This is a genomic window from Dyella sp. (assembly GCF_035503745.1).
Taxonomy (GTDB): domain Bacteria; phylum Pseudomonadota; class Gammaproteobacteria; order Xanthomonadales; family Rhodanobacteraceae; genus Dyella_B.
The window spans coordinates 1-57,088 of record NZ_DATJTC010000021.1; the positions used below are offsets into that span (position 1 = coordinate 1).

At 62.3% G+C, this 57,088-nt stretch carries 54 protein-coding genes (1 of these 54 cut by a window edge); 21 read left to right on the forward strand and 33 right to left on the reverse strand.

The features are described from left to right. The 4 genes from VME63_RS08370 to VME63_RS08385 all read left to right on the forward strand — a co-directional run. The coding region (locus VME63_RS08370) for a bacteriophage T4 gp5 trimerisation domain-containing protein (protein ID WP_414648225.1) at positions 1 to 536 on the forward strand (536 nt) is incomplete at its 5' end. Positions 537 to 542: 6 nt separating this feature from the next. After that, the gene (locus VME63_RS08375) at positions 543 to 1,415 is read left to right on the forward strand and encodes a DUF4123 domain-containing protein (RefSeq protein WP_325432197.1); all 873 of its coding nucleotides are present in this window, start codon (positions 543 to 545) and stop codon (positions 1,413 to 1,415) included. 18 nt (positions 1,416 to 1,433) lie between these two features. Continuing rightward, complete coding sequence (locus VME63_RS08380; protein WP_325432199.1) at positions 1,434 to 4,013, forward strand: T6SS effector BTH_I2691 family protein; 2,580 nt, start codon at positions 1,434 to 1,436, stop codon at positions 4,011 to 4,013. A gap of 20 nt (positions 4,014 to 4,033) precedes the next feature. Continuing rightward, complete coding sequence (locus tag VME63_RS08385; protein WP_325432201.1) at positions 4,034 to 5,005, forward strand: hypothetical protein; 972 nt, start codon at positions 4,034 to 4,036, stop codon at positions 5,003 to 5,005. Between the two features lie 163 nt (positions 5,006 to 5,168). Here VME63_RS08385 and VME63_RS08390 read toward each other — a convergent pair whose 3' ends face one another. The 3 genes from VME63_RS08390 to VME63_RS08400 form a co-directional block, all read right to left on the reverse strand. Beyond that, positions 5,169 to 5,735, reverse strand: coding sequence for a hypothetical protein (locus VME63_RS08390; protein WP_325432203.1), 567 nt, complete (start codon positions 5,733 to 5,735; stop codon positions 5,169 to 5,171). A gap of 208 nt (positions 5,736 to 5,943) precedes the next feature. Then, positions 5,944 to 6,405 carry an SRPBCC family protein gene (locus tag VME63_RS08395; RefSeq protein WP_325432205.1) on the reverse strand — a complete coding sequence of 154 codons (462 nt, stop codon included), beginning with the start codon at positions 6,403 to 6,405 and terminating at the stop codon, positions 5,944 to 5,946. After that, a complete protein-coding gene (locus tag VME63_RS08400) occupies positions 6,398 to 6,730 on the reverse strand; it encodes a metalloregulator ArsR/SmtB family transcription factor (RefSeq protein WP_325432207.1) in 333 nt (110 codons plus the stop codon). The genes VME63_RS08395 and VME63_RS08400 overlap by 8 nt, the downstream gene beginning before the upstream one ends. A 298-nt stretch (positions 6,731 to 7,028) precedes the next feature. Between VME63_RS08400 and VME63_RS08405 the strand changes: the two genes are divergently transcribed. Continuing rightward, entirely contained in the window at positions 7,029 to 8,552 is a 1,524-nt protein-coding gene (locus tag VME63_RS08405; protein WP_325432209.1) for a tetratricopeptide repeat protein, read from the forward strand. Between the two features lie 126 nt (positions 8,553 to 8,678). Here the strand turns inward: VME63_RS08405 and VME63_RS08410 are convergent, their stop codons facing one another. The 16 genes from VME63_RS08410 to VME63_RS08485 form a co-directional block, all read right to left on the reverse strand. Then, positions 8,679 to 10,856, reverse strand: coding sequence for a TonB-dependent receptor (locus VME63_RS08410; protein WP_325432211.1), 2,178 nt, complete (start codon positions 10,854 to 10,856; stop codon positions 8,679 to 8,681). A 62-nt stretch (positions 10,857 to 10,918) separates the two neighbouring features. Beyond that, the gene (locus tag VME63_RS08415) at positions 10,919 to 12,478 is read right to left on the reverse strand and encodes a PepSY-associated TM helix domain-containing protein (RefSeq protein ID WP_325432213.1); all 1,560 of its coding nucleotides are present in this window, start codon (positions 12,476 to 12,478) and stop codon (positions 10,919 to 10,921) included. Between the two features lie 12 nt (positions 12,479 to 12,490). Beyond that, a complete protein-coding gene (locus VME63_RS08420) occupies positions 12,491 to 12,730 on the reverse strand; it encodes a hypothetical protein (protein WP_325432215.1) in 240 nt (79 codons plus the stop codon). Between the two features lie 11 nt (positions 12,731 to 12,741). Beyond that, positions 12,742 to 13,014, reverse strand: a complete 273-nt coding sequence (locus tag VME63_RS08425) for a hypothetical protein (protein ID WP_325432217.1) — start codon at positions 13,012 to 13,014, stop codon at positions 12,742 to 12,744. Between the two features lie 250 nt (positions 13,015 to 13,264). Next, positions 13,265 to 13,426 carry a hypothetical protein gene (locus VME63_RS08430; protein ID WP_325432219.1) on the reverse strand — a complete coding sequence of 54 codons (162 nt, stop codon included), beginning with the start codon at positions 13,424 to 13,426 and terminating at the stop codon, positions 13,265 to 13,267. Positions 13,427 to 13,534: 108 nt separating this feature from the next. Continuing rightward, entirely contained in the window at positions 13,535 to 13,975 is a 441-nt protein-coding gene (locus VME63_RS08435) for a hypothetical protein (protein WP_325432221.1), read from the reverse strand. 69 nt (positions 13,976 to 14,044) lie between these two features. Then, on the reverse strand, positions 14,045 to 15,016 hold the full coding sequence (locus tag VME63_RS08440; protein WP_325432223.1) for an alpha/beta hydrolase family esterase: 972 nt from the start codon (positions 15,014 to 15,016) through the stop codon (positions 14,045 to 14,047). A gap of 331 nt (positions 15,017 to 15,347) precedes the next feature. Continuing rightward, positions 15,348 to 16,457, reverse strand: coding sequence for a fatty acid desaturase family protein (locus VME63_RS08445; RefSeq protein ID WP_325432225.1), 1,110 nt, complete (start codon positions 16,455 to 16,457; stop codon positions 15,348 to 15,350). Positions 16,458 to 16,582: 125 nt separating this feature from the next. Continuing rightward, the gene (locus VME63_RS08450) at positions 16,583 to 17,218 is read right to left on the reverse strand and encodes an energy transducer TonB (protein WP_325432227.1); all 636 of its coding nucleotides are present in this window, start codon (positions 17,216 to 17,218) and stop codon (positions 16,583 to 16,585) included. Between the two features lie 126 nt (positions 17,219 to 17,344). Next, positions 17,345 to 17,851, reverse strand: coding sequence for a hypothetical protein (locus VME63_RS08455; RefSeq protein WP_325432229.1), 507 nt, complete (start codon positions 17,849 to 17,851; stop codon positions 17,345 to 17,347). A 97-nt stretch (positions 17,852 to 17,948) separates the two neighbouring features. Beyond that, positions 17,949 to 18,896 (reverse strand): hypothetical protein, encoded by a 948-nt coding sequence (locus tag VME63_RS08460; RefSeq protein WP_325432231.1) that lies wholly within the window; start codon positions 18,894 to 18,896, stop codon positions 17,949 to 17,951. 521 nt (positions 18,897 to 19,417) lie between these two features. Then, positions 19,418 to 20,170 carry a DUF1080 domain-containing protein gene (locus tag VME63_RS08465; protein ID WP_325432233.1) on the reverse strand — a complete coding sequence of 251 codons (753 nt, stop codon included), beginning with the start codon at positions 20,168 to 20,170 and terminating at the stop codon, positions 19,418 to 19,420. A gap of 74 nt (positions 20,171 to 20,244) precedes the next feature. Further along, positions 20,245 to 20,463 carry a PspC domain-containing protein gene (locus VME63_RS08470; protein WP_325432235.1) on the reverse strand — a complete coding sequence of 73 codons (219 nt, stop codon included), beginning with the start codon at positions 20,461 to 20,463 and terminating at the stop codon, positions 20,245 to 20,247. 315 nt (positions 20,464 to 20,778) lie between these two features. Continuing rightward, positions 20,779 to 21,660, reverse strand: a complete 882-nt coding sequence (locus tag VME63_RS08475) for an EamA family transporter (RefSeq protein WP_325432237.1) — start codon at positions 21,658 to 21,660, stop codon at positions 20,779 to 20,781. Positions 21,661 to 21,766: 106 nt separating this feature from the next. After that, positions 21,767 to 22,075: a hypothetical protein gene (locus VME63_RS08480; RefSeq protein ID WP_325432239.1), complete on the reverse strand. Its 309-nt coding sequence runs from the start codon at positions 22,073 to 22,075 to the stop codon at positions 21,767 to 21,769. Between the two features lie 121 nt (positions 22,076 to 22,196). Continuing rightward, positions 22,197 to 25,070, reverse strand: coding sequence for a sensor domain-containing protein (locus VME63_RS08485; protein WP_325432241.1), 2,874 nt, complete (start codon positions 25,068 to 25,070; stop codon positions 22,197 to 22,199). Between the two features lie 450 nt (positions 25,071 to 25,520). Here VME63_RS08485 and VME63_RS08490 point away from each other — a divergent pair, with 450 nt between their 5' ends. Beyond that, positions 25,521 to 26,546 (forward strand): aldo/keto reductase, encoded by a 1,026-nt coding sequence (locus VME63_RS08490; RefSeq protein WP_325432243.1) that lies wholly within the window; start codon positions 25,521 to 25,523, stop codon positions 26,544 to 26,546. 566 nt (positions 26,547 to 27,112) lie between these two features. Continuing rightward, a complete protein-coding gene (locus tag VME63_RS08495; RefSeq protein WP_325432244.1) occupies positions 27,113 to 30,046 on the forward strand; it encodes a bifunctional diguanylate cyclase/phosphodiesterase in 2,934 nt (977 codons plus the stop codon). A gap of 56 nt (positions 30,047 to 30,102) precedes the next feature. Here VME63_RS08495 and VME63_RS08500 read toward each other — a convergent pair whose 3' ends face one another. The 4 genes from VME63_RS08500 to VME63_RS08515 all read right to left on the reverse strand — a co-directional run bounded on the left by VME63_RS08500 (position 30,103) and on the right by VME63_RS08515 (position 33,936). Next, complete coding sequence (locus tag VME63_RS08500) at positions 30,103 to 30,366, reverse strand: hypothetical protein (RefSeq protein ID WP_325432245.1); 264 nt, start codon at positions 30,364 to 30,366, stop codon at positions 30,103 to 30,105. A gap of 177 nt (positions 30,367 to 30,543) precedes the next feature. Then, positions 30,544 to 31,989: a serine hydrolase gene (locus VME63_RS08505; RefSeq protein WP_325432247.1), complete on the reverse strand. Its 1,446-nt coding sequence runs from the start codon at positions 31,987 to 31,989 to the stop codon at positions 30,544 to 30,546. 70 nt (positions 31,990 to 32,059) lie between these two features. Next, the gene (locus tag VME63_RS08510; RefSeq protein ID WP_325432249.1) at positions 32,060 to 32,821 is read right to left on the reverse strand and encodes a LytTR family DNA-binding domain-containing protein; all 762 of its coding nucleotides are present in this window, start codon (positions 32,819 to 32,821) and stop codon (positions 32,060 to 32,062) included. Then, entirely contained in the window at positions 32,818 to 33,936 is a 1,119-nt protein-coding gene (locus VME63_RS08515; RefSeq protein ID WP_325432251.1) for a sensor histidine kinase, read from the reverse strand. The genes VME63_RS08510 and VME63_RS08515 overlap by 4 nt, the downstream gene beginning before the upstream one ends. Before the next feature lie 127 nt (positions 33,937 to 34,063). Here VME63_RS08515 and VME63_RS08520 point away from each other — a divergent pair, with 127 nt between their 5' ends. Further along, positions 34,064 to 34,546 carry a GNAT family N-acetyltransferase gene (locus VME63_RS08520; protein WP_325432253.1) on the forward strand — a complete coding sequence of 161 codons (483 nt, stop codon included), beginning with the start codon at positions 34,064 to 34,066 and terminating at the stop codon, positions 34,544 to 34,546. Here VME63_RS08520 and VME63_RS08525 read toward each other — a convergent pair. Further along, positions 34,525 to 36,171 carry a PQQ-dependent sugar dehydrogenase gene (locus VME63_RS08525; protein WP_325432255.1) on the reverse strand — a complete coding sequence of 549 codons (1,647 nt, stop codon included), beginning with the start codon at positions 36,169 to 36,171 and terminating at the stop codon, positions 34,525 to 34,527. The genes VME63_RS08520 and VME63_RS08525 overlap by 22 nt on opposite strands. 412 nt (positions 36,172 to 36,583) lie before the next feature. Next, positions 36,584 to 36,961, reverse strand: a complete 378-nt coding sequence (locus VME63_RS08530) for a hypothetical protein (protein WP_325432257.1) — start codon at positions 36,959 to 36,961, stop codon at positions 36,584 to 36,586. 166 nt (positions 36,962 to 37,127) lie between these two features. Here VME63_RS08530 and VME63_RS08535 point away from each other — a divergent pair, with 166 nt between their 5' ends. Continuing rightward, positions 37,128 to 38,657: a GGDEF domain-containing protein gene (locus VME63_RS08535; RefSeq protein ID WP_325432259.1), complete on the forward strand. Its 1,530-nt coding sequence runs from the start codon at positions 37,128 to 37,130 to the stop codon at positions 38,655 to 38,657. Positions 38,658 to 38,800: 143 nt separating this feature from the next. Here VME63_RS08535 and VME63_RS08540 read toward each other — a convergent pair whose 3' ends face one another. Together VME63_RS08540 and VME63_RS08545 are read right to left on the reverse strand one after the other, a co-directional pair. Then, a complete protein-coding gene (locus VME63_RS08540; RefSeq protein ID WP_325432261.1) occupies positions 38,801 to 39,553 on the reverse strand; it encodes a CDP-diacylglycerol diphosphatase in 753 nt (250 codons plus the stop codon). A 242-nt stretch (positions 39,554 to 39,795) separates the two neighbouring features. Then, the gene (locus tag VME63_RS08545) at positions 39,796 to 40,773 is read right to left on the reverse strand and encodes a GlxA family transcriptional regulator (RefSeq protein ID WP_325432263.1); all 978 of its coding nucleotides are present in this window, start codon (positions 40,771 to 40,773) and stop codon (positions 39,796 to 39,798) included. Positions 40,774 to 40,895: 122 nt separating this feature from the next. On the opposite strand from VME63_RS08545, the gene VME63_RS08550 reads away from it, so the two are divergent. The 4 genes from VME63_RS08550 to VME63_RS08565 all read left to right on the forward strand — a co-directional run bounded on the left by VME63_RS08550 (position 40,896) and on the right by VME63_RS08565 (position 43,720). Beyond that, entirely contained in the window at positions 40,896 to 41,537 is a 642-nt protein-coding gene (locus VME63_RS08550) for an HD domain-containing protein (protein ID WP_325432264.1), read from the forward strand. Positions 41,538 to 41,832: 295 nt separating this feature from the next. Next, positions 41,833 to 42,327, forward strand: a complete 495-nt coding sequence (locus tag VME63_RS08555) for a DNA starvation/stationary phase protection protein (protein WP_325432266.1) — start codon at positions 41,833 to 41,835, stop codon at positions 42,325 to 42,327. Between the two features lie 201 nt (positions 42,328 to 42,528). Next, positions 42,529 to 42,780, forward strand: a complete 252-nt coding sequence (locus tag VME63_RS08560) for a hypothetical protein (protein WP_325432268.1) — start codon at positions 42,529 to 42,531, stop codon at positions 42,778 to 42,780. A 223-nt stretch (positions 42,781 to 43,003) separates the two neighbouring features. Further along, a complete protein-coding gene (locus tag VME63_RS08565; protein WP_325432270.1) occupies positions 43,004 to 43,720 on the forward strand; it encodes an HAD-IA family hydrolase in 717 nt (238 codons plus the stop codon). A 139-nt stretch (positions 43,721 to 43,859) separates the two neighbouring features. On the opposite strand, the gene VME63_RS08570 is transcribed toward VME63_RS08565, so the two are convergent. Then, a complete protein-coding gene (locus VME63_RS08570) occupies positions 43,860 to 44,159 on the reverse strand; it encodes a hypothetical protein (RefSeq protein ID WP_325432272.1) in 300 nt (99 codons plus the stop codon). 470 nt (positions 44,160 to 44,629) lie between these two features. Between VME63_RS08570 and VME63_RS08575 the strand changes: the two genes are divergently transcribed. The 3 genes from VME63_RS08575 to VME63_RS08585 all read left to right on the forward strand — a co-directional run bounded on the left by VME63_RS08575 (position 44,630) and on the right by VME63_RS08585 (position 47,937). Further along, positions 44,630 to 45,766 (forward strand): acyltransferase, encoded by a 1,137-nt coding sequence (locus tag VME63_RS08575; protein ID WP_325432274.1) that lies wholly within the window; start codon positions 44,630 to 44,632, stop codon positions 45,764 to 45,766. 121 nt (positions 45,767 to 45,887) lie between these two features. Next, on the forward strand, positions 45,888 to 46,877 hold the full coding sequence (locus tag VME63_RS08580) for an aldo/keto reductase (protein ID WP_325432276.1): 990 nt from the start codon (positions 45,888 to 45,890) through the stop codon (positions 46,875 to 46,877). Positions 46,878 to 47,085: 208 nt separating this feature from the next. Further along, positions 47,086 to 47,937 carry a DUF2306 domain-containing protein gene (locus VME63_RS08585; protein ID WP_325432278.1) on the forward strand — a complete coding sequence of 284 codons (852 nt, stop codon included), beginning with the start codon at positions 47,086 to 47,088 and terminating at the stop codon, positions 47,935 to 47,937. A 496-nt stretch (positions 47,938 to 48,433) separates the two neighbouring features. Here the strand turns inward: VME63_RS08585 and VME63_RS08590 are convergent, their stop codons facing one another. After that, positions 48,434 to 48,682 carry a hypothetical protein gene (locus tag VME63_RS08590; RefSeq protein WP_325432280.1) on the reverse strand — a complete coding sequence of 83 codons (249 nt, stop codon included), beginning with the start codon at positions 48,680 to 48,682 and terminating at the stop codon, positions 48,434 to 48,436. Between the two features lie 184 nt (positions 48,683 to 48,866). On the opposite strand from VME63_RS08590, the gene VME63_RS08595 reads away from it, so the two are divergent. After that, positions 48,867 to 49,175, forward strand: a complete 309-nt coding sequence (locus tag VME63_RS08595) for a DUF3761 domain-containing protein (protein WP_325432282.1) — start codon at positions 48,867 to 48,869, stop codon at positions 49,173 to 49,175. A gap of 264 nt (positions 49,176 to 49,439) precedes the next feature. On the opposite strand, the gene VME63_RS08600 is transcribed toward VME63_RS08595, so the two are convergent. From VME63_RS08600 to VME63_RS08610, 3 genes are all read right to left on the reverse strand, one after another. Then, positions 49,440 to 49,697 (reverse strand): hypothetical protein, encoded by a 258-nt coding sequence (locus VME63_RS08600; protein WP_325432284.1) that lies wholly within the window; start codon positions 49,695 to 49,697, stop codon positions 49,440 to 49,442. 123 nt (positions 49,698 to 49,820) lie between these two features. Further along, on the reverse strand, positions 49,821 to 50,093 hold the full coding sequence (locus VME63_RS08605; protein ID WP_325432286.1) for a hypothetical protein: 273 nt from the start codon (positions 50,091 to 50,093) through the stop codon (positions 49,821 to 49,823). Beyond that, a complete protein-coding gene (locus tag VME63_RS08610) occupies positions 50,093 to 50,686 on the reverse strand; it encodes a hypothetical protein (protein WP_325432288.1) in 594 nt (197 codons plus the stop codon). The genes VME63_RS08605 and VME63_RS08610 overlap by 1 nt, the downstream gene beginning before the upstream one ends. Before the next feature lie 216 nt (positions 50,687 to 50,902). Here VME63_RS08610 and VME63_RS08615 point away from each other — a divergent pair, with 216 nt between their 5' ends. Then, a complete protein-coding gene (locus VME63_RS08615) occupies positions 50,903 to 52,048 on the forward strand; it encodes an acyltransferase (protein WP_325432290.1) in 1,146 nt (381 codons plus the stop codon). Positions 52,049 to 52,074: 26 nt separating this feature from the next. Here the strand turns inward: VME63_RS08615 and VME63_RS08620 are convergent, their stop codons facing one another. Further along, complete coding sequence (locus VME63_RS08620; protein WP_325432292.1) at positions 52,075 to 52,794, reverse strand: CerR family C-terminal domain-containing protein; 720 nt, start codon at positions 52,792 to 52,794, stop codon at positions 52,075 to 52,077. 95 nt (positions 52,795 to 52,889) lie between these two features. On the opposite strand from VME63_RS08620, the gene VME63_RS08625 reads away from it, so the two are divergent. The 3 genes in view from VME63_RS08625 to VME63_RS08635 are tightly spaced (at most 10 nt apart) and all read left to right on the forward strand, a layout consistent with a single transcriptional unit that may run on beyond the window. After that, positions 52,890 to 54,023: an HlyD family secretion protein gene (locus VME63_RS08625; RefSeq protein WP_325432294.1), complete on the forward strand. Its 1,134-nt coding sequence runs from the start codon at positions 52,890 to 52,892 to the stop codon at positions 54,021 to 54,023. Then, on the forward strand, positions 54,016 to 55,599 hold the full coding sequence (locus tag VME63_RS08630) for an MDR family MFS transporter (RefSeq protein ID WP_325432296.1): 1,584 nt from the start codon (positions 54,016 to 54,018) through the stop codon (positions 55,597 to 55,599). Before VME63_RS08625 ends, VME63_RS08630 begins: the two co-directional genes overlap by 8 nt. A gap of 10 nt (positions 55,600 to 55,609) precedes the next feature. Continuing rightward, positions 55,610 to 57,088: the 5' portion of an efflux transporter outer membrane subunit gene (locus VME63_RS08635; protein WP_325432298.1), read on the forward strand. 57 nt of this gene lie beyond the right edge of the window; 1,479 of the gene's 1,536 nt are visible here — the first part of the coding sequence; it begins with the start codon at positions 55,610 to 55,612; the stop codon falls past the right edge of the window.

Genomic DNA, 57,088 nt, shown 5'->3' on the forward strand with positions numbered 1-57,088 from the left:
AGCACGACGAAACCGTCAGCATCGGCCATGACCGCACGGAGAGTGTGGGTAACGACGAACAGGTGACTATCGGCAAGGACCGCCGACATCAGATTGGCCAGGATGCGGAACTGACCATCGAGCGCAATCACACCATCGCCATCGGCAAGGACCGCATCGAGAACGTGGGCAACCACCGCAAGGACAAGACCACCGCCAATCACCTCATCGACGTCGGCGGGCATGTCGAGCAGACCGTACAAGGTCATCACACGCTCAGCGCCGGTCAAAGCATCGAACGGCAGACGCAGCGGTATCAGTTGCAGGCCGGCGAGCGTGCGGTGATCCGTGGGCCGGGCGGCAGCATCACGCTCGATAGCGGTGGCATCACCATCGAAGGCATCGTGATCAAGCTCAAAGGGCCTATTCAGCAGTCGAGCGGCAGCAGTCATTCGCTGGCGATCCACGGCAGCCCCGTCTCGGGTGAGCCCATTTGTGTGAGCTGCCTGCTCAAGGCCATGGCCGAAGGACGCAGCGTCGTGCGGATGCAGGGGTAAGCCACTATGACCACCAAGTTTGCCGAACTGCTGATCGCCGATGTCCGCGATTCCGCCACTTGCACCCTTGCCGGCATCGTGGAGATGGCGCGTCTGGAACCCACCCAACGTGACGAACTCCTCGCACGCTATGACGCCCATGCGTGGCCGTTACTGTCACAACCGGAGTTCGACAACCTGCGAATGATTGGACCTTGGCTGTTCGGGCCTGGGGCTTATACGTCACTCCAGGGGCAATACGACTTCCACCACGCATTGAACCGCCAAGCGGGTGACGCCGTCTGTGGCTGGATCACCAGTGAATTGTCACCAGCCAAACTCGCGAGCCATCTCTGCCAGGCCAATATTGCCCATGCGCCCGATGGCGAATGCTATCTGTTGCGGTATCACACCGAGGCGGCCTTGCCCGTGCTCGATGCGCGCCGAAACCAGCCCGGGCCACGCGCCTTGTTCGCCCCGATCACATCGTGGTGGCATCCGCTGCCTCATGTGTCGCGTAAAGCCTGGGCAGCCATCCGAGGGGAGCGGATCGCCCATACGCCAGCGATGTCCCCCATCACGCTTGATGATGACACCTGGCACGCTCTGGCAGGCGACCCATTGGCGTACACGCTCGCTGACCAGCTCAAACCAGCCTTTGCCCAGCAGCCGGACAAGGACTGTTATGGCGTCCGCCTGGGGACGGTCCAGCACTATCTTGCGCAGGCCCGCGAGCAGGGGCTTATCCGCCCGGGCGACCTCAACGATTACGTGACGTTGACCGTGCTTGCGGGCGGCGCGCTGACCACCAATGCCCACTGGCAGGCGGCCATTGATGAGGCCAAAAACGGCGGTCGCCCGCTCTCGCAAAGCTACAAAGCCCGCCGCTTCACGGCGTAAGGGCACGGAGAACCTGCAATGGCTACATGGAATGAACTCTTCGCCCAGTGCGATGCCAACCGTTCGGTGATCGAGCGCTTGATGGGCAGCGGCCCCGCCGTGACCTGCAAACCCACCTTCAGTTTCCTGCCACTGCGCTACGCCGCCGTTACGGGTGACACGCAAGCGCTTAAAGCGCTGCCATCACTACCGGGTAACCTGCGACGCCCCCAGCAAGTGCGCAAGCTAACCCAGAGCGCCTACGCCGTACGCCCGTTGCGGGAAGGCTTTTTGTACGTGCTCGCCAAGCGCGTCGGTACATACCAGTGGGAAGGACAATTTCGCGTCGATGCCAATGGCACACTGACCTACGTCGTCGCCGACAAGCCGTGGGAAACCGCCGCCCTCGACTTCCAGAACCTATCGAACCTCCGCTGGTCCATCGCTCTGCACGACCTCGATGGCATCGATGAACTGCGTGTGCTGTTCAGCCCCGATCCGCTGACACCGGCCATGCTGGATCGTTACCAGAAGCAACCGACCTATCGAAACGCCATGCAACCTTTCGATATCCGGCAGCTGGCCTATTCGTGTGTCGACGCACCCGACAGCGTGCTGACGCGCGATCAATTCAACCTGATTGCCGACGTAGCGGGTGAGCAAGCATCTGCATTGGCGACCCTGCTGGACACGCAAGCGTTCCCTCGCGCCCACCTGCCCATGGCCGCTGTGCGCGCCGCCATGGCGCCCGCCCCCGGCCACACCGAAGATCGCGGCGTGGCCCTGGTGCTGGACGACGCCCTCGGCATCGCCCAGGAACTCAATGCCTGGCGCAATCGCAGCGTGCAGTTATTGGAGGACTACCTGCGCAAGAGCAGCCCCGGTGACGACAAGGGTGTGGACAACCACCGCAAGCTCACCATTGCCTTTGCCATCGACAATCTCAAGAAGACCTTGGCCGAACAGGCCGAGCAACAGTACCTCGACAGTGAGCGCAACATAGGTGTCGTCTACTCCGATCCCGGCTACAGCAGTGGCAACGCGCAAGTTGCCATGATGTCGGGTGGCACCTACCGCACCTACCGCAACCCGGCGGATCAAGCGGCCAAGCAGAGCGCCAAGATTACCCAGCTCCGCCACGACAGTTGGGACGGCAAATACGCCAAGTACGTCGATGAGGATCGCAGAAGGGCCTTCCTCGCCGATTACCAGAAAGCCGTCGCCGAGGCCGACGCGATCAAAGAGGCGCGGTCGACCGATCATCTCGCCTGGCTGACCAGTCATCGACTGCAAGACGCGCTGCTGGCCTACGACCGCCACGATACGGAACACGGTCTGTACTTTGAATGCCAGCTGGGTATGGCCATGGTCGGCATGAATGCCTGCAAAGACGGCAATGGGCTATTGAGTGGATGGACCGAAGGCAGCGTGGCCCCTACTAATCTCGCGTGGCGTGCCCTGGCCCAGAACCAGGAGGCCACCGAACAGGAAATCGACAAGCTGCTGGCCCAGCGCCGCCAACTGGTGAACCTATCCGAGAGCCAGTGGGACGACACCATCAAGAACCTCACGGCCATCTTCGACAAGAGCCGGGCCACCGTGGAGGCGTTCGAGGCGGTGAGCGGGCACGACGGACCCGGTGCCAAGCGATTGGCCGGTGGCGTGCTACTCACCAACGCGCTGGGTAATCGGCTCTTTGAAAGCGAGGTGGCCAGCTTGCTTGATGCACCGACCAACGTGGTCCTTGCGTGGGTCTTCAAGGCAAGGCTGGGGCGCTTTGCACAACAGATGCACCTGGAGGCGCGCGGCGGCGTGCCGCTGAGCAACGGCGTCATTACTAAGATCACTGGCGCGACCTCAGAGAGTTTTACCAAAGCGCTGAAAGCCGGTGTCAAAGGCCCGATGGCCGAGCTGCGCGTGGCCTCCGCGCTGACCGTGCTGGAAGCGTGGAACTTCAAGATCAAGGCGCAGAAGGCCGATAAGGGCAGCCGCGAGTATCTGGAACTGATGGCTGCGACGATGGCGGTGAGTGCAGCGAGCCTGGAATTCGGTGGGGCAGCGGTGGGGCTAGCTGAGCGCAGCGGTAATCTCGCCGTGCGGCAAGCGGCGACGATTTTCAAGAGTGGGTTGCGGTTGAATGCAGGCATCCTCTGCGGTACAGCGGCACTGGTGGGCGCGGCGTTTGATGTCAAGGATTCGTTCGCAATCGGTGCGGATTACTCAAAGAATTGGGCAGATCGACTTTCTTTGAGCGGGGCCTACGCACTCCGCGCCACTGCCCAAGTCGGCTCGGGTGCTTTCGCTTTTGGTTTGGGGCTTGCCAACGGTGCACCGTTCCTGCGGTATATGGCGGAGAAGTATGCCCAGGTCAAATGGGTGGACGTAGCCGCGGACCATGCCGCGAGGTTAGCGCTAAGAGAGCTATTTATGTTGCGCTGGTGCATTCGCATCAACGTGGCGATCTTCGTCTTGTCCGTCATCATTGAATACATGCTTCCCAACGATCTGGAAACGTATCTCGACCATTGCACGTTCTGCAAAAACCGGAGCAATGGCTTGGCCGAATCCGAGGCCAAGGAAGTAGAGATATTCGTGCGCGCGGTGGAGAACACCCTCTAATGTACTTCTGGGAATGGTTGATGTTCGATGGCCGCCAAAAGGCCAATTACGACGAGCTGACTCAACGCACCGAGCTGGCAAAGAAGGAGGGGCGTGGAACGCCAACAGCAACGGTGAAGCAAAGTCTTTCCGCCACCGTCACCGACAATGACTCGCTGTATGCATACAACGACATCTATATCGATGTGCGTACGCCTCATGACGAGAAGCGAGGATTGATTACGATCTTCCTTGGCGGAGGAATGGCCGGCGTGTGCTACTGGTGCGTCAAATTTCTATTTCTATTCGCCGCTTGGATAAGAGATGGGCAGGATGAAGGCGGAAATGTGCTCAATGGGTATGCTTATGCCTTTATGGTTTTAGTTGCACTCCTCTTCGCTTTGATATTTTTCTTCTTCTTCAAGTACGTCTACCGCTTTCTACGCCTCGAAGCCTTCACCGCGCGTCGCCTGATCGTTCGCTTCAACCGTGTCACCCGCAAGGTCTACTTGCTTCGCCCCAAGAACATTGGCGGCATCGTGGCGCTGGATTGGGAAAAGACCGAAGCGGCGGTGGATCGTTCCATGCTGCGCGAAGTCTTGCCAGGTGGCGGCTTTCTCGCCTTGGGCTGGGACAAAGGCGCCGTCTACGATGCCAACGGCCGGCCCAAGGATGACTTCGACATGGTCTTCGTCGGTCGCAGCGGTCTGCCTGGCGCCGAGCTGCTTGCCTTTTGGGAATACATCCGCCGCTACATGGAAATTGGCCCGCAGGCCGCGCCGCCGCCCAAGAAGCTTCTGAGCAAAATCCCGTGGCCTTGGCTCTCCTTCCAGGCGGCGTGGAACATCCTTCCCCTGCGCGGCCTGCGCGATAGCGGCCTCTGGGGGGCTTTCGTGCCAATCAAGCTGATGCTGCTGGCCGTCACGATCATTCACACCGCCGGGCACTGGATTTCGCTGCTGCTTTGCTACGAGCCGAAGTTTCCGTCTGCGATTGAGAAAGCGGGCCAGTAAAGCCGCTGTTGTGTACGTCGGCAATTGGTTTTTAGAAAGGGCAGCGAAGACCTCGCAACACCAATGCGAAACTTCTTCTCTTATTTGGATCGTGAATACGGGGACGTCAGTGCACTACATCCAGTCTGCTTAAGCCTTAACTCAAGTCCAGCCGGCACTTGCCTTATTGATTCCTGTCATCCGTCCGCAGTTTCAGTTCCGCCATCTTCTCCGACTCTTCCTTGCCATGGCGCAGGAGATGGCCTGACATGATCACATGGCTAAATACCGTCAGCGTTTTGCCCTGGGTCAAGCGGACAACCTGGCGTGTCATGAGATTCAGCATCAGGCGTGATCTCCAACGGTCGGCGTCGCGGGCGGGATCGTCTGGAAAGTCTTTCAGCAACAGGTTGACTTGATCTTCAACCAATACCAGGGCGGCTTCCTGGTATTGGTCGAGGATGGAGCCCGGTCTGAATTCCACTGGCATGGTTGTGCCCACGATATCAAACCGAGGTTCCAACTTGTCCAACGGAATCATCAGGGCCGGCACGGGGTCTCTTCGGTGTTCGACCCGCTCACCGGTGAAGTAGATGTAGGAACGGTTCAGCCCTTCTCGCTGATCGGTGGCATTCAGCGCGACGAGCACGATGTCCTTTCCTTGACGGTAATAGGTGCTCGGCTGTGCCTTGTCGGGCGCACAGGCGTTTCTGAGTTCTTCGATTAAAACGGGGTTGAACTTCACGGCCATGGATATGTACTTCCCAGGGTTCTCGCGTTGGGCGCTAGCATAGTTCGGCCACCCGAGGGTTGGAAACAAAGAGCCGCCCATACGGACGGCTCGCAGGTTTATTGACCGGTGATAGACGGCTTCGAGGCTTTGAGGGTCAGCGGGTCAATCCTGCATCAAGCCAAAGGCCCGGGTCCACCAATTTCCGGGCGAAAACGAAGGATGGGAATCAGCCGCAGGATTTTTTAAACGATTCATCCAGCGCGATCGAGCCTGTCTCCAACAGCGACTTGAGGTTGGAAATGATCAGGGGCCAGCCTTTGGATACCTCGCCGATGAGCTTGGAAGGTTCGCGTTCGATGGAATGGGTCACGGTCAGTTTGACCGCGGAGGCGACGGGCTCAAGTTCCATCACGCACAGCGATGGCACTTCGTCCTGGAAGTCGGGTTTGCTGTCACGTGTCCAGCGAATGACCAGGCGCTTTGGGCGAATGGACTCCACGATCTCGCCTTCGACCAGGATTTTGCCGTCGCTGTTGACCATTTTCCACGACGACCCTGCGGTCCACTGGCTATCGCAGTGCGAACCGAACCAGTATTGCTTCATGAACTCGCCATCGGTCAGCGCCGACCAGAGTTTTTCCGGCGTGGTGCGGATGACGCTTACGTAAAGGAAAGTCGATTTAGCCATGGGGTTTCTCCAATCGATGTTTCAAGTCCGCTAGCGCCTTCAGGCGCGGCTTTTCGAACTTCGCAATCCAGCGCTCGTAGATTTGCTGCAAAGGCACGGGATTGAGGAAGTGCAATTTTTCGCGGCCCCGCCGCTGGGTGGCGACCAGGTTCGCCGTTTCCAGCAGGCCAATGTGCTGGGTCACCGCTTGCCGGGTCATGTCCAGGTGCTCGCACAGTTCGTTCAAGGTTTGGCCGTCGTGCGCGTGCAGCACGTCGAGCAGCTTTCGCCGACTGGGGTCGGCGAGTGCCTTGAACAACAGATCTGCGTCGGGGGCTTTTGCCATTCGTAAATATGCAGGTGAATGCCTGCATGAATAATATGCAGGTATTTACTTGCATGTCAAGAGGCGCCGGGAAATTCGAACCGGTACCGTGCCCGATTCGATCGCATCGGCCGCTTACCCTGGGGTAATCGCCAAACCCGGAAATGCTGCAAATGCCTTCGATACCGCTGCGCCCGAAGCCGGTTACGCAGCTTGCCGCCTGCCCCGCCCCGCGTTATGTTCGGCCGCCGGGGACGAGGGGGCAACGATGGACGATTCCAGCATGCAACGTGGCGGTGCGCCTACGATGGGCGCACGGATGGCGTCTTGGAAACAGCCGCTCGCCTGGGCGCTGGTGGTTGTCGCCTTGCTTGGCGCCAACGCATGGGTGCACTGGCACAACACGCGGCAGCACGCGCTCGAGCATAGCGACTACGACGCGTTCATGCAGGCTGCGGGCGCCGACGACGCGATCGACGATCCTCTGCAACGTTGCCTGCAAGGACCCGATCTGCCGCGTACGCACTGGCATCGCGATACCACCGAACTGTATTGCCGCACGATGTTGCAGCCGACGCTATCCTTCGAGCAGATCGATGCCCTGCTGACTCAGGGCAAAGCCGATGAGGTGGACCAGGCATTCGACGGTTACCTGCGCGCACATCAAAGCGATCTCCAGCAGCCGGGTATGTTTGATCAGGCGTTCGTAACGGCCGGCTTCGACAGCAATGAAGAGGCAGCGCGGCAGCTGGCCGATCGCTGGAAGCAGGCGTCTCCGCAAAGTGCTGCCGCGCTCACCGCCAGCGGCATGCAATACCTCGATCAGGCGCTGGGCATGCCCGCGCCCAATTGGAACAACAGCTGGCCTGACGCACCGGACGATCCGACCCCGCTGCTGGCGTTGGCGCGCAAAGACCTGGAGCGTGCCATTGCGCTGCAGCCGGCCGACACCATGGCCTATCGCGAATTGATGCTAGTCGACGCCATACAGGACGACCCCGATGCCATGACCGCCGCCGCACTCGGCGCCCAAAGCCTTGAGCCGGCCAACTTCGGCGTCCGCGCGCAGTTGATGAACCTCGCGCAGCCGTCGTGGGGCAGTGCTTTCGGCGGCATGAATCAGCAGCTGCGGCTGACGCAGTCGTGGCTGCCGCACAATGCGCTACTGCGGATCGTGCTGTCCAAGCCGGCCGTATATGCCGCCACCTGCTGCGATTCGGCAAGCCCGGAACAACTGCCGACATTGCTGCGCGCGATCGACGACAACGTTTCGATTTTCGACCTGTGGAATCTGGGCACGCAGGAGTTCGACAGCAGCCCGACCTGGGCGGCGATGCTGTTTACCGAATCCCTGCGCTTTCGTCCGCGCGACGCGTTCGCCTTGCACTGGCGCGCGGAGGCGCTGCTGAAATCCGGTGACCGGGCCAATGCGCTGAACAGCATCCAGCGCATTGCCAGCCGCTACCCGCAGGACAATCCCATCCAACTGCAACTTGGCTGGATGGCTGCCGAAACCGGGCACCCCGATCAGGCCGAGCGCATTTATCTTGGCGTGCTGCAACGCGACCCCGGCAACCAGCGTGCCATGGCGTGGCTGGGCGACCTGTATAACCGCCGGCTGCACCAGCCGGCCAAGGCCATGCCGTTGGCGCAACAGCTGATCACCCGCGATCCGGATAATCCGGAGGGTCACCTCGTGCAGATCTTTGCGGAAATGCAACTGGATACGCCCGACCGCTACACGCATATCCACGACTTCATCCGGCGCTTCGGCGAACTGGAACTGTTTCAGCCGGAGCTGGCGCAAATGCGCGATTACTTGCGCCACCATCCGCGATCATGATCCTTGATTAAGGGTTGGCCCAACGCAGCTGCGCAAGCAAAACGCCCGTCGCAAATGCAACGGACGTTTTGCTTTTTTTTCGGCTTGTCGCACTTCAAACTCGAAGCGGCAGCAGCACTGGACGTGTCACAGCGCGAACGTAACGCTGGCCCGCAGCGTACGCGGCGTGCCCTGGTTGAGGATAAAGCCCCAACTGGTGAGCCAGTACTTTTCGTCGGTCAAGTTGTCGATGCCCACGCGGTAGGTCATGGGATGGCCATCCAACGTAGTGGCATAGCGCGCGCCGATGTCGAAGGTGTGGTACGCGCCGATAAAATTGCTGTTGTCCGCTTCGATCGCTTCACGACCCACGTAGCGCGCGCCACCGGTCAGCACCAGGCCCGGCAGGGCCGGCACTTTGTATTCCACGTAAAGATTGCCCTGCTCGCGCGGCGCGCCATAGGCCCACTTACCGTCCACGTCGGCAGCGGCGCGCACGTTGATGGCGTTCAAGTACATCACGCCGCCCAACAGCGTCCAGTTCTGGCCGATCGCCACCTGCGAGGACCAGTCGATACCACGATAACGCGTCTGGCCATCCTGCACGTAGACATTGTCGTTGTTGAGGTATTGCAGGCCGCGTTGCACCTGGAACAGGGCCAGGTTGGTGCTCCAGCTGTCGAACTCGGTCTTGGCGCCGATTTCGTATTGCTTGCTGGTAGTAGGCGCGAAGGTTTGATACGCGTTGACGGCCGTTACCGGCGCGCTGCCCGGCTGTTCCAGCGACTGCACGTAGCTGGCATACAACGTCACGGGCACGAGCGGCTTGTACATCAGCGCTGCCGTCGGTGTGACCGGGTTGTCGGTGTAACGCGCGGTGGGCGTGCTGCTGCCGGGGCCGAAAGACTTGTCGTCGTATTGCATGTAACGCAGGCCCAATAGGGCCGACCACTGCGGCGAGAAGGTGATGGTATCGCTGGCAAACGCGGCGCGCTGTGCCGTGGTTTCAGCCAGGTATGTGCCCTTGTCGATCGCCAGGTTGGGATTGGGCAGAAGCGGCACGTTGTAGAGATTGCCATTGCCCAGCGTCACCGCCTCGGTCAGGAAGCCGCTGGGATAGTGTTCGCAAAGCTGCTGCCAGGACGCGCCGAACACCAGATCGTGCGTGATCGAACCAGTATTTACCGTACCGGTGAACATGCCCTGCCATTGCTGGAAGTTGTAGACCGAATAACCTTGGTAGTTGACGTCGCTGTAATCGCCCTGGTTGGTCATCAGGATGATGGCGCTGTCGCGGTTCTCGCGGCTTTGGTCAGCGTAGCTGTAATCGACGCGGAAGCTCCAGTTCGAGGAGATGTCCCACTTCAGCCCCGTATTGGCCACGCGATAGGTGGTCTGGTAGCCGGTGTAGGGCTGGCTGACGCGCTGGTCGCCCGGCAGCGGCGCGGGCGTGCGCACGTCAGTGGGGTAGCCGTAATCCTGGCCCAGGATGATGCCGTAATACGTGCCGGTGGCGTCGCGATCCTGATAGATGCTGTTGAAGTGCCAGTGCAGGTTTGTGGTGATGTCCTTGGTCAGCGTCAGCGAGGCGGCGTCGCGGCGGATGTGTCCGTCGTGCACGAAGGTATTGCCGTCTTCATGCACTAGGTTGAGACGATAGCCCCAGCCGCCGGTGCCGCCGATAGTGCCGCCCAGATCCGCCGCTTCGCGCCACACGCCGTTGGACGTATAGCCGAGCGTGAAGCTGGTATAGGGTGCCGCGGTGGGTTGCTTGGTGACGAAATCCAGAATGCCGCCCGGCGCGCCGAAGCCGTACATGAAGCCGCCGGGACCTTTGAGCAACTCGACCTGGCTGAAGGCTTCCAGCGGCAGGTCGCTGCCCCAGCTGGGTATGGACAGGCCGTCCATCTTGTAGCCGTTGAGCAGATCCACGGGCAGGCCGCGTACCGCAATGCCCGACGATTCACCCGAATAACCGCTCGACAACGGCGTCACGCCCGGATCGGCCGCGAAGGCTTCGTTGATATCCAGCGCCTGGCGGTTCTGGATCAGATCCGAGGTTACCGCGCTGATGCTGTAAGGTGTATCGAGCAGGCTGCGCTGGCCCAGCGCGCCGGTGTTCGCTTCGGTGGCGCGGTAGACGTCGAGCACGCCCGAGGCGGTAACGTTCACCTGCTCCAGCGATTTTGCCTGCTTTTTGCTGTGGGTCGTGTCGCTGTTGTCGTCGGCATAAGCCTGTGCGATGGCAAGCGCGCAGCACAGCGACAGTAGCAGGCGGCGGGTGACATACGAGGACCGTGCGCGACGGCCGGTGTCAACGGACATAAGCAACTCCTTGATGCGTGAATGTCCGGCTGGCGACGGCTTGCCGACGTAGGGAAAATGGATCAGATCGACACGTGGGCAGACCACACGCTGTTTGGATCGCCGTGGCGCGCGCGGCGCATCGTCGCGATGGCAAGCCGGGCGAAGATCCATGCGAGCGCAAGCCCGGTCAGATCCACACCGAGCACGGTGTATGCAGGCTGGGAAAAATCCGCGGCGAAGGTCGCGGCATTGCGCGCAAGATCGGCGCAAGCCACCAGCGCGGTCAACGCGGCAGTAGCGCCAAGCAGATGCACGGCCGCTTGCGCAATCGGTCGTGTGAAAGCGTAGGCCAAAGCGGCACAGAGCAATCCATAGAATGCCACGCGCTGCGCGATACCCACGGCGACATCGACATAGGCACTTAGCCACACCGCCGCGAAGGCGCCCGAAATACCCAGGCATGTGCCGATGCACACGCCGATGGTGACGCGCGCCATCACGCGCGTGCGCCGCGGTTGATCGAGATGGCGGCGCTTGCGTCGCGATTCGATCCACAGCACATTGCCCGAATAGAACAGGAACGCCCCCGCCAGGCCCAGCCCCAGATACAGCCAGCGCAACGCGGTACCGCCGTAAGTACCAAAATGCAGGCCGTACATGGCCCAATTGCTGCCGGTGTTGATGCTGTGCTTGCTTCCCACGTAGGTACTCAGCACACGCCCATCCGCACCGGCAAGCGCAACGTCGCCGTAAGTGGCCAGCGTATGCAGCGATTTACCGCGCACTTGGACCACCGCATTGCGATCGCCATAGTTGACGAAATGCATGTAGTCCGGATCGAACGTGGTGACGTCCGAAGCCAGCGCTGCCTGCCGCGCGCGGGCAATCAGCGCCTGCGGCGTCTGCATGATGGCCTGGACACCGCTGGCGGGCAGCGTGGGCGCGGTGGCCACCGCCTGCGCGAACTGGCCATACAGCTTGCCGTCGAAGGCGGTCCAGTTCAGTGCCGCCAGCGTCGGCGTGAACAGGCAAAACAGCGCGCCGGTCACGGCAAAAATGATGTGGAACGGCAGGCTGACCACACCGATGGCATTGTGCGCGTCCTGCCACAGGCGCTTGAGATTGCGCCCCACGCGCATGGCGAACAAATCGCTGACCAGATGCGGCAGATGGATCAGCACGCCCGACACCAGCGCCAATCCATACAGCACGCTGGCGATGCCCATGATGTACAGGCCCACCGTCGGCCAGCCCAGCGAATCGTGCAGCGCATACACAAAATCGGCCAGGTTGCCGGGATCGGATTCGTCACGCGGCGCGGCAAGCTGACTATAGCTGGCATAGCGCGAACCCTGATCGGACAGCCAGAACACATACGCCGCATGCGCGCCGTCGCTGGGCAGTACCACGCCAAAATCGTCGCGCGCCTTGGGGTGCAGCGTCACGAACCGGTCCACCAGCGCGGACAGCGGCACATGCGCATCCGGCGCGCTGCGCCACGGCGGGTTTTGCCAGGTGGCAATCGCATCGTGGAACACGGTCAGCGCACCGGCATAGAACGCCACGAACAGCGCGAAACCGGCGATCAGGCCCGCCCACGTGTGCACGGTCTGGAAGGTGCGCAGCGTGACGGCCTTCATGCTGCCCTGCCCTTAGCGGCCATGCTGGGTCACCCATTGCGCGAGGAAGGCCAGCGCATTCGCGCTGCCCAACACGATCCACGCGCGCACCGCGGAGCCGAACGCGTAGGCGCCGATCATCAACGCCGTCCATAGCGGAAAGAACAACATCAAGGCAGGAATCAACCAGGCGCCGCCGCTATCGCCCAGCGCCAGCAGCATCAGGCGCAACAGCACGGCGGCCAAGGGAAAGCCCAGTAAGATGCCGGCCAAGCAGCGCCCAATCACCGTGTACGCTCCGCCGCGTGGCCGTAACGGCGCCACCACGCTACATAGGGCAGCGCCACCCATGCCAGCATCAGGTTGACCGAGAGCCCGGCGATACCGCTGCCAACCCCAAACTCACGTACCCAGGCGAATGCCCCCACCGCCACGCACACCGCGGCCAGGCCGCCACACAGCGCCGGCCTGGCGGTCTTCAGCAGGCCCTGGCGGGGATGCCCGGCATAAGCCAGCACCGCACCGGCCAACGTCGCAATGAGTGCACAAAGGATCATGAAAAAGGTGGGCAAAGAGCCGAGGGAACCCTCGCCGCGAGACCTTGGGCCCGCAGCCATGGATGTGTTTATTTATGAGAAGCATTCTCATTTGCAAAAGCAGCCATGTCAACCCGCGACGACGGCGGGTGGCGTCATGCGCCTGCAGACACGGCCTGGCTCCCTGTGCTTGCCAAAAGCCGACGGTCCGGCGGTTGCCGCCGGACTGTTCGTCGCCATCAGCCGCGCTGTACTTCGCCAGCGGACGTCCTCAGTCCTCGATCGGCCATTTGACGAAAGCGAATACCCAGAACATGACCACGTTTAGCAGCGGCACGAACATGATCAAAAGCCAGGCCGAACTGTAGCCGGCCTTGGAAAGAATCCTCGCGGCGGGAATGCCATACGCCGCAAGCCCGATCAATACGAGCAAGAAAGATAATCCTGTACCCATCGTTTTCCCCCGTTCCCCACCGTTATGTCTGCAAGCGCTCCCACGCAGCAAACGAACCGTTTCCCCTTCCCTTCACGCAGCACCGCACTAACGAACAAGCAATCGCCATGCATTGCGGCAGGCCGCAAACAGCAGCACGACCGCCATGAGGTACACCAGGTGCAGTGCAAAGGGCTTTGCCAGAAGCATGCCCGCGCCGGCCAGTACCAGCATCAACGTGGTGATCATCGGCACGATGTACTCCATCACCCGTGTACCAGGTAGCGCCACATCATGATACGAACGCCAATGATTCACGTGCCAGATGGCCCGCATGACGCTCAGCCACAACAGGCCCCAACCGATCAGCTGATGTGAAATCACCGGGACCAGGAAGCACAATCCGAGCAGCAGCACCGCCATCAAATCGAAAAAACTGCGCTGGGAAACCAGCAACATCCAGCGGCGCTCTTCCTTGGACACGGCGTTCAACTTCAAGGAAAGCGCGACGAACAACAGCCCACTCAAGGTGGCGGCCACCTCGGCCATCGTCGAATACGCGGTTTGCCAGTCATTCACGACACTAAAGCTCCCCGGCCGATGTGACCAACTCGTGCACTATTTCAGGCCAAAAAACGCCACCGCTGCCTTGGGCGCATCGATCGCGCTGGAGGTGCGGCCGAGCAGACGTGGATAGCTGTAATACGGCTGGGGAATCACGTGGCCGCCGCCGTAGACGGCATCGAGTTCAACCATGGGAATGCCTGCCTGATACCACACGCTGCGCCCCACGCGCGTCGGATCGTCCAGTTGCACCGGCATCAGCTGCGTGTAGGTGGGCGGATCGGCAACGTGGTTGCGTTGCGCGATCAACTCGGCCGATGCCAGCGCGGACATGCTCCTGCCCCGCTTGCCCAGGCCAAACAGGCTCACCATGCCACCGCTGAAAGGATTGATGGGATCGTCGGTGCCATCGATCAACATGATCCGCGACGTCGGACCACTGGCCGGGCATGAGGAATCAGCCTGCACCGGCAGGCTGGCCGCCACGGCGGCGACCGCGGCGACGTCATCGGCATGTTCCATCGCCATGCGAAAGCCCATATGCCCGCCGTTGGAGTAGCCGAACATATAAACGCGCCTGGGGTCGATGCCTTGCTGCGTGCGCATGCGCGCGATCATCGCTTCGATGAAGGACACATCGTCGATGTGCTCGGTCTTGGCCGGATAGCTTGCATCCGCGCGGCAATCGTTCCAATTGCCCTTGTAGCCATCCGGATACAACACGACAAACTTGTCCTTGTCCGCAAGGCGATCGAATTCGTAGCCGGTCCACTTACGCATCATCGCGCCGTTCATCATCGAACCGTGCAGGACGATCACCAGCGGCGCACCGGCAGGCAATTGCAAGGGCACGTAGGTGAGGAAACTGCGCGTCATGCCGTGCACGTCGATGGTCTCGCGCGTGACGGCGGAACCCAGTCTGGGCGCTTTGGGGGTGGGACTGTAAAGCCAGTACGCCACCGCGGCGAAGCAGACGATCGCCAGCGCGGCGATGACGGCGGCTGTTACGCGCAGAACCTTTTTCATCGTGCGTGCGCCATTCGAAGATGCCGCGTGCCCACGGCCCGGTGCGTCAGCGCGGCTCTTTTGCACTGTATCTGCGACACCAAGGCACCCTCCTCTTTTAGATCACCGGCCAGGCGAGCAGTCATAGTCGATAGCTCCTTTCGACAAGGATAGGGACTACCGCGCAGGCAGCTTCCACGGACGCCATTCCGGCGCATGCAGCGCAGCCAAGCTGCCCGCTTTTATACGCCCCTTGCCAGTTAATGTAACCCATCCGCCTGTGGTCTCAAGCACCGCATCTGGCACGCAAGCGTGAGGAAGTCGGTGCTGACTCAAGTTTTGGCTTTAACGCTCAGCGTACGTTGCCAAACCCACGAAACTGCCGGAGCGCAGCCCTGAAATAACCCATGTCAGCGTTAGGCGCGTCAGCCCCGCCACCGAAGCTCGCAAGCGCCGGCAGCGCTGTCCACGGTAGAGTGGGATGCTGGTGATGCAGGCGGTGAAGATGATGATTCATCAGCACCGGCCGCCAGATAGCGGCCACGCGAAAATTGCGCGCGCGCTCCTGTTCGTCAAGCATGACGTCGTAGTGCGGCAGGTTATCCGCCACCGACAGCCACGCCCCGCGCAAAAGCATGGTTACGGCAAGCACCGGCCACCATGCCCCATAGAGATAAAACGCGCAGGCATGGAGTGCGATGGACAACAGCCAGTCGCGCCGCATGTGACTGCGCCGTTCCTTATTTCCGGCAAAGGCAACAAACATGCGCTGGACATCCTGGCCGACCGGATCTTCACTGCGAAGCTTGTGCGCCACGAGCCGGCGCACCCAGGCGGACGGCAGAAAGGCGAGCAAAGGCAGCACCAGTTCGGCCAGGTACAAGCCACCCGACAAATGCGCGTAATAGCCGATGCGGGCCAGCGTGCGATGCGTCACGCCATCGTGCACGTCCGGCCGGTCGTAGGCTTCGCGTGTAAAACGGTGATGCATCAGATGACCAAAGCGCACGGCATCGAAGGGCAACAGGAAGGCGATAGCCAACGCTCGCCCAAGCCATTCGTTGAGCCCCTGCCGGGGCCACAGCTTTCCGTGAATGGATTCATGGATCAGCCCCCAATGCATCGGGGTCAGCACTACCAGCGGCAGTGCAATCCACAGCGCGGACGCCCCCCATTGCCGCAACAGGAATGGCCACGCGAAAAGCTGCATCAGCATGGCCGCCGCCACGACTCCAAGCAGCGCCAGATTGGCACGCCGGTCGATAGGCGTACGCGGGGAGTTACGCCGTTTCGCGGCCTGAGCGCCATTTCCCCCTGCCGCTGCTGGTAGGTCCATCTTTCCCTCTAAGTCCGCCGTGGTCGTTACATAACCTAGCAGCGACTTTTGACAGCTTAAAGTGCGTGCCAGCGATTCGGGTTTATGTAGCACCGCCACCCCAGATCCACGGGTGCAAGCGTCCATGCACGCCCCGGATTCGGGCTTCAATGCCAGCACCCTAACCCTAAGTCATTGGCCCAGATGGCATTTCTCAACCCGGCCTGACCGCACGCGGGAGCCCATAGCCGAATGTGGCCCCCAATCAACGGTCACATCGACGGCAGTGGCGGGGGCATGAGGTAGAGGCCCAACCCCATAAGCAGCAGACCGAGCGCGACAACGATCAGGTTCTGCCTTGCCGCGGACCAATGCACGATGACGAACATGGGATACGTGACAGCCCAGAGAGCGACCATGCCCGACAGCCAAAGGATCGATTTGCGTTTGGCCAAAACAACCGACCATACAAAGCCCACCAACCAGATCAGGCTACCGAAATCGCGCACCAGATAGCTAATAAAGGACCGTAAATACCAGCGCACGGGCAGTTCGCTGGACGGCTCCTCCTTCAATTGGAAGTTAACCGGCACGATGATCCACTGCGCTTGCGGTTTTCCGTCCATCGTCCCCGGCGAAAACGACCAGTGCGAAAGGCTTCGTACAGCCGCTGCATCCAAATCCGGATACCCACTGGATTTGTCCACCGTCGCATCCGCCGCGCGACCGTTCGTATCCACCTGGAATTTCACCATGACCGTGCCTTGTTCCCTGGCGGAAACCGCCGCCGCGGGATAATCGACGGGTGCATGAATAACCTTAGCATCGGTCCTATTCGAAGAAGACTGCGCGTGCGCAGGCAAGCAAATCGCCAGTAGCCACAACGCCGCCAGACATTCGCGAAACATGTTTACCCCCGTTTTGACCGATCCCTTCTGGATCGTGGGCCGCCTGCATTCAATGCCTGGGTGGTGGTCAACGCCTTGCACGAACCCGCGTGACTTGCCCGTCAGGCGTCATTCCCATGACGCACATCATGACTTGCAGTTGGCGGCAACCAATGGCTGCAAAACCTGTGGGAGACTCCCCTGCTCATCGTCCTTGGACAGTTCATCAAAACGAGGGATGCGTGCGCTCGGGTCCTTGGCAAGGATGGCGCGATAGGCCTTGAGCATGCTTCGCATCCCGGCCAGCTGAGCGGGCATCAGCTTGCCCTTCTCCGAGGGATTGGCTATCTGGTATGCCGCGCTTCCAAAAATGAATTGAGTGAGAAGCTCGCCATTGTATTTGATCGTGTCATCCGGCAGCGGCGAAAAAACGCCAGGACAAACGACATCGACGACATCCTTGCTTTTGTCTTCCCAGCTTATCAAGGCCGAACGAATCAGTGGTGCATTTTCATCGAGCGGCTGCTGTTCGAGAAACCGTGTCAACGGAACAACCTTCGCGTTGTCCACCAGTACCGGATTATCCGAGGCCCAAGCACCCCCGGCCAAGGAGCACATCAGCACGAACACACCAAAAAACGAATGATGACGCATCGAAATCCCCCGTGAAGATCGGCCATCTGATGGAATTGGCTGGCTGCCTAAGGCCGTCAGCCCAATCGCTGTCAACGCGCAAAATGCACCCCTTGTTTCATTGACCGCGCGGATTCGACCGCGCACTAAGCCATGCCACTACCAGACCGACCAAAAAAATTCCGAAGAAAACCTTGACCATCGAGCCGACCGTTTGGTGGTAGTGCTGGGAGTGATCGACGCTGAATATATAGTCATTGAAATTCAGTGCCGACACCTCGGGGTGACCCACTTCATAGGCAACCGGCACGCGCTGATAAGTGCGGGCATAGATGAGATCGGGGTCATTGGGATGGTTGCTTGATCCGAGCGAGGCATAGCCGTGGACAAGTTGCGATCCATCGCCTGTTCCAGGTACCGGGGAAAACGCGTATTCCACGTCTATGCTGCAACTGCGTTTTCCGCAGGAGCCGGTATAAATGCGCACAACATCGGCCATCACTCGTTGGCCGTTGGTCTGGATCTTGATCTCGGTATGCTCCTTGCCTCGCAGCCAGAAGATCGAGAGGACAAAAAACACCGAGCAAAACAGTGCAAAAAACTTGACCAGAAATGCGAATCGCGTCGACGGATTGGCAGGGTCGATGTTCGCACCTAAACGCCTGGTGACAAAAATGATCCCTCCGATGGCGACAAGGGCAACACATACAAATCCAAATTCGCCATGAAACAGCACCGCCGATGCCGACGACGGATTGCTGAGAATGGGGATACCCCAAATAAGCACGACTGCCAAAACAATCCCTAAAACCAATCCATACCTGGTACCAGGCTTGCCTGTATTGAAAAAGGCAGAGCTGCCCGGGTCCTGCCGGTAGGTAAAGCCCGCATCCATTTGCTTGCTTGAGGTCGAGGAAAAATCCGAAGCCGCACTGGGCAATGAATCCTCCTGATCGGGGGAGGTCTTTATATAGGCCTTGCCGCAGGCGGGGCATTCCCAATCAGGTGCTTGATCGGTTGGTTTCCTTTCGTAACCACAAGCGTGACATACGGTCCCCATATCCACTCCCTGTCTGGATTGATCTGATTGTGAATGATTTATCTAACCCGCCAAAATTCCGCTTTGCTCGACCGACGCAAAGCGCTCCGACGGCTTCGCGAGCAGGGCCGTCCGCTTTAACCCGTCGGCGATATCTTCACCCCATGCCTTTGCAAGGCAGCCAGGCATGCCGCCAGTAGCCGCGCCGCCATTTCGAGCGGCAATCCCCCCGTTTTGAAGCAGTTCCCCTACCGCCTCATCCAAGCCGCGCGACAAAATATGCCATAGCACACGGCAACTTTGTGGAAGTCCATGCCACCCAGGCGGCGACCGCCCGACGAAAGGCAACGCCGCTTTTTGGCTCGGGCGGATACCGTGGTGGCGGCTTCACGCTTGAACGCCGCCACTCGGAAACCTGGAACGGTCCGGATGTGATGGACGCCAGAAAATGCGCAACGCTACCGGTGATACAGACCGAGGATCGAGGCGGGCAGACATCGTCATTGACCCGTATGGCCGGCTAATGACGAGCGCCGCGCATCGTGCGGTTACAACTGCCGCAACTTGATATTGCGGAACCAGAGGTGGATCGGCAGTTCGCCCTTGTCTTCGGTTCCCTGCAACGAAATGTGACCGGTCTTGAAGGTGCCGAAATCCGCCCACTGTGCAAACTTCGATTGCGCGACCAGCTTGCGCCACTCGTCGTTCCAAAAATAGGTATCGACGACCTTGAAGCCGTTTTGGAAAAACTGGATGTGCCCGTGATCGGCAATGATCTCGAACTGATTCCAGTTGCCGGCTTCGCGCACGCGCTCTTCGCTCGATGCAATGAGATCGAACAGATCGCCGGAGCGCTCTTTGTCGACATGGCTGTCCGGCTGCGTACAGGTGAGATCGGCAATTTGCATTTCCGGGCCGGTCTCGTAGGTTTCCTGGTATTGGGGCGATTCGTGCACGTAGAACATCACGCCGCTGTCGGCACACGGCGTCATTTTCCATTCCAGCTTGAGATCGAAGTTGCTGTACTGGGCATTCGTCACGAGATCGGCGAAGTCATTCTCGTTGCCTGTGCGCGAACGCTCCAGCATGATCGCGCCGTCCTGCACCTTCCAATCCCTGGCCGGCGCTTTCTGCAGATACGAATGCCAGCCATCCAGGTTCCTGCCGTTGAACAGCAGCTTCCAGCCCTCGGCTTTTTCCTTTGCGGTAAGGGTATTGGCCTGTTGCGCGCAAACCTGCGATGGAGCCATGGCGCCAACCAAGGCCATGGCGAACGTCGTGGCGAGCAGCTTCTTGAACATACGATCATCCCCTGTGGATCGGCAGCGCCGTGCCTGGTTTCCAACCGGCGCGCGCTGCCCTGTATGACCTATGGTCAGGCGGTGACCGTGTCGTAATCAAGCGGCTCGGCGGGCCACGTCGGCACCACCAGCCACAGCACGATATAAATCAGGCCGCCGATGCCCGCGCCCAGGAACAGCAGCAGCCACAGCGCGCGGATCAGCCACGTGGGCGCCCCAATGGCATAGGCAAGCCCAGCGCATACGCCGCCAAGCCAGGCGGCTTTCTTTACGCGTTTGAATGGACGGTCCATGGGCAGCGCTCCGGGTGAAAGGCCTGGCTCCATGCTACGTCGGACGGCCAGGTTCACCAGTGCGGAAAGTCCCACGTTACGGATACGCCGAACAAGGAATTGTACGAACGCCCCAAGAGAAGGGGGCCCCCCTTGCGGGGGGCCAGAGCTTCATCACTAGGGGAATAATGAAGCCCGAGGGGCTAACCGCCGGACGCCCTGGGGATGGTGATCCGGCCCGCATAGATTGCGCCATCGCGGCCCTGCAAAAAAATCAGCGAAGCGCCCAAATTGCTGTCAGATTATGGCTACACGCGATGCACGGCAAAGCGATACTCAGTTAATCGACGGCTCCACCACCGGCCTGCTTACGCCAAGCGCCGCCCCCGCCGACGCGGCAATGATGGCGGCGATGGCCAGCCACTGCAGTGCTTGCAGCCGTTCGCCCAGAAACACCACGCCGGCCAGCGCGGCGATCGCCGGCTCCAGGCTCAGCAGCACGCTGAAGTTGCGCGCGGGCAACCGCGTCAGCGCGATCATCTCCAACGAATACGGCAGCACGGAACTGAGCACCGCCACCCCCAGACCCAGCGGCAACCACGCGGCGCTGAGCAACGCGCTGCCCGCATGCGCCACGCCCACCGGCACCGCCACCAGTGCGCCGATCGCAATGCCCCACGTCACCGCATCGCCGCCATGCGTCGCACCGGCTTTCTGCCCGAACAGGATGTACAGCGCCCAGCCAACGCCCGCCGCCAGCGCATAAAGCACGCCTACCGGATCGAGTGCATGCGCCTGCCCATGCAGGGGCAACAGCAACAGCAAGCCCATCACCGCCAGCGCGATCCAGGCGAAGTCCAGCGCGCGGCGCGAGCCAAACAAGGCGATCGCCAGCGGGCCGGTGAATTCCAGCGCTACCGCAATGCCCAGCGGGATCGTGCGCAACGCCATGTAGAACACTAGGTTCATGACCCCCATCGACAAGCCATAGCCCCATAACGCACCCCAGTGGGCCTTGCGCCGCAGGCTGCGCCACGGACGCCGCACCACCAGCAGCATCAATGCGCCCAGCCCCAGACGGAATGCGGTGGCCCCCTGCGCGCCCACGTGCGCAAACAATTGTTTGGCCACGGCCGCGCCGCACTGGTACGACGCCATGCTGATCAACAGCGCGCCAATGGCCACTAGCGTGGGCGCATAAGAACCGGATTTGGACATCGGCGGGGCAAACCAGACCTGTGGGAAGACCTATCATGCCCATTCGCCGCGACGAAAGCGCCTGGCGGCCACACTGTTGCTGACAGCGCGCGTCAGCAGGCCGCGCTCACTCCTCGCGCAGCAGCCAGTTCACCGCATCCAGCACCTGCTGGGTATCGTCGGACCATTGCTTGACCATGCCGGCCAGCCGATCGAGCGCCACGCTCTGCTCGCGCGTGGTGCACTCGCCGCACCAGCGCTTGAGTTGCTCGCGGCACATGTCCACGTGCAAGGCGGTGTCTTCGTACACCAGCCGCATGCGCGCCAGTTCCACGCGATCGACCAGGTCGGGACGATCGATCGCCGCGCGCATGTTTTCGGCCTGGGTGTGCGCCGCCTCAGCCGCGCTGCCGATGGCGAACTTGAAGGCCGGCATCAAAGTAATCGGACGCCAGCGTTGCGATGGCTTGGCCATATCGTCAATACACGCCGGGGGCCTGGACACCGGCCCCAACTATCCCTGTGGACGCTAGCCTGCGCTTCTTGCCATCCCCGGTCTACCCGGGGCCGCGCTGGGCAGTGCGAAAATAAGCTTCCACCGCGCTGAACGGCAGGGCGTGGGAAAGGTAGTGGCCCTGCAGCCCGTCGCAGCCCATCTCGGTAAGCAGTGCGGCCTGCTCCGGCGTTTCCACCCCTTCGGCGGCCACTTCCATCTCCAGCTGATGGGCCAGCATGACGATGGTACGCACGATGGCGGCGTCCTTGGTCTCGCCCGGCAGGTGGCGGACGAAGCTTTGATCCATCTTCAGCTTGTCGATCGGAAACAGGCGCAAGTAGGAAAGGCTGGAATAGCCGGTGCCGAAATCGTCCAGGGACAGGCGCGTGCCAAGGTCCTTCAAACTGGCCAGCGTGAGCCGGGCGCGCGTGACATCTTCCATCACCGCGCTCTCGATCATCTCGATTTCCAGCATGGAAGCCGGCACGCCGTGACGACGCAGCGAGTCGCTGACGCGCTCGGCCAGGCCCGGACGCTTGAGCTGATGCACCGACACGTTGACCGCGATGGTGAAGCCCTCATGCCCTTGATCGAGCCAGCGGCGCAGATGCTTGCATGCGGTGTCGATCACCCAGTCGCCGATCTCGGACATCAGGCCGAGTGCTTCGGCTACCGGAATGAAGCGTCCCGGCAACAGGAAGCCCAACTGCGGGCTGTTCCAGCGCAACAGTGCCTCGAAACCGGTCAGCTTGAGATCCACGGCGCTATGTTGCGGCTGGTAATACAGCTCCAGTTCGCCGCGCGTGACCGCATCGCGCAGGTGCGAACCCAGCGTCACGCGATCTTCCAATTCGATCATCTGCGCACGCGTCAGCTCGGCGACTTGGTCGCGGCCTTCGCGCTTGGCCTGGATCATCGCCGCTTCCGCGCGGCGCAGCAGTTCTTCGGCCGTGTGTCCGTGATCGGGAAAACGGCTGACGCCCACGCTTGCGGTCAGCAGCAGGCGGTAATTTTCGCCTTCCAGCGGCTGGGCGATCGCGGCGCGCAGCGTTTCGGCCATGGCGCGCGCCCTGGCGCCGTCGAGCCCCACCACGGCGATGACGAACTGGTCGCCCGCGAAGCGCGCCACGTGCCCAAGGTTGTGCACCACCGCCTCCAGGCGCACGGCCAGGCACTTGAGCACCTCGTCGGCGGCCAGGTGCCCGACCGATTCGTTGACCACGCGAAAGCGATCCAAGCCGATGGCGAACACCGATACCGGCGGTGCGCCATCGTGCAGGATCCTCTCCAGCTCCTGCTCGAACAGCGGATGATTGGGCAGCCCCGTGATCGCATCGTGCGAGGAGGCATAGGCCAGGCTGGCCTCCATCTGGCGTCGCTCGGTGATGTCGCGCGCCACGGCATAAACCAGCCCGTCGGGCGCGGCGAACGACACCCATTCCAATACGCGCTCGCGGCCATCCTTGCACAGGCAGCCGCTGACGAATTCGTGGATACCCTGCCCGGTTTCGTTGAACGACCGCTCGCGCTGCTGGGTCTGGAACAGTTCGCGGCAGCTGCGGCCGGACAGCTCTTCGGGCGAATAGCCGGTGAGGCGTTGCAGGAACGGATTGAACTGCACCAGGCGTTCGGTGATCGGATCGATGATGCAGAACAGCTCCAGCGACATCTCGAAAAAGCTGTCGCGCACACGCAGGCGATTGACCAGGCGTGCGCTTTCGATCGCCACGCCGGCCACTGGCACCATGCGGTCGATGCTCTCCAGCTCGTCCGGCCGCGGCTCGCGCGGTTGGCGGTAATACACCGCGAAAGTGCCCAGCACCTGCCCGCCGCTGCCGAAGATCGGCGTGGACCAGCACGCCATCAGTCCATGCGCCAGCGCCAGTTGCTTGTACGGCGCCCAAAACGGATGCGTGGCGATGTCGGCGACCACGATGCGTTCGCGGCGCCACGCCGCCGTGCCGCAGGAACCGCGCCTGTCGCCGATCTCCATGCCGTTCAAGGCCGCGTTGTAGGCGGTCGGCAAGCTCGGTGCCGCGCCATGGATCACGTAAGTGCCACTGTCGTCCAGCAGCAAAATGGAACACAGTGCGCCGGGATTGAGTTCTTCATGCAGCCGCGCAATGCGCTCCAGACTGTCGGTAAGCGGATGCTGCGCGGCCACGCCCACCAAAATGTCGTGCTGGCCGGCTGCCAGCTGTTGCGCGCGCTTGCGGTCGGTGACGTCCTGGCAGGTACCCAGCATGCGCAGCGGGTGCCCGTGCTCATCCACGTGCACCACGCCGCGGCTGAGCAGCGTGCGCACTTCGCCATCGGGGTGCACGATGCGCTCTTCGAATTCGTAAGGCTGATGATCTACAAGCGCCTGCTTGATGATGCCCATGACACGCGCGCGGTCCTCTTCATGCACGCGCGCCAGATAACCTTCGAAAGTCGGCGAATGTTGATCGTGCGCAATGCCGTAGATGCGATAAAGCTCTTCCGACCAGGTCACCCAGTTGCTGGCGACGTCCCACTCCCAACTACCCAGGTGCGCGATCTCCTGCGCGCGGGCAAGCACTTGTTGATCGTGTTGTTGCGTCTGGGCGGCCAGTTTTTGTTCGGTCACGTCGCGGAAGTAAATCGTCGCGCCGGTGCCGGCCGGATAAATGCGGTATTCCAGCCAGCGTTCGCTCGACGGCAGCAAGATGCCCAGCGCCACCGGCAGCTGGTTCTTCACGGCTCTTTCACATGCCTGGCAAATGGTCTGGCCGATGTTGTCGGGAAACTCCGTCCCCACGCGCTTGCCGATCAGCGCCGCCGCATCGCGCCCCAATAATGCGCAGGCCTGGGTATTCACATAGGTATAACGCCACTGCTCGTCCACCGCCGCGAGCGCTTCGGAAATGCGTTCAAAGACCTGGATCGGGTCGAAACCGCTGGATGAGGTGCTCATAGCACGTTGGCGTTCCGCCCAGAAGGTCCGCAGTCGTTGGTTCAGATTACGCTGGCGACGACGAGGGTCGCAATGCCTCGCTGTCATATTCGCGTGGATTTCTCATCGTTCGACACCGGTTTCTTGCGCAGCGTCGTGGTGAGCTGGCGCTGGCCGGATTTTGGCCGGCGCCATGGAGACGGTTATCGTCCGTTGCGTGAGGTTCCTTAAGCGCAAAACCAATGTTCCCTTCGCAACGGACGCATTCGATCCGATAACCGATCGCATGCCATCGCCAGCATGCAATCGCTGTCTAGCGGTTGTCTTGCGATTGTCGTATTTGCTTGTGTCCGATCGCCCCGTCTTATTGCCCGATCCTCCGGGCGCTTGCGCGGACGTCTTGCAATCGCGCGCGGCGACGACCAAGTTTGGATCGACCTCTCCCCACCATCCATCACGAGGATTGCTTACATGGAATATCGACATCTTGGTGCCTCCGGTTTCAAGGTACCGGTGCTTAGTTTTGGAACCGGAACGTTTGGCGGCAAAGGCGAGTTTTTCCGCGCCTGGGGCACGACCGAGGCGGACGAAGCGCGGCGCCTGGTCGACATCTGCCTCGATGCCGGTCTCACCCTGTTCGACAGCGCGGATATCTATTCTGCCGGCGCCGCCGAATCGGTGCTGGCCGAGGCGATCAAGGGACGTCGCGACAAGGTGCTGATCTCCACCAAGGCCACCTTCCGCGCGGGTGACGAACCCAACAGCGTGGGCTCGTCGCGCTATCACCTGCTACGTTCGATCGATGGCTCGCTCAAGCGCCTGGGTACCGATTACATCGACCTGTTCCAGTTGCATGGCTTCGATGCAAAAACGCCGGTGGAGGAAACCCTGTCCACGCTCGACGACCTGGTGCGCGCAGGCAAGATCCGCTATCTGGGCGTATCCAATTTCTCGGGCTGGCATCTGATGAAATCGCTGGCCGCGGCCGATCGCTACGGCTATACGCGCTATGTCGCCAATCAGGCCTATTACTCGCTGATCGGTCGCGATTACGAGTGGGAGTTGATGCCGTTGGGCCTGGACCAGGGCCTCGGCGCGGTGGTGTGGAGCCCGCTGGGCTGGGGTCGCCTCACCGGCAAGATCCGCCGCGGCCAGCCGCTGCCCGCGACCAGCCGTCTGCACAAGACCGGGGACATGGGGCCGCAGGTAGGCGATGAATACCTCTACCGCGTGATCGATGCATTGGATGAAGTCGCCGAGGAAACCGGCAAGAGCGTGCCGCAGATTGCACTCAACTGGCTGCTGCAGCGCCCCACCGTATCCACTGTGGTGATTGGCGCGCGCAACGAGCAACAGCTGCAGCAAAACCTGGGTGCAATCGGCTGGAACCTCACCAAGGAACAGATCGCCAAGCTCGATGCGGCCAGCGAGGTCACGCCGGTTTATCCCTACTGGCACCAGCGCGGTTTTGCCGAACGCAATCCGCCGCCAGTCTGAAGGACAGGCAACATGGCTGCGGACGACGGGGTCCGCAGCCGGTGTCGCGCAGCGGCGGTGCCGGGCTTTTCGCACCATCACCCCATGCCACGCACGCGGTGTCTTGTTAAGCCGCCCGCCGTTTCGAACAACGCGATTGCAGCCGCCTGTCATCCAGTTCCGGCGCGTTACGGGACACGTCCGCTTGCTGCAAGTTGCCCGGGCTGCCGGGCCATCTCGCACCGTTCCGCGTTTGCCGCATGGGCGCATGCCAAAAGTCATGCAAGACGGCCGGACGCCCGGCGTTCATGACCCCGCCCGACCATCTGCTACGAAACGCCCCGCGTCCGGCATGGGGCGTCATCGGGTTTAACGCACGCCCCCTGTAACAAGTCGTTCAGACCACGCTATGCTGGCCCGGAGCCCCAGGATGGAAGGGGCTGGGGAACGGGGGAATGTATCAAGCCATTGGCCCACTGACCGATATAGTGGCAATGTACCTGTGCGTTCAGTCCGCATATAAGAAATTTCACGCTTTTTGGACTGCAGTTAGCCGCTGATAGGTAGCCAATGCCAGTCGGGTGATCATGAGCCGAACGCTTCCCATCGCTATCGGAGCCAAGCACGAGTCGGAATACACGGCTTGGCTTGGACGCCTGATCGAGGCTGCCACGCCGGAAGAAGTGGGTTTGCTCATCGAACAACTGATTCGCGCGCAACGCGGTTGCGAGCGTGCCCAAGTGCTGTGGCTCAATCCGTCCAAGGGACGCTACCAGGCAAGCGACCGGGCCAGTCCCGACCCGGCGGAACTGAGCCTGGCGCAAGCGGCGCTTGCCGCGCCCAACGCGCAGTCTTCCTCCGATGGCACGCTGTACGCGCTCACCTTGCTGCGCGAAGAACAAGTCGTGCTGGTGCTGGGCTTGTGTCAAGAAAAAACCGCCAAGGCGGTGCTTGCCAGCGTGGGGCCTTACCTGCAGCTGGGCGTGCGCCAGCTGCATCACGCGATCAAGCTGGCCGACCTGTACGATTCCCATACCCAGCTGGAACATTCGGAAAACCTGCAGCGCGCCTTGTTCGCTATTTCCGATCTGGCCGGATCGAACCTCGATATGCCGGACATGCTGCGCGAGATCCATCGTGTGGTCAGCGGCCTGATGTACGCCGAAAATTTCTTCATCGTGCGCTACCACCCCGACCACGGCACCATGCGCTTTCTGTACTACGCCGACACGGTGGACAAAGACCAGCCCGATACCACGCGCGAAATCCCCTTGGAGGAACGACGCCATACGCTTACCTGGTATCTGCTGACCCAGGGTAAGCCGCTGATGGGCAGCAACGAGCAGCTCAACCAGCAGGTGAATGGCCCCACCATGCTTTCAGGCCCCGACAGCGAAGACTGGCTGGGCGTGCCGATGCTGCACGACGGCAAGGTGGAGGGCGCGGTGGTGGTGCAAAGCTACGGCACCAGCCATGTCTACACCCGCGACGATTTGTCTTTGCTCGAATTCGTCGGCCATCACATTCTTACCGCGCTGGAGCGCAAGGAACACAAGGACGAGCTGGAACTGCGGGTGCGCCTGCGCACCGAGGAACTGGCGCAGGTCAACCAGGGCCTGCGCCAGGAAGTGCGCGAACGCCTGCGCGCCGAGCGGCTGCAGGAAGCGCTGTTCAAGCTGGCCGAGCTGGCGACCGCCGACATCGACGAAACCACCTTCTACCAGCGCGTGCACGCCGTGGTGGCGGGCCTGTTGGACGCACGCAATTTCTTCATCGCCCTGCTGACCGACGACAGTGCCAACCTCGATTTTCCCTATTACATCGATGCCGGCATCCATCGCCCGCAAAAGCGGCCGATCGGGCAAGGCCTGAGCGAATACGTCATGCGGCGTGGCCAGCCGTGGTGGGGCAGCCGCGAAGACATCGTCGCGCTGGCCGACACCGGCGAGGTGGTGCCGCGTTACGTCGGCGAGCCGGCGGCGTGCTGGCTGGGTGTACCGTTGAAAGTGGACGAAGCGGTGATCGGCATCGTGGTGGTGCAAAGCTACGACGCGAATGCCAACTACGGCGCGGCCGACCAGGAACTGCTGAGCTTCGTGGCGCTGCAGATCGCCAACAGCATTTATCGGCGCCGTTCCGCCGTGGCGCTGCAGCAGGCCAATCTGCGGCTGGAACACCGCGTGGAAGAACGCACGCGCGAATTGCGCGCGGAAATCTCGCGCCGCGAACAGATGCAGCAGCAATTGCATCACCAAGTGATGCACGACCCGCTTACCGGCCTGCCCAACCGCGGCTATTTGCGCGAGCGGCTGGACAGCGTGTTGCACCTGATCCAGCACGATTCGAGCCGGCGCTGCGCCCTGCTCTATCTGGACATCGACCGCTTCAAGGTGATCAACGATAGCCTTGGGCACCTGGCCGGCGACGAATTCCTCAAGGCGATCGGCCTGCGCCTGCTGACCCATGTGCGCGAACCGGACATGGTGGCGCGCCTTTCGGGCGACGAATTCGCGATCCTGCTGGAAGACATCGAAACCACCACCACCGCTACCGCCGTTGCCAGCCGCGTGCTGCACGCGGTAAGCCTGCCGTTGCGCATCTCCGGCAAAGAACTGGAGCCGTCCATCAGCGTGGGCATTGCCTACGGCGATGCCAGCTACCTGGACGCCGACGAGCTGATCCGCGACGCCGACATTGCGCTCTACCAGGCCAAGCAGCTTGGGCGCAAACGCTTTGCGGTATTCGACGAGGCGCTGGCCAAGGGCATGGTCGATGTGCTCGCCATGGAAAGCGAATTGCGCAAAGCACTGCGGCTGAACGAATTCGAGCCGCATTTCCAGCCCATCTGCCGGCTCGGCGACAACCAGGTGGTCGGCTACGAAGCGCTGATCCGCTGGAACCATCCGCAACGCGGGCTGCTGCGGCCGTCGGACTTCATCAAGATCGCCGAAGACAGCGGCCTGATCGAAGCGATCGACTGGCGCCTGTTCGAATTAAGCTGCCGCCTGATCAGCCAGCATATCCCTGGCACGCCCTTCATCACTTTCAACGTGTCGGCGCTGCATCTGCGCCACATGGATTTCGATACGCGCATCCTCAAGATGCTCGAACGCGTGCACCTGTCGCCGACACGCCTGATCACCGAGGTGACCGAAGGCGCGCTGCTGGACAACCCCGAAAGCGTGCGCGCCATGCTCGATCGCCTGCGCATGTCCGGCGTGGGCGCCGCGCTCGACGATTTCGGTACCGGCTATTCCTCGCTCAGCTATCTGCATTCACTGCCGTTCCGCATGCTGAAAATCGACCGTGCATTCGTCAGCGAACTGGATAAACCCGCCAGCAGCAACAGCACCACCGTGGTGGCCGCGATCCTTGCGCTGGCCCACGCGCTGAACATCCAGGTGATCGCCGAAGGCATCGAAACGCAGGCGCAATACGAAATATTGCTGAGCATGGGCTGCGAAATGGGGCAAGGCTATCTGCTGGGCAGCCCCGCGCCGATCGAGCGCTGGAAGCGCTGATCGGCTACGCCGCAAAAAAACGGCGCCGTTCGTAAAGTAGTGAAAGTCAGCGGCGGCTAGCCGTGATGGCTGACGAAGCCGGGATCTTTCGCGGGCGGGTTCTGGCCGTGCTTTTCCTTCACCTCGCGCAGCAGTTCCAGCACGTGCGCGCGCTGCTCCTTGCGCTTGCGATCCTGCGCGGCAAGCAATTCCTGCCGCCGTGTCATGCCCGCCGGTTCGGGCCCAAGCGTGCTTTTCGCTGTCGGATGGACGATCCGCGCCAGGTAGTTGGACCACACCCGAAAATGCGAGGACGAACGGGACGGAACCTGGGTCTTCATTGGACGGACCTCCACCATGCTGACGGTTGCCCGCGGCAGATCGATGGCTGCCCGGACCGCCAATGTGCACCAAGAACCGTTAGGCCTTCGTAACGGCCGCGAAATCGATTTGCTGAGACCGCCCGCCCCTGGCCTCACGTCAGAGCATCGTCCGGCGGGGGGAAGGTTAGCGCGCCGTTATCGCCCGGCCGCCGCGAGTTCTTTCGCTTCCCGGTGCGTGGCTTGGATGGTCGCGGCGATCAGCGCCAGGTCGTCCTCGATACCGAAGCTCTCGCCCTGGGAATAGCCGAAGCGCACGATCACCAACTGCTCGGAAGGGATGATGTAGATGCGCTGGCCTAGGTAGCCGCTGGCGTAGAAACCATCCTTGGGAAAGCCCGCCCGCACCCGCCAAGCAGCCGCGCGGCTCGGCCCATCGTTGGTCCAGAAACCGGCGCCGTAAGGTTCCCCCAGGGTGGAACGGCGCGACCAGGCCACCCATCCCTCGGGCAGGATCCGCTGTCCGTCCGGCGCCACGCCGTCGTGCAAGTACAACTCGCCGAAGCGCGCGTAGGTGCGTGCCGGCGCGTAGACGTACGAGGCTCCCATGAACACGCCACTGCCATCGAACTCCATGGTCAAGCCACTCAGGCGCGCCGGTTCCAGCAATTGGCGCTCGGCAAACGTACGCATGCCCGCTTCGCCGCCGCCAACGGTTTGGCCCAGCAGGCGATCCAGGATCAGCGTGTTGCCGGATGTGTAATCCCAATCCGTACCCACCGGCGCGCGCAACGCATAGCTCGCGGCGTACGCGGCCATGTCGTTCTGAAGGTATTCCATGCGTGCCACTGGATTGAAGCCATTCTCCCTTTCTTCCACGCTGAGGCCGCTGCGCATGCGCAGCAGATCCTCGATGGTGATGCGCTGGCGTGGATCATTGGCCGCCGCCCACTCGGGCGCTCCGACCTGTTGATCCACGCGCAGACGCCCTTGCCTGACCAGGATGCCCAGCAAGGCATTGGTGAAGGATTTGGCGACCGAATAACTCAGCAGCGGCGTACTGACGCCAAAACCGTTGGCGTAGCGTTCGGCGATGACATGGCCGTCCTTGACGATCACCACCGCCTTGACGTGCTTGGTCGGCGTGCCGGCGTGTTCGTCGAATTCGCGATCGAGCGCGGCACGAATGATCGGATCGTTCGTGCTCACCGGCGTGGCCGGTGCGAAACCGTCGTCGGCCGGTGCCGGCAACAAAGGCCGCGGCGCGGGCGCCGGCGGCGTATCGGCGAACTGCAGGCGGCAGCCGTAGCCAGGCGTGAAATCCGCCCTGGCGTGAAACAGGCCCGCGAAGCTTGCCTCCACGCTGCGATGGGCACGGTCCACGCGGTAACTGGCCAGCCGGTCCAGCGGCCGGCCGATGATGGGTTTGACCAGTTCCTGGAACGTCGCCTCCGGATCCAGCCCGGCCACATAAATGGCCGAACAAAGGTTATGCGCCGCCATGCCGGCCGCCACCCGCGATGCGCTGGTCACGCGCGGCAACTCCACCGCCAGCGCCGCGACCAGCACCAGGCCGCCGGCCAACATCCATACCCGCTTGCGCATCACCGAATCCTCAAGCCATGCCGTGATGAGGCGCAGCATGCCCCGTCATGAAGCGCAAAGGCGCCAGTCTGGGACGAACCCCGGCCAGCCGGGGACGAGCCCTGCCCGGTCACAAGTGCGTGAGCAAGCTTGGTGGCAGATTGTCCAGGTAACGGCGGGTCCAAGTGAGCCGCGCGCCGTCGTCCAGCAACAGCCGGTATTCCCCTTCCGGCCACGGCAACACTTCGCGAATGGCTTCAAGCCGCACCAGCGCGGAACGGTTGACGCGCGCAAAGCGCAAGGGACTGAGGCGCGAGAGCATGTTCTCCAGCGTGCCGCGCAGGCGATAGCAACGCCCTTCGCTATGCACGTCCAGGTAATTGCGGCTCGCTTCGATGTGGCTGATGCGGTCGGTGCGGATCAGCTGCGCACTCTCCTGGTACTGCACCAGCACGTGCTCAATGTAACGCGCAGGTGCGGGCAAGGTTTCCAGCAGGCCGTCGATGCGCTGGCCCATGTCCATCCTCGGCACCAGGCGTTCGCGCAGGCGCTCAATCAGGCGGTCGAAGCGCTCGGGGCTGACCGGCTTGAGCAGATAGGCAAAGGCATGCACGTCGAACGCCTGCAAGGCGCGATCGTCGTGTGCGGTGACGAACACGATCTCCGCCGGCAACGGATCGCCCAATGCCCGCAGCACGGCGAAGCCATCCATGTCGGGCATGCTGATATCGAGAAACACCACGTCAGGGCGCGTCTTGTTGATCAAGGTCAGCGCATCGTGCCCATTGCCCGCCTCGCCCACCAGCAGCACGCCATCGGCCATGGCGAGATAGCGCTTGAGCTTGCCGCGCGCGGGCGCTTCGTCGTCGACGATGACAGCGCGCAAGGTCATGGCGTGCGATCCTCGGCATAAGGAAGCCACAACGACACGCACGTGCCTTGCCCATCGCGGCGCTCAAGCCGCAAACCGGCCGCATCGCCATACAAATGCTTGAGCCGTGCCTCGATGTTGCTCAAACCGATACCGTGCCCACGATGCGTGCTCGCGCCCTCGCCCCGGCCGCCATCGCGCACGGACAGTTCCAGGCGCCGATCGCAACGCTCCGCTTTCACTTCCACATAGCGGACCGCATCAACACCGCCGTGTTCGATAGCGTTTTCGACGATCGGCTGCAATACCAGGCACGGCACGCGCGCGGCGCCCAACGATGGCTCCGTCTCGATCCGCACCGTCAATCCGTCGCCGAAACGTGCGCGCTGGATATCCAGATACAGCTCCAACAATTTCCGCTCGTCAGCCAGCGCGTGTTCTTGCCCGCGCGTGCCCAGCGTCGCGCGCAGCAGCTCGCCGATACGCGCCAGCATCTCGTCGGCCACGCGCGGCCGTTCGTACATGATGGAGGAGACGGCATTGAGCGTATTGAATAAAAAGTGGGGATTGAGCTGCAGGCGCAGCGCATCCAGCCGCGCTTCGGATAGGGCCGATTCCAATTGCACCGCGCGCAGCTCGCGCTGCTGCGCCTGGCGGTAGCGATCGCCCAGCCACAGCACAAAGGCCAGCAGCAGGTAATAAAAAACGTCGCTGGGAAATTCCATCAAATAGCGCCACGACATCCTGCCGTAGTCGTAGTCGCCATAGCCGAACAGCCCGAACAGCGCGATCCGCGACCCCCACATCAAGCTTGTATGCAGCACCGACACCAGGCACAGCAACAGGGCATGGCACGCCAGATGCCGCCAGCGGCCGGACATCGTGCGGATACGCCGGAACGCCGCGATCAGCAGCGGCACCAGCACGCCGAAGCTCAGGCTACCGGTCATTTCCTCGATCAGGTGGGGACCGAACGCGGCCGATGCCACACCATTGGACACGTCGTTGAGGTAGCGATGCAGGGCATTGAGCACGCCGATCAGTACCACCACACCGAACCACATCGACAGCCAGTAGCGGACACCGCCAAGCGCGCCGGTATCGTCGGTCCAAAGGGTTGGGGCAGGTTTGCGCATGGCGGGCCGGATCAAGTGATGGCGCCGTTTTACCATGCGCGTCCGCGCCCGACCTAGCCCATGCCGTGGCAGCGCCATGCCTGAGCTACACTCAACGCCAACACTGACAGGGGGAGCGGCCCAAGCGATGCGCATATTGCCTGGCGATCTGACCGACCCGCGCATCATCGCCCTGCTCAACACGCATGTAACCACCGCGCGCGCAGCCACCGCACGCGGCAGCGCGCATGCGCTGGACGTAAACGCGTTGCAGGCCCCCGACATCAGCTTCTGGGCAAGCTGGGATGGCGAGGCCTTGCTGGCGGTCGGCGCGCTGCGGCGGCTGGCGCCCGACCACGGCGAAATCAAATCGATGCATACCGCGCAGGCCGCGCGCAGGCATGGCGCCGGCAGTGCCATGCTGCGCCACCTGATCGACACCGCACGCGCGAACGGACTCTCGCGGCTCAGCCTGGAAACCGGCGCCTGGGATTACTTCATTCCCGCCCGCGCTTTCTACCGGCGCCATGGCTTCGTGGAATGTCCGCCGTTTGGCGATTACTCGGCGGACCCCAACAGCGTGTTCATGTCGCTGGATCTACGCAACAGTCACTGTCCCGCACCCACATAATCCACGCGCCAGATAGTATTGGAGCCGTCATCGGTCACCAGCAGCGAGCCGTCCGGCGCCACCGTCAGACTGACCGGACGCCCCCATACCTGCCCATTGGGCAGCACGAAGCCCGTGAGAAAATCCTCATATTCGCCGCTCGCCTTGCTCGTATGATGGCGAGGAATGCGGATCACCTCATAACCTACGCGCGTGGCCTTGTTCCACGATCCGTGCTCGGCGGCGAACAAGTCGCCGTGGTATTCCTTGGGAAAACGATTAGCCTCATAGAAGGCGATCTGCAGCGAAGCGTTGTGCGGCTGCAGGATCACGTCCGGCGTAATGACCTTGTCCTTCAGCTCGGGATGCTTGCCCGCATGGCGCGGATCCTGGTGCGGGCCCATATACCACCACGGCCAGCCGTAGAAACCGCCTTCACGCACCGAAGTAATGTAGTCGGGCACCAAATTGTCGCCCAGCCCGTCGCGCTCGTTCACCGTGGTCCACAACTGTCCATTCTGCGGATCGATGGCGATACCGGAGGGATTGCGGATACCCCATGCATACACGCGCTGACCGGTACCGTCGGGATGGAAGGCAAGGATGTCGGCGCGATTCTTCTCGGCCGGCGAGACGTCCGGATCGTTCACGTTGGAAGCCGAACCGACCGCGACGAACAGGGTCTTGTTGTCGCGCGAGAACGCCAGGTCGCGCGTCCAATGGCCTTCGCCATGCGGCAGGTCCGCCACGTGCTCGGCCTTGCCGCGCGCCTTTAGATCGCCATTGCGGTAGGGAAAACGCAGCACCTCATCGGTGTCGCCCACGTACACCCACTGCGGGTCCGCCCCGTTCGGATAGAACGCAATACCGTAGGGACGGCGCAGATGCGTAGCAAATACCGCCGTTTGCCGAGGCTTGCCGTCCGCGGTCATGCCGCGGAACACGCGGATCTGGCCGCTGCCGCTTTCGGCCAGGAAGATATCGCCGTTCGGCGCGGTACGGATCACCCGTGGCTCGCCCAGCGAATCGGCGTAGAGATTCACCCTGAAGCCGGCCGGCGCCTTGGGCATTACATCGGCGGGCCGCGCCACCATCGTCGGCGCGTTGCCGGCCGAGGCGGTGGCATACGGCGCCGGCAAGTCGGCCAGCGTGATCTTGCGCACCTTGCCGGGTATTTCGTAGCGGAAATCGGTGAAGGGAGGTGTCGGCGGCGGCGTGGTGACGGACGAGGCGATCGCTTCGTTCTGCGCAACCGCGACCGGCTTTGCCGTCGGCAAGGTCTTCAAATACGACACGATCTGCCAGCGCTGCTGCGCCGGCAGCGCGCCCCAGGCGGGCATGCCGTCCATCGGCGCGCCCTGGGTGATGAACCAGAACAGGGCGCCATCGCTCGCCTGCTGCGCAGGGCCGTGCGCCAGTGCGGGAATATTGCCGGTGCCCTGCCCGCTCAGACCATGGCAGCTGGCGCAATTTTTCGCGTACAGATCGCGCCCTGCTGCCGCCGCCGAAGCCTGGCCGGCGTAAGGATTGCGCAGCGATGACGCCGCGGCCGGCGCGTCATGAAAGGTCGGCGTATCGGCCGCGCCGCAGGGCGACGCCACGCCAACGAGTGCGAAAAAAAACAGCCCGGAAAAGGAGGACGACATCAACGATTGCCTGGCCAAGATCTGTCTCCATTCGCTTAAGGTTAAGACCGAACGCATAGGTTCCGTGCCGCCAGCGGCATCCTTGCGCTATTGGCTGGCCGATCGCGCAAATGTCTATAACAGCGCATCTTCATGCGATGTGAAATCGCACACAGACCGGTACCATTGTGCGGCCTGCGCATGACGGCCGCGTGCTCGATGCTGCGAAAAAATTGCCCGATCATCGGAACTCGGCTGCGGCCCGCAGCATAGCGCAGGCACACGATCTGCCCGCGACGCATTGACGCAACAGGATCGATCAAAACAGAGGCCGGGCGAATGTGCCGAAGGTGGGGCGCCTTCAGCGAAGGCTAGTAGATCGGCAATGCCGGATCAAAGGTACGGACCGGGTCCAACGTCCCGACGGGACGTCTTAAAAAGAGACCGTGCGCGTTTGTTTGGCAACGCCCAGGATATCGGGCCGATGATCGGCCACTGACACGCTGAGCACCGCGCAGATGACGCCGAGCATGGAAAGCGCCAGCCCCGACGGCATTTGGTAAATGAAGTGCATCAGCTTGGCCACGCCGAACCAGGAATGCGGATTGTTCACGAACATGCACGCTTCCGGGCAATAGTTGCGCATCCACGACTCCAGCGTGGGCTGGTTGGTCCAATAACCGTCATGGAGCCATCGCAGCAGTTGGAATCCGCACCAGACCAGCGCCGCCATGTTCAGGATGACGCCGCCCAGCCAGAGCGTGAATCCCACCACCTCGCGAGCGATTTGATTGATGCGCGCCATCGTCATGTCTGCTGCTCCACGGTCCTGCCGACTTCGGTGATTGCCTTGACCGTTCATGCATATCCCATGCCGATGATCTTTGCCGGTTGTGACGCAGGCGCCCCCCATTGCCGACTTTTCTGGTAAACCGGCATTGCCGAAGATTCCGGCGCGATCGGCCCGTTATCCGTACATGAAAATCCAGTCTTGGACTCCCAGGATTTACGCGCCGGTGCTGGCCGTTCAGCTGGCTCTGCTGGCCGTGGCGCCCAAGCGGGTTTTGTCGGTGAATTACGGCCTGGTGCTGGTGGTGCTTGCGATTACGCTATTTCTGTGCTGGCACCGCTTTCGCTTGGCCGTACGCCACAACCGCCCTTTATGGGCACTGTTGTTCATGGCGCTGGTGTCACAAACTGCCGCTTTCGGCCTGTTGTTCAGCGATTCGCTGGTCAACCCGCAGGGTACGCTGGTCGCGTTCGATCCCACGTTTTACTTTTGCCTCAACAGCCTGCTGCTCACCATCGCGGCCGCGTACAACCCCATCGCCCCGCTGTACCGCCTCGCGGGCCTACTGGACAGCATCCTGGCCTGCATCATCGCGGCGCTGTTCTATATCCTGCTGCACCGGGTGATCGACCACGCAGCGACGGACACTGCGGCGGCCGTATTCATCATGTGGATGTTCGACGCCATGAGCACGTTCGTGGCGCTTGTATCGACCTTGCGTTTTGTCTCGACCAAGCGCGCGGACGAGCGGCGTTTCTACTTCGTGCTGATGACGTTTGCGTGGGCCGATGTGATTTTTCCGGCCGCTCACAACCGTTTCATTCTCCACAGCGAATCCTACCTGCCCGAACTCCTGCTCAGCCTGCCTTTTGTCATCGTGGGCGTGCTACTGAGCCGTCGCCGCAAGGTATGGTTTCGCGGTTATCGGCCATCGCGAAGGGCCAGGATGCTCGCCGCAGGGCTCAACCCCTTCGCGCTGAGTCTGGCGCTATGCCTGCTCGCCTTCGGCGAAATCGGCACCAGCCCGCTGCTGGCCTTGTGCGCGCTGGTGCTTGCGATCACCAGCTATGCCGCACGCGCGGCCATTGTGCTCAGCCGGCAGCTGACCTCCGAAGAGGAACTGCGCGCACTGCAGCGCAACCTGCAACGCGCGATCGTGCACGACGACTTGACCCGGCTGCTCAATCGCCGCGGCTTCTACCGCAAACTCGATCGCGCCTGGGAGGCGGCAGCGGTATCGGGCCATCCGATCACGGTGGCGATGCTGGACATCGACGCCTTCAAACTGTTCAACGACACCTACGGCCATCTGGCCGGCGACGAATGCCTCGCGGCGGTCGGCGCCGCGCTGGCCGGCGAAGCCGCAGCCTCGCCCGAAGTCACCGTGGCGCGTTACGGCGGCGAGGAATTCGCCGTGCTGCTCCAGCACGCCAACCGCGCCGACGCGGAGCGGACGCTGCAACGCATGCGCCTGCGCGTGGAGGCACTGGCCATTGCGCACGTGCGCAGCAAGCAACAGATCGTCACGGTCAGCGCGGGCCTGGCCAGCACGCTGGATGCCCATTATCAGGACAGCGGAAAACTGCTCGACGCCGCCGACGCCGCGCTGTACGAAGCCAAGCGCGCAGGACGCAATGGCATCCGCTGGCATACCGCAGACCCGCGGCACCATCCGCATTTGGCGGCACCGGAGCAAGAGCGCACCGGCGAAGGTTGACGCATGGCGCCCACACGGATCACCACGCTCAATCGCCCTGCCGGCCAATCACCACCCGGTACAACGGATGAACGCCAGACCCTTTACACGTACTTGACGTCAAGGTCTTGGCGAATGGGAACGGCATGTATGCCCCAATGCCGCTAGGGTGGACGCCGGGCGATGGCGCAGGTGGGATCCTGCAGTTCCTCGGCGTGTCCGTGGTCGCCCGCCGCAACATCCACACGGCCACTCAGCAGCACGAAACCGGGTTGATGGGCTGCGTTGTACGCACCAACCACCGCGAGGCTGCGCGTGGCCAGGGCCTCCTTGGATGACAGGTTGCTGGCCAGGTCCTTGAACGGATTCTCATCCAGGTTTTCGCCCGCCACCCATTTGGCCAGATAGCGATGTCCCGACGGCGGCAAGCCCTGCGGCAGCGGACGCCAGTCCTGCGTGATGGCGGGAAGCCAGCGTTGGATGGCATCGCGGACGTCGCCGCGCAGGCAATCGATGTGGATATGCAACTGATCCTGCGAACGCCCCTGGCTCGAATTGATCGCCAGACCCAATACGTCGCGCGGTTGTTCGGCGTGCAGCGACGCCTCCACGAAAAGGCGCGCCCTCCACGCCTGGGCCGGGTAATTGGCCGCATCCGCGGCGAGCAAGGCAGGGCTTTCGATGCCGGTGATCCGCGCCAGCGGCAACAACAGGTACTGATACGGCCCGTTGCGATCTTTGAAGACGGCGTAGCCGCCAGGACCCAGTTGCACATCGGCGCAGGGTGCCGGTGGAAAAATCTTTCGCATGGCCTTGGGTGCGCAGCGCTGATGGATCGCGTCCCACAGTACGTTTCGATCCTCGAACTTCTGGGTTGCCGGTGGCGATTGCGCAGCGGCGATGCTGGAAGCAAACATGGCCAACGTCAGCGACCAACGCGGCACGCGGCACGCTTTGGTGCCAATGGCTTGGATCGCGCGCCTCATAGGCCTCGATTCTGCAACTTGGACTTGCTGCTCGATAGGGTGCTGCACCGCATGCGTAGCCTTTGCGCTGACCGATTTGCCAAGTCATATCATGACATTTGGATAAGATAAAGCGCAGCCATGCGGTTCGCATGCCGCCATCGGTCTGTCAATCCCGGAAGGAACCGGCGCATCTACGCGCCGGGCTCTTCGGGCTGCGCGGCATGCTGTTTACGATACGCAGCGGGCGTTACGCCAACATGCTTCTGAAACGCCCTGCGCAACGTGTCGGCATTGGCAAAGCCGCATTTGGATGCCACCAGCTTGGGCGTGTCGTGCCCGTTTTCCAGCAATGCGCGCGCGGCGGTTACGCGCGTCTGCTCCACCCATGCGGCCGGCGTGATGCCGACCTCGGCGTGGAACAGCCGCGCAAAATGCCGTGCGCTCAATCCCGCGTGCTTGGCCATGCCGGCGATGCTGTGCTGCAGATCCGGATTGGCCGCGACCCAGCGCTGCACTTCCTGCAGCACCGAACGCCCCATCGGTCGCGTTTCGCCTTTGCGGCTGAATTGCAATTGGCCGCCGGGCCGCTTGAAGAACATCACCAACTGCGCCGCGACGCGCTTGGCGATATCGCGCCCGAGATCTTCTTCCACCAACACCAGCGCAAGGTCCAGGCCTGCCGTCACACCCGCTGCGGTGCGCAGCTTACGGTCGCGCACGTAGAGCGCGTCGGTGTCGATGTTGACGCGGGGATACGCGCGCGCCAGATCTTCGGCCGCCGCCCAGTGCGTGGTGATGTGGTGCCCGTCCAGCAGGCCGGTGGAAGCAAGCGCGAAAGCGCCCGTGCAGATGGAACCATAGCGGCGACTGCGCAAGGCCATCGCGCGCAGCCACTTCAGCACCTGCGGCGCCAACGCCACCCGGCCGGCGTTGGGCGCGCCGGCGACCAGCAAGGTATCCACGCGCTCGCCCCATTGGCCCACGATGCCATCGGGCAGCAGGCGCACGCCGGACGAGCTGCGCAGCGGACCAGGCTCGCAGGCGATCACCCGCAGCGCGTAGAACGCCTCCTGCGCCTCGATATTGGCCTGCGCAAACACGTCCAGCGGACCGGAAACGTCCAATAACTGGACGCCGGGCAAAGCAACGACGGCAATGGTCCTGGCCATGGGCAAGATGATCCTCTGCTGCGTCCGCATCACACGCGAAATGGCAGTATATGACGTATAGCGCCTATTGAGGACAGCGGGGGCCGCACAGAGAATGGATTCACCCCCTAGGAGAACCCATCATGTCCCTCTCGCTCAACGGCATTACCGTCCCCGACAGCCAACTGGCGCGCGAAATCACCGAAGTGGTGCGCGATACCGTCACGCCGCTGCTCTTTCATCATTCCAGCCGCGTGTATTACTTCGGCGCGCTGGCCGGCAAGCGCCGTGGCTTGAAGTTCGACCCGGAGTTGCTCTACGCCGGCGCCATGTTCCACGACATGGGCCTGATGCCCAAGCACAGCAGCGCCACCGAACGCTTCGAGGTGGACGGCGCCAACGCCGCGCGCGATTTCCTCAACCGCCACGGCATCGCCCAGCAAGATGTCGACACGGTTTGGACGGCTATCGCCTTGCACACCACGCCCGGCGTTCCACAGCACATGCATCCGGTGATCGCGCTGGTCACGGCCGGCGTGGAAATGGACGTGCTTGGCTTGGCCTACGATCAGTACAGCGAGGCCGAACGCCAAGCCATCGTGCGCACACATCCGCGTGGCAACCAGTTCAAGGAAGACATCATCCAGAGCTTCTACACCGGCATTAAACACAAGCCGGCCACCACCTTCGGCAATGTCAAAGCCGACGTGATTGCCGACAAGGAGCCGCATTTCCACGCCGGCAATTTCTGCAGCGTGATCCGCGGTTCGGCCTGGGCTGCGTAACACCAGCCGATGGAGCGATCGATCCATAGCCTGCGTCAATGCCTTCGACATTAACTTTCAATTTCTCGTGCAGCTCGTTGCTGGCTAGGATCGACTCGCAGCTTGCCTATCGCCGATCGTGAAGCAGTCCGTTTTGACGAACGCACTCGCTCAGCCGTGGGCCCGCACGATGCACGTGCATCGTCCATCGAATCAATGAGAACACCGCCATGAACGACACAACTCAATCCCCCGCCGTCGCCCGGCCGGCCGAAGAACAGTGCAAAACCCAGGGAGGCCTGTGATGGATACGACCGTGACCAAATCATCCGCCCGCACCGGCGCAAGTACCGGCGGTTTCAGCGCCGCGGCGGTGGCCGCGCTATCGGCCAGCCTCAACCGCAATCTTGCGGATCTGTTCGCGCTGTACTTCAAGACCAAAAACTTCCACTGGCACATGAGCGGCCCGCATTTCCGCGACTATCACCTGCTGCTGGACGAGCAAAGCGCGCAGATTCTGGCAGCCACCGACCCACTCGCCGAACGCGTGCGCAAGCTTGGCGGCACCACCTTGCGTTCAATGGCGCACGCCAAGAGCCTGCAAAGTACGCTCGACAATGAAGAAGATGCAATGCCTCCGCCGGACATGCTGGCCGAGCTGCTTGAGGACAACCAGCAGCTGGCCGTCAACCTGCGCGAAACGCATGAACTGTGCGAGCAGCACGGCGACGTGGCCTCGGCCAGCCTGATCGAAAACTGGATCGACGAAGCGGAAGGCCGCGCATGGTTCCTCGCCGAGGCGGGTGCCTGAGCGAAACAGCGACGCAGCCCCCCCCGCGTCAGGCAACCCAGGGAAGGTAGGCGCGCGGCAAGGAAGCGCCGCGCCGGGCCAGCCGTTTCCATCTCCCTGCGGGCAAGCGAGGGATCCCTTAAGAAGAAACCAACCTTGCCGCGCGCAAAATACCCATCGCCTGGCGCATCACCAGGCCATGCTGAAAAGAGGCGGGCACTTATGATTTCGACCTTCTTCCTGATCGATGCCGTTTCTTCAACAACAGAACAACTCGATGAGGCCCCCGAACTGCTTGAACGCGGCGGCATCCTTTTCTCCTTGCGCGGCGGCCCACGCACGCCCCAGCCGACCGGCAACCATGTGTGGGACCCCGTTGCCGTTTACGCGCCGGACGAGCTGAGCGAAGAAGAATTCCAGGCGCTATTCGAAGCCAGCCGCGCCCACATCGACGAGCTCAACCTCAAGTACTGACAGCTCGCACCACGTGACACCACACAGTACCGCCAAGGCGCGATGCCGCCGATCCCATGTGGATCCATGGCTTTAACATCCGCCACGCCTACCGTGTGACATAACGAAAAGATCAGAGATCGGCCATAGCGTTGCCCTTTGCATCGAACATGCTTGCGTGCCGACTCGTATCATTGGTGCCCGCACCGCACGCTTGACCTTAAATAACCGCCGCCCACTCCCCATGCCCGAACCCATCCACGCCCACCAGCGCGTCGCCCTGTTCGACCTTGACGGCACGCTCATCGACGCCGTGCCGGACATCCTTCCCGCCATCAATCACGTGATGGATATCCAGCATCTGGCACATGTGACCTATGACGAAGCCACCGCACTGATGGGCGATGGCCTGCACCAGTTCGCGCTGCGCGCATTCCAGCGGCGCGGCGCCATGCCGGGTGACGAAGACATCGCCACATTCGCCCGGCGCTACGCTCGCCATGCCGCGGTACACACGCGGCTTTACCCCGGCGTGGCCACCACGTTGCAGGTGCTTGCCGACAACGGCTGGCGACTGGTCGTGTGCAGCAACAAGAGTGAAGCGGTGGCCGAGGATATCCTCGTGCAACTGGGTATCCGCCCTTACTTCGCCGTTGTGTGCGGCGGCGATACGGTAATCGCGCGCAAACCCGATCCACGCCACTTGCAGGAAGCGCTGTCGCGCGCGGGCGGCGCGCCGGACCAGGCCGTGATGATCGGCGATTACCAGGCCGATGTATGGGCCGCACGCACGCTTGGCGTTCCTTGCGTTTTCGCCGCCTGGGGCTACGGCCAGAAAGACATGGGCACCCAAGCCACCCGCATTGCCGCGCAGTTCAGCGACCTGCCTGCACTGCTGGATGAGGTGCTGCCTTTGGCAATAACGCACCGCCAGCCGATGGCAGCGCCTCCCATGCGTTGAAACGTACGGTCAGCCCCCAACGGAACCCCTCGGCGGCTGACCTGAACGCCGTCGATTTCTCAAGGAGGCGTGCCCCCACCCACACGCCTCGATCCAGGACAAACAGTGCAGCTCGCTTCCAATACGCGCCGGTCGAAACTCATACGCAATGGGCCGGTACCGCGATACCAAGAAACTGCGCGGCAAGCTTCAGCTGTGTCAACGGCATGTGATAACACGCGTGCCCGATCCACAACGCCTCGCCATCGGTGTGGCGGCCGATCCAGGCGTCCTTGTGATCGAACGGCGTAAAGGCCAGCACCTTGGGAATGTGCAGCAGGCTGCCGAGAAACATGAGGATGGCCTGGAAATCGCCGGTACCCTGCTTGGTATGACGGGAAAGGATCAGCACTACACCGGGCGCCACCGTCAACTCGATTTTCTTGTCAGGCTCGCTCACCGCAAAGACTCCTCGCACCGCACCCGTATCAACGATCGGCATCGGCGCGTGCGCTTGTTGCCCCCATCATCTTCCGGTTTCCCTAAATACAAAGTGCGCGTGTTGTGAAGGCGCTGCCATCAGAAGACTCCTAAACGCTTGCTTGCCGTCGGCCAGGCTTGCCATCTACGAGGATGGCTGTCATCGGGCTGTTGTAGGCGCGCTGGCGGTCCAAAGCGATGCCTGCAACGACACCTGGCGAGGCAACCAAAAGGCCTGGCACTCATCGCCGAGCCCGTAAATTCATAAGCCATTGCCACATAAAGACTTTTAATTGGCGGCTAAAACTGCCTCCCAGGCCACGCACGGGGCGGCGTCAGCACCCATGCGTCACATGCTTGAATCGCGCCGGCATACTTGTTAAATCACTTGGTCATAAGCTGCCCAGTTAGGTTTATCGGTCGATTCATCCTTTCCGCCCGTGGTGCTTAGTGACGAATAACACCAAGACGCTTGCCTCCACCTTGATGCGTGGAAACAACAATTTCGACCTGGTGCGCCTGCTTGCAGCGACGGGCGTGATGGTCAGCCACTCCTTCGCGTTGCGCACCGGTGCCGGCCGCGAATGGGGTCTGCTGTTCACCGGGCGCGAAACCATCGGCAGCATGGCCGTTTTCGCCTTCTTCCTGATCAGCGGCATGCTGGTGACGGCCAGTTTCATCAAGCAGCGCTCCGCCCTGCGCTTCGCCGCATCGCGTGCCTTGCGCATCTGGCCGGGCGCGATCGTCTGCGCCCTGTTCATCGCATTCGTGGTGGGGCCGGTTTTCTACAACGGCACGCTGACCAGTTACTTCGCCAATGCCACCATGCACCGCTGGCTGCTGCACAACGCCACGCTGCTCGGTGGTGTGATGGGTTTTGACGGCGTGCTGCCAGGCGTGTTTCCGCACAATCGCATCCCCGGCTTCGTCAGCGGCACGATCTGGTCGCTCCCCGTGGAATTGGAATGCTACGTAATGGTGCTGGCGCTGGGCCTGCTTGGCGTTTTGAAATCGCGCACGGCAACGGCCGTCGCCATCGGCTTGCTCGCCTTCGTGTTTTTCCATATTGCAAAGCAGCCACCTACGCATCTGACCCTGGCTGGCTTTTTTATACTGCCGCCGGGCTACTCGCTTTATCCCGTGCCTTTTTTCATGTTGGGCATGTTGCTCTACACCTATCGCGACCGCATCGTGCTGCATTGGCTGCCAGCGATGGTGCTGATCGCACTTTATGTCGCCAATCGCCATGACGTGGACGGCGCGCTGCTGCTGTACCCGGCATTCGTCTATGCCGTGCTGTGGTTTTCCTCGCTACGCTCGCTGCAACGCCTGCGGCCCAGGCACGATTATTCCTACGGCATCTACCTTTACGGCTTCGTCGTGCAGCAGGCGGTGGAGGATCTATTCCCGGCGTGGAACAACTTCGAGAACGTCGCGCTGGCGATACCTATTGCCGCGGTACTGGCTGCGTTCTCCTGGCACTTCATCGAACGGCCGTGTCTTGCGTGGGTCCGGCGCAACGAGCGGATCGATCGGCCGGATGCGCTGCAGGCCTATGCAGGGCAGTCCGCACCGATCCAGAGTTGAGCCTCCATTCACGCCTCGCCACCGCTTTCACGCGATTTTTGCGACAATCGCGCATCGTTAGGGTGCCTCGCCAATCACCTGCGCACCGCTACGCGCCACGCATCGCCAGGACACGCAAGTCATGACATTACCTGCACGCAAACTCGGCAACCAGGGTTTAACCGTTTCTGCCATCGGCCTTGGCTGCATGGGCATGAGCCAATCCTACGGTCCGGCCGACGAGGCCGAATCCATTGCCACCGTGCATCGGGCGATCGAACTGGGCTGCACGTTTCTCGATACGGCCGAAGTGTATGGCCCGTTCGTCAATGAAGAACTGCTGGGCCGCGCGCTGGCCGGCAAGCGCGATCAGGTGACGCTGGCCACCAAGTTCGGCTTCAAGATCGTCGATGGCAAGACCGCCGGCACCGACAGCCGCCCCGAGCACATCCGCGAAGTGGTCGATGCATCGCTCAAGCGCCTGCGCACCGATCACATCGACCTGCTGTACCAGCACCGTGTGGACCGCAATGTGCCCATCGAAGACGTGGCCGGCACCGTGGGGGATCTGGTGAAACAAGGCAAGGTGCGTTTCCTGGGGCTGTCTGAAGCCGGTGTCGAAACGATTCGCCGCGCGCACGCCGTGCATCCCATCACCGCCTTGCAGAGCGAATATTCGCTATGGGAGCGCAATCTCGAACAGGGCATCATCCCTTTGCTGCATGAACTGGGCATCGGCCTGGTGGCGTTCTCGCCGCTGGGGCGCGGTTTTCTTACCGGCGAAGTAAAACGCGCCGAGGACTACCCCGATACCGATTTCCGCCGCAACGATCCACGCTACCAGGGCAAGAATTACGACGCCAACGTGCAGGCCGCGCAGGTGGTGCGCGACATCGCCACGAGCCTGCACGCGAAACCCGGCCAGATCGCGCTGGCCTGGATCCTGCGCAAGGACCAGCACATCGTGCCGATTCCCGGCACCAAGCGCCGCAGTTATCTGGAAGAAAACATCGCGGCCGCCTCCCTCGCGCTCGACGATGCTCAGATGAAAGCGCTGGACGAAGCGCTGGCACCGGGCAGTATTTCCGGCCCACGTTACAACGACAAGATGATGGCCATGGTGGATCGCTGAGCATTGGTTCGTGCACTTGCGCGGAGTGTTTTTGCGCAGCAAAGCACTTCGCCCTTCGCGCATGTCCCGGTCATTCAAAGTCACGCCATGTTCACGCCCTGACCGATAACGGCCCATACTTCGACTGGTGCTGGCAGCCTCCCCTTTCCTGCCTCTAGAATCCCTTGGCTGACGTTTGATATTTTCATCCGACGCATGGGGGACATCCGTGGCCGAAGGCATGCTTGCCACCGCGAACAGCAGCCCGCCGGCGCCTGCCGGATCGTGGGCGACGCGCCTGTTCGACTTCAGCAGCCGCGCGCTGGCCGTCACTACCTGGCTGAGCTGCGGCCTGTTCGGCTTGTACATCCTCGTCTTCTACGCCGGCGCCCTCGCCTCGCTCTCGGCGGCGCGCTGGAACAACGTATTGCCCGGCCTCTACACCGGCTCGCATACCGCCGCGACCTACGGCATGGGCATCCATTTCGCCGCGGGCGGCACGATCCTCGCCATGGGTTTCATCCAGTTGCTTGGCGGTATCCGCGCAAAAATGCCGGCCCTGCACCGCTGGCTGGGCCGTGTCTACGTCACCGCCGCCATCCTCGCCGGCCTCGGCGGCCTGGCGTTCATCGTCACCTCCGGCACCATCGGCGGCATCACCATGAACCTGGGCTTTGGCCTCTACGGCATACTGATGGTTTGTTGTGCCGTGCAGGCCTACCGCCATGCACGGGCGCGCCAATTCAGCACGCACCGCCAATGGGCCATCCGCCTGTTCGCGCTGGCCATCGGCTCGTGGCTCTACCGCATGGAGTACGCCATCTGGTTTCTCGCCACGCATAAACTCGGGCACACCCACAACTTCCACGGGCCGTTCGACGCCATCATGGCGTTCTTTTTCTACGTACCTAATCTGGCCGTCGCAGAAATTTATCTGCGTGGCGCTTCCGCCAAGGCCGGGCCGGTGTTCAAGCTGGCGGGTGCGTTGATATTGAGCGTCGTCGTGGGCGTGCTGATGGTGGCGACCTATTTCTTTGCCACCAAGTATTGGTGGCCGGCGATCATTAACGGAAGCGCCTGACGGCTCCGCGGATTAACCGCCTCAACCACCGGCGAAAATTGTTCCAAGCGTGCGGGTGACGACTCCGGCCACATCGGTGCCCATCTCATTTGCTTTCCAGGTAACCCGCAAATGCTTTCACGCGGGCCACGCCTTGAAGCTCATCCCAACAAGCTTGCCTGCCGCAATCCGCGCTTGGAGCTGGGTCTTGGCGCTTTCGTTGGCGATGCCCGCCTTGATCTCGTTCACCCACTGCATGTTGCCGAGCTTGTAGACATACTCGGCGCGATCGCGTTCAAGGCCGCGCGCATATCGTCGGCGTGGTAGCCCAATTGCTTGAACGGATCTTCCTTCGTCGCCTGCTTTGCCATCGTTCAGTCCTTGGCGCTATGGGCCTGCGAAAAACGAAACGGAGGCACCAGAAACCGTCTGCTCGACCTTATCCGGCTTACTCCGTTTTGAAAAACGACACACCACGTATCGCAGCCGCTACCGTGCTTCCGGCTTGTGCGTATCGTCACGCATTGAAGTAGCGATCGATCACCGTATGCGCCGCATCCAGCACTTCCTGCGCAGTGTGCCCGCAGGCTTTCTGGCGTCCGGGCAGGAGACCGGGCGTGACATCCATCTTCACCCATTGCAGCAAACCTTTGGGCTCATGCCTGGAGGGTAGCGCGAAGTGCGCGTAGTACACGTCATCGCGCGAGCTGTAGCCATAGCGAATCTCGATGTCTTTGTACATCTCGATCTGCGGACCGGTGTCCATGGCCCCGCTCCCTGTTGGTCGGTTGCACCCCATCCTGCGCGGCCGGCCGCTGGATGTCCAGATGCATGGCTTTGCGGAACGGCCGCGACCTTCGCCGCATGTCTGCCGGAGGTTGCCCGAGCGCGATCCGCCTGGCAGGCACCTTGCATGCGTACTGCGAACAGGATCGCTCCAGGGGGAGTGTATGCATAGGCAGATTGGCTTGTTTTTGGCGCTGGCCCTTGGACTTGGCGCCACCGCCATGGGGCAGCAGGCCCAGCCCGACAGTTCGTCGCAAGGGACGCGCAGCGTCAGTCATGACGCTACCTCGTTGGTCGAGCAAGGCAACTACGTAAACCGCGATGGCGCGATCGTGCATCGCCCGGCGCATACCGTTTCAGGTGCCGCCCCGGCCGGCGCCTCGGCACAATGCCGGGACGGCAGCTACAGTTTCAGCCTGCATCACAGCGGCACGTGCTCGCATCACGGCGGTGTCGCGCGATGGCTTAAATAGCCCAAGGAAAAGCGTGGCCGAATGAGTGCGACGGATCAGTCCGGCATCGCGGGCGGCGGCAACACGCAACACCGCAAGGAGCCTACCCCTTTCATCCAACGCGTTAAGTCCCTCATCACTTCCCCTGTGGATGGCGAGCAAGCCCACGAACCACGATACCGTCGCGGTGGATCATGCGTGCTACCGCCGCCATATCACCGCAACCGTGCATGGCCTGTTCCGAGCAAAGATAAGCCCGTGCCGTGCCGCAAGCGGAGAAGGCGCTCAGACTCGCTCCATGTACAACACCTGATGGGGATGATGCTCCCTGATGGTCTCCACCGCAGCCTGGACGCACGACGCATCGGAAGGATCAATCCAGTACAGGAAATCGGTCAAGCTGACCCCTTCAGATCGCCACCTATCAAGATCGGCAGCATCCAAAAGACCCTGATTCACCCAGACCGGGGCGTTGTTTCCCCTGGCGAGGTCGAGCATCTCGGCCACGCCATGCCTGGTGAGCGCAAAGAAGACCACCTGCACCTCCCTCATTGCCTTGATGTAAAAACCGCCCTAAGCGCTGCGGACAGTTCTAGCTTGCAACGTGCGCGGCGATATCGATGCCGTTCGCTTGCATGGATCGGCACCTGCGAAGGCAAGAACGGCTTACGCTCTGGCGACAAACTCGATGTCGGACTGTTTCACCTGAACGTCCACCCCTGCTTCCGATTCAAGAATAAACAAAGGTTCGGGTTCAACCGTAATGAGCGACACCAGCGAACCGAAGAAGCCGGCCCATTGGCCCTTTACGACACGCACGTAGTCGTTGTGCATGAATGACACGCCGGCCATTTCTTCTCGATCGAGGAATGCTTGACCGACATCCACGAATTTCAACTCCCGCAAGAACGCACGCGCTGTTGCTCGATGCTGCGCCATCACGCCGTCGTATCGACAAACACCCCGCGCAGGCCGGCGATACCGCTTTCGCCGATTTGCTGCGCCAGCGCCTGCAAAAACGCGGGCAGGCTCGGTGCCGTGCCGCTTGAGACCTCGTTGGGCAACACGCCCATCGACGTCCAGAGGTTCTGGAACACGCCGGTCAAATTGCCCGAGCCGTTCGCGGCGGGTGAAGCACCGCCGGCAACCGAACCCAGTGCCTGGGCCAGGTTGGAGAAATTTGCCGCGACATTCTTGTACTGCTGCAACTGCGGCGATGCTTTTTGCTGCTGCAGCTGAGAGGCCGCCGGTGCGTTGTTGCCGCGCGCGTCTGCGTCCGTGCCGCTGGCCGCCGCTACGGTGGTGGCAGCCACCGCGGATGCCTTGCCCGGCATGCCGGTCAGACCCAGCTGTGAAAGCGCTGCCGCAACCGCCGCGGCCATCTGGCTTGCACCTTGCGTGGAGACATCCGTCGAGGCAATCGAAGCCGGCGTCACCGACCTGCCCGGCACCTTTTTAGGGTGCAGGTATAACGGCGCGACTAGCCCGCTGATGGGCTGCGACTGAGTACTGCTTACGCTGGAAATACTCATGGCAGGCGGCCCTGCGGGCGGACGGTGGACCGGGCCTATCTTACTTGCCCTTTGCGTGTTGCGCTAAGGCCCGCGCCGGGGCCGGCAGCAAGCATGCCGCCACCGCCTCTGGCGCCGATGAGCCGGGAAAAAGGCAGCATGAAGGCAATCCATCCAAAGCCGTCATCGGAGCCCCGCCTTCCCCTATGCTCGCCCACGGTCTCAGGGAGGAAACACATGCACCGCATACCCGGTCTGGATCTGTTGCGCGCCGTGGCGATCCTGTCGGTGATGTGCACCCATGCGTGGATTGCCGGTGGCATGGGCTACGGCTTCGGCTGGATCCAAGACGACGGCTGGATGGGCGTGGACCTGTTCTTTGTGCTCAGCGGCTACCTGATCGGGCGGCAGTTGCTGCTGCGCTACCAGCGCACCGGCAAGGTGGACCTCAAAACGTTTTACCGCCAGCGCGCCTACCGCATCCTGCCTGCGTACCTGGCCATGCTGGCGCTGCTTTTCCTGATCCCCACCCTGCGGGAACAGGCGGCGATGCAGCCGATGTGGCAATTTCTTACGTTCACCATGAACCTGCTGATCGACCCGAGCCGTTTGCACACGTTCTCGTCGGCGTGGTCGCTGTGCGTGGAAGAACACTTTTATCTGGTGTTTCCGTTGATGGTCACCGTCATGGCACCGGGCGCCAGCGTCAAGCGCGTGCTGGCGGTGCTGTTCGGCCTGATGCTGGCCGGCCTGGCATGGCGCGGTTTTGCGTGGTGGCAATCGGCGGCGCCCAGCAACGACGGCAGCGGTGTGCTGGACATGAACCTGCGCCGCTACATGGCGCTGATCTATTACCCCACCTATGCGCGCCTGGATGGTTTGCTGTGCGGCGTGGGGCTTGCGATCTTGAACGTCTATCGCCCGTCGCTATGGCAGCGCCTGCAGCGTCACGCCAATGCGCTCGCATTGGCCGGGTGCGTCACGGTGACGGTCGCGGCCTGGCTATTTCAGGACATCCTGACCTTTGCCGCATGCACGGTGGGGTTTCCGATCCTGTCCTTTGGCCTGGCGTTGCTGGTGGCCGCCGCCGCGAGTCCGGATGGCGCGCTGGCGCGGATAAGGTTGCCCGGCATCCGCTGGATCGCGACCATTTCATACAGCCTGTACCTATGCCACAAAGCGGTGCTGAAACTCGCCTGGACACATCTTCCGGATGCGCTCAGCCATCGCGGCACGCTCACCTTTATGTGCTGCGCGCTGGCCGCTTTTGCCGCGGCGGCGTTGCTGCATTATCTCGTCGAACGCCCGTTTCTACGGCTGCGCGATCGCGGCCAATGGAAAGCGACGGCGCTCCGTGCCCGCGAAGCAGGGGATGCCGCGTGAGGGCGCAAACGCCCCACAGTACCCCTCTATGGCAGCGCCTTGGGCCGCTTTCCCGCCTCATGCCAGCTGAGCAACAGCGTGCGCGTCTGCTCGTGCACGGCGGCCTTGATCAACGCACCTTTCTCCGCATCGATTTCCTTCCACTTCAGCAGATCCAGACAGGCGCCGGGCGGATAGTAGAACGCCAGCACCATGCCCTTGAGCGTAAGCATGCGGATGCGCACGAGGGTGTCGTTGGGGCGCGCGCTCATGATGCGCGCAAGCAACGCGCACACCAGCTTGTTGATCGGCTCGCGAATTTTCTGCTGCAGCATTTCAGAGGCGACCTTGGGCGACTCGCCGGCCATCTCCCTGCCGATCAGGCGCCCTTTGGAAAAATGGTGCTGCGTTACCACGCTGTCCAGCGTGACGGTCTGGAAGCATAGATAGGCCTCGATCAGCGCATCGATGCCGGCGTCGTTCTTCAGTGCATCGTTGGCCTGCTTGATGGATGGCGCGTAGCGCGCGTGCAGGTCGTCGGTGATGTATTGGGCGCAAGCCTTGTACAGGCCTTGTTTGTTCCCGAAGTAATACTGCAACGCCGGTGCATTGACCCCGGCGGCGGCGGCGATGTCGCGCGTGGACGCGCCGTCGAACCCATGTTCGCCGAACAACTGGATGGCGGCGTCGATGATGCGCTGGCGGGTTTCGTCGCCCCGGGCATAGCCGCCTGCGGGCGGGCGGCGAAGGCGCTTGGCTTGGGTCATGAGAATTCTCCATCGATGACCAAAGATAACATTTGACAAAAATATACCGACTGGAATAACTTTTCCAGCTGGAATAATTTCAGGGTGAAAAGGCAATGCCTGCTTCCAACGCAAACGCGCCGGCTGACGCATCCCGTGTCTCGTCCGGGGCGCCGCCGCGACGCAAGGTGCCGGGCTTCCTGCTGCCGGTCGGCATCGTGCTGGCACTGGTGGGCATCGTGGCACTGGCCTACTGGTGGTTGGTCGGGCGCTTTATCCAAAGCACTGACGACGCCTACCTGCAGGCCGACAGCGTCACGGTGGCACCCAAGGTCAGCGGCTACGTCACCGACGTGTATGTGGGCGACAACGCCTCGGTGAAGGCCGGCGAACCGCTGGTGCGGCTGGATGGCCGCCAGTATCAGGCCGCGCTGGACCAGGCCAACGCCACGGTCGATGCGCGCAATGCCGACATCCTGCGCGCGCAAGCCGGCATCGTGCAGCAGCGGGCGGCCATCGAGCAGGCGCGCGCGCAACTGCTAGAGGCGCAGGTCAGCCTCAAGCATGCCCAGGACGAAGTGCGCCGCTACGGCCCGCTGGCCAAGACCGGCGCCGAAAGCGGCGACCAGTATTCGATCCTGCTAAGCAACCGCGACCAGGCCCGCGCCAGCGTGAGCGCGGACAAAGCCGCGCTGGACCAGGCCCTGGCCCGGGTGGCCGACCTCAATGCGCAGATCGCCCAGGCGCGCGCGCAACTGGAAGCGGCGCAAGCATCGGCCAAGCAATCGCAACTGGATCTGCAGGACACCGTGGTGCGCAGTGCGCTGCCCGGCCGCGTGGGCGATCGCACCGTGCGCGTGGGCCAATACGCACAACCAGGCACGCGCCTGATGACGGTGGTGCCGGTGCAAAGCATCTACCTCACCGCCAATTTCAAGGAAACGCAGATCGGCCGCATGCGCCCGGGCCAGTCGGCCCAGGTGCACGTCGATGCCCTGCCCGATGCCGACCTGCACGGCGTGGTCGATAGCTTCGCACCCGGCACCGGCTCGGAATTCGCGCTGCTGCCGCCGGAAAACGCCACCGGCAACTTCACCAAGATCGTGCAGCGCGTGCCGGTGCGCATCCGCATCGATGCCGACGAGGCAACGCTCAAGCGACTGGTGCCGGGCCTGTCCGTAACGGTGGACGTGGACACGCGTTCGGATGTCCATACGCAATCGTCCGCGACGGACAACACGCATGGCTGAAGCCACCGCCAGTCCAGTGCCGCATCCGGAAGAACGCGCCACCGTCGCGGACTGGATCGCCGTGGCGGCCGGTTCGCTCGGCGCGCTGATGGCGACGCTGGACATCTCCATCACCAACTCGGCACTGCCGCAGATCCAGGGCGAAATCGGCGCCACGGGCACCGAGGGCACCTGGATTTCCACCGGCTACCTGATGTCGGAAATCGTGATCATCCCGCTGGCGGCGTGGCTCACGCGGGTGTTCGGCCTGCGCAACTTCCTGCTTGGCTGCGCGGTGTTGTTCATCCTGTTTTCGATGATGTGCGGCCTGTCGCACACGCTGATCGCGATGATCATCGGCCGCATCGGCCAGGGCCTGACCGGCGGCGCGATGATCCCCACCGCACAGACCATCATCCGTACGCGCCTGCCGATGTCGCAATTGCCCATCGGCATGACCGCGTTCGGCCTGATCGTGCTGCTGGGTCCCCTTCTGGGCCCGGTGCTCGGCGGCTGGCTGACGGAAAACATCAGCTGGAGCTGGTGCTTCTTCATCAACCTGCCGGTATGCATCGGCTTGATCACACTGCTGATCGCCGGCCTGCCATCGGCGCCGTTGCATCTTGAAGCACTCAGACAGGCCGACTGGCTGGGCATTGTGGGTTTGTCGGCCGGCCTGAGTTCGTTGACGGTGGTGCTGGAAGAAGGCCAGCGCGAGCGCTGGTTCGAATCGGACATGATCGTGTGGCTCAGCGTGGTGTCGGCCTTGGGAATGCTGCTGATTGCCATTTCGCAGTTCACCGCCAAGCGGCCGGTGATGCGCCTGAGCCTGCTGGGCAATGCGCGCTACGCCAGCGTGATTTTCATTGTGCTGGTGGTGGGCGCGGCGCTATATGGCGTGATCTACCTCATCCCGCAGTTTCTCGGTCTGATCGCCGGCTACAACGCCGAGCAGTCCGGCTGGGTGATGCTGATCTCAGGCGTGCCGGCGTTCATGGTGATGCCGATCCTGCCGCGCCTGTTGGGCCGGGTGGATTTCCGCATCCTGGTCATCATCGGCCTGATGTGTTTCGTGATCAGCTGCATGCTGGACATCCACCTCACCGCGCAGAGCGTCGGACACGATTTCTTCTGGTCGCAGCTGGTGCGCGGCGCAGGACAGATGCTGGCGATGATGCCGCTCAACCAGGCCTCGATGGCCGCCGTGTCACGCGAGGATTCGGGCGATGCCGCCGGCATCTACAACATGGCGCGCAATCTGGGCGGCTCCATTGGCCTGGCAATCATCGGCACGGTGATCGACCGCCGCAACACCTTCCACGTCGCGGCCATCCGCCAATCGCTGACCGCCAATTCCGTGCTGGGCCAGGAGCGCATCGCCGCCAGCGCGGCCGGCTGGTTCGCGCGCACCGGCGACATGGCTTATTCGCACATGCGCGCGCTGGCGCAACTGGCCGAACAGATCCAGCAGCAGGCCATGGTGATGACCTTTTCCGAAGTTTTTTACCTGCTGGGAATCGCCCTGCTGTGCTGTGTTCCGCTCGCGCTGCTGCTGAAAACGCCGCGCTACCACGCGCCGGCCAGCGGCGGCCACTGAGGATACCTTGATGCCGATGACTCGCCTGCGCCACCTGCGCCTTCCCGTTTCCGCCGCCGTGGTCGCCACGACCATGCTCGCCGGCTGCACCGTTGGCCCCGACTATCGCGGTGCGCCCGACGTCGCCGGCGGCGCCATCCATGCCCGCAGCTTCGTGCGCGCACCGGCCAACGTCGTAGAGCCAGGGCCTTCGCCCAGCCGCTGGTGGGAAGCGCTCAACGATCCGCAGTTGAATACGCTGATCAACCAGGCCTTGAAGAACAACCCCGACCTGCACGCCGCACAGGCACGCCTGCGTCAATCGCGCGCGCAACTGCAACAGCAGCGTGCGGCGCAAGCGCCCACGGTATCGGCCGATGCTGCCGCGCTGCGCATGCGCTCACCGGACCTTTCCAGTCTGGAAGGATCTTCGCAGCAATCGTCCAGCAGTTCGCAGTCCACCGGACAAAACGCGCAAACCAGCGGCACTTCGCAAGGCCGCGGCCCATTGCAGTTCTACACGGCGGGGTTCGATGCCTCGTGGGAAATCGACATCTTCGGCGGCACGCGCCGCGCCATCGAGGCTGCATCCGCGCAAGCCGAAGCGGTGGATGCCGACCTCGCCGACACGCAAGTATCGCTCGCCGCCGAAGTAGCGCAGGCCTACATCGACCTGCGAAGCGAGCAGCAGCGTCTCGCCCTGGCCAACCAGTCGGCCGCGCTCGAACAAAAAACGCTCGACCTGATCCGCCAGCAGCGGGCGCGCGGTGTCGTGCCCGATGCCGATGTGGAACGGCAAACCACGCAAGTGGAAAACACCAAGGCCACACTGATTCCGCTGGACGAGCAGATCACCGAATCGCTCGACCAGCTCGCCGTGCTCACCGGCCAGGCACCCGGCGCACTCGATCAGCAACTTTCCACACCGGCACCACTGCCCGTGCTGCCCACGTCCGTATCGGTGAGCGATCCGGCGGCATTGTTGAAGCAGCGCCCCGACATCCGCGCCGCCGAACGCCGCCTGGCCGCCAGCACCGCACAGATCGGGCAGCACGAAGCGGACCTGTTCCCCAAAGTCAACCTGCTTGGCTACATCGGCACCGACGCCGCCGACCCCGGCCACCTGATGCGCAAGAGCGCCTTTACCTGGCTCGGCGCACCCTACCTGCAATGGGACGTGCTGGACTTCGGCCGCACCCGCGGCCAGATCCGGCAGGCCAAGGCCGGCCGCGAAGAAGCTGAAGCCAACTACACGCAGACCGTGCTTGCCGCCCTGCAGGACGCCAACAACGCCCTCTCCCGCTACGGCCACCAGCGCGAAAGCGTCGCGCGCCTGCAAACCATCGAGGCCTCGGCCGACCGCTCATCCACCCTGATGCGCCAGCGCTACGCTGCCGGCGCTTCCTCGCTGATCGACCTGTTGGATACCGAACGCTTGCAGTTCAACGCGCAGCAGAATCTGGTTCAAGGCAATGCGCAACTGATCAAGGATTTTGTATCGCTGCAGAAG

What these genes read in the sequence shown, in the direction of transcription:
- VME63_RS08375 (WP_325432197.1), top strand. Translation starts at nt 543, where the DNA reads ATGACCACCAAGTTTGCCGAACTGCTGATCGCCGATGTCCGCGATTCC.
- VME63_RS08380 (WP_325432199.1), top strand. Translation starts at nt 1,434, where the DNA reads ATGGCTACATGGAATGAACTCTTCGCCCAGTGCGATGCCAACCGTTCG.
- VME63_RS08385 (WP_325432201.1), top strand. Translation starts at nt 4,034, where the DNA reads ATGTTCGATGGCCGCCAAAAGGCCAATTACGACGAGCTGACTCAACGC.
- VME63_RS08390 (WP_325432203.1), bottom strand. Translation starts at nt 5,735, where the DNA reads ATGGCCGTGAAGTTCAACCCCGTTTTAATCGAAGAACTCAGAAACGCC.
- VME63_RS08395 (WP_325432205.1), bottom strand. Translation starts at nt 6,405, where the DNA reads ATGGCTAAATCGACTTTCCTTTACGTAAGCGTCATCCGCACCACGCCG.
- VME63_RS08400 (WP_325432207.1), bottom strand. Translation starts at nt 6,730, where the DNA reads ATGGCAAAAGCCCCCGACGCAGATCTGTTGTTCAAGGCACTCGCCGAC.
- VME63_RS08405 (WP_325432209.1), top strand. Translation starts at nt 7,029, where the DNA reads ATGGCGTCTTGGAAACAGCCGCTCGCCTGGGCGCTGGTGGTTGTCGCC.
- VME63_RS08410 (WP_325432211.1), bottom strand. Translation starts at nt 10,856, where the DNA reads ATGTCCGTTGACACCGGCCGTCGCGCACGGTCCTCGTATGTCACCCGC.
- VME63_RS08415 (WP_325432213.1), bottom strand. Translation starts at nt 12,478, where the DNA reads ATGAAGGCCGTCACGCTGCGCACCTTCCAGACCGTGCACACGTGGGCG.
- VME63_RS08425 (WP_325432217.1), bottom strand. Translation starts at nt 13,014, where the DNA reads ATGATCCTTTGTGCACTCATTGCGACGTTGGCCGGTGCGGTGCTGGCT.
- VME63_RS08435 (WP_325432221.1), bottom strand. Translation starts at nt 13,975, where the DNA reads ATGGCCGAGGTGGCCGCCACCTTGAGTGGGCTGTTGTTCGTCGCGCTT.
- VME63_RS08440 (WP_325432223.1), bottom strand. Translation starts at nt 15,016, where the DNA reads ATGAAAAAGGTTCTGCGCGTAACAGCCGCCGTCATCGCCGCGCTGGCG.
- VME63_RS08445 (WP_325432225.1), bottom strand. Translation starts at nt 16,457, where the DNA reads ATGGACGCTTGCACCCGTGGATCTGGGGTGGCGGTGCTACATAAACCC.
- VME63_RS08450 (WP_325432227.1), bottom strand. Translation starts at nt 17,218, where the DNA reads ATGTTTCGCGAATGTCTGGCGGCGTTGTGGCTACTGGCGATTTGCTTG.
- VME63_RS08455 (WP_325432229.1), bottom strand. Translation starts at nt 17,851, where the DNA reads ATGCGTCATCATTCGTTTTTTGGTGTGTTCGTGCTGATGTGCTCCTTG.
- VME63_RS08465 (WP_325432233.1), bottom strand. Translation starts at nt 20,170, where the DNA reads ATGTTCAAGAAGCTGCTCGCCACGACGTTCGCCATGGCCTTGGTTGGC.
- VME63_RS08470 (WP_325432235.1), bottom strand. Translation starts at nt 20,463, where the DNA reads ATGGACCGTCCATTCAAACGCGTAAAGAAAGCCGCCTGGCTTGGCGGC.
- VME63_RS08475 (WP_325432237.1), bottom strand. Translation starts at nt 21,660, where the DNA reads ATGTCCAAATCCGGTTCTTATGCGCCCACGCTAGTGGCCATTGGCGCG.
- VME63_RS08480 (WP_325432239.1), bottom strand. Translation starts at nt 22,075, where the DNA reads ATGCCGGCCTTCAAGTTCGCCATCGGCAGCGCGGCTGAGGCGGCGCAC.
- VME63_RS08485 (WP_325432241.1), bottom strand. Translation starts at nt 25,070, where the DNA reads ATGAGCACCTCATCCAGCGGTTTCGACCCGATCCAGGTCTTTGAACGC.
- VME63_RS08490 (WP_325432243.1), top strand. Translation starts at nt 25,521, where the DNA reads ATGGAATATCGACATCTTGGTGCCTCCGGTTTCAAGGTACCGGTGCTT.
- VME63_RS08495 (WP_325432244.1), top strand. Translation starts at nt 27,113, where the DNA reads ATGAGCCGAACGCTTCCCATCGCTATCGGAGCCAAGCACGAGTCGGAA.
- VME63_RS08500 (WP_325432245.1), bottom strand. Translation starts at nt 30,366, where the DNA reads ATGAAGACCCAGGTTCCGTCCCGTTCGTCCTCGCATTTTCGGGTGTGG.
- VME63_RS08505 (WP_325432247.1), bottom strand. Translation starts at nt 31,989, where the DNA reads ATGCTGCGCCTCATCACGGCATGGCTTGAGGATTCGGTGATGCGCAAG.
- VME63_RS08510 (WP_325432249.1), bottom strand. Translation starts at nt 32,821, where the DNA reads ATGACCTTGCGCGCTGTCATCGTCGACGACGAAGCGCCCGCGCGCGGC.
- VME63_RS08515 (WP_325432251.1), bottom strand. Translation starts at nt 33,936, where the DNA reads ATGCGCAAACCTGCCCCAACCCTTTGGACCGACGATACCGGCGCGCTT.
- VME63_RS08520 (WP_325432253.1), top strand. Translation starts at nt 34,064, where the DNA reads ATGCGCATATTGCCTGGCGATCTGACCGACCCGCGCATCATCGCCCTG.
- VME63_RS08525 (WP_325432255.1), bottom strand. Translation starts at nt 36,171, where the DNA reads ATGTCGTCCTCCTTTTCCGGGCTGTTTTTTTTCGCACTCGTTGGCGTG.
- VME63_RS08530 (WP_325432257.1), bottom strand. Translation starts at nt 36,961, where the DNA reads ATGACGATGGCGCGCATCAATCAAATCGCTCGCGAGGTGGTGGGATTC.
- VME63_RS08535 (WP_325432259.1), top strand. Translation starts at nt 37,128, where the DNA reads ATGAAAATCCAGTCTTGGACTCCCAGGATTTACGCGCCGGTGCTGGCC.
- VME63_RS08540 (WP_325432261.1), bottom strand. Translation starts at nt 39,553, where the DNA reads ATGTTTGCTTCCAGCATCGCCGCTGCGCAATCGCCACCGGCAACCCAG.
- VME63_RS08545 (WP_325432263.1), bottom strand. Translation starts at nt 40,773, where the DNA reads ATGGCCAGGACCATTGCCGTCGTTGCTTTGCCCGGCGTCCAGTTATTG.
- VME63_RS08550 (WP_325432264.1), top strand. Translation starts at nt 40,896, where the DNA reads ATGTCCCTCTCGCTCAACGGCATTACCGTCCCCGACAGCCAACTGGCG.
- VME63_RS08560 (WP_325432268.1), top strand. Translation starts at nt 42,529, where the DNA reads ATGATTTCGACCTTCTTCCTGATCGATGCCGTTTCTTCAACAACAGAA.
- VME63_RS08565 (WP_325432270.1), top strand. Translation starts at nt 43,004, where the DNA reads ATGCCCGAACCCATCCACGCCCACCAGCGCGTCGCCCTGTTCGACCTT.
- VME63_RS08580 (WP_325432276.1), top strand. Translation starts at nt 45,888, where the DNA reads ATGACATTACCTGCACGCAAACTCGGCAACCAGGGTTTAACCGTTTCT.
- VME63_RS08590 (WP_325432280.1), bottom strand. Translation starts at nt 48,682, where the DNA reads ATGGACACCGGTCCGCAGATCGAGATGTACAAAGACATCGAGATTCGC.
- VME63_RS08595 (WP_325432282.1), top strand. Translation starts at nt 48,867, where the DNA reads ATGCATAGGCAGATTGGCTTGTTTTTGGCGCTGGCCCTTGGACTTGGC.
- VME63_RS08605 (WP_325432286.1), bottom strand. Translation starts at nt 50,093, where the DNA reads ATGGCGCAGCATCGAGCAACAGCGCGTGCGTTCTTGCGGGAGTTGAAA.
- VME63_RS08610 (WP_325432288.1), bottom strand. Translation starts at nt 50,686, where the DNA reads ATGAGTATTTCCAGCGTAAGCAGTACTCAGTCGCAGCCCATCAGCGGG.
- VME63_RS08615 (WP_325432290.1), top strand. Translation starts at nt 50,903, where the DNA reads ATGCACCGCATACCCGGTCTGGATCTGTTGCGCGCCGTGGCGATCCTG.
- VME63_RS08620 (WP_325432292.1), bottom strand. Translation starts at nt 52,794, where the DNA reads ATGACCCAAGCCAAGCGCCTTCGCCGCCCGCCCGCAGGCGGCTATGCC.
- VME63_RS08625 (WP_325432294.1), top strand. Translation starts at nt 52,890, where the DNA reads ATGCCTGCTTCCAACGCAAACGCGCCGGCTGACGCATCCCGTGTCTCG.
- VME63_RS08630 (WP_325432296.1), top strand. Translation starts at nt 54,016, where the DNA reads ATGGCTGAAGCCACCGCCAGTCCAGTGCCGCATCCGGAAGAACGCGCC.